This is a genomic window from Polaromonas sp. (assembly GCF_016185115.1).
Taxonomy (GTDB): Bacteria; Pseudomonadota; Gammaproteobacteria; order Burkholderiales; family Burkholderiaceae_C; genus Polaromonas.
On sequence record NZ_JACPOF010000021.1, the window covers coordinates 227,090 to 284,760 of the forward strand.

48 protein-coding genes (2 of these 48 running past the window's edge) are annotated in these 57,671 nt (G+C 60.8%); 20 read left to right on the top strand and 28 right to left on the bottom strand.

Going from position 1 to position 57,671, the window contains the following annotated elements; translation table 11 throughout:
- The 3 genes from HYX42_RS16475 to HYX42_RS16485 all read left to right on the top strand — a co-directional run.
- Positions 1-576: the final stretch of an AtzE family amidohydrolase gene (locus tag HYX42_RS16475; protein WP_293404986.1), read on the top strand. 822 nt of this gene lie to the left of the window's left edge; 576 of the gene's 1,398 nt are visible here — the last part of the coding sequence; its start codon lies off the left edge, out of view; it ends in the stop codon at positions 574-576.
- A gap of 119 nt (positions 577-695) precedes the next feature.
- Positions 696-1,070, top strand: a complete 375-nt coding sequence (hpxZ, locus tag HYX42_RS16480; RefSeq protein WP_293404988.1) for an oxalurate catabolism protein HpxZ — start codon at positions 696-698, stop codon at positions 1,068-1,070.
- Positions 1,071-1,100: 30 nt separating this feature from the next.
- Positions 1,101-1,859, top strand: coding sequence for a GntR family transcriptional regulator (locus tag HYX42_RS16485; protein ID WP_293404990.1), 759 nt, complete (start codon positions 1,101-1,103; stop codon positions 1,857-1,859).
- A gap of 214 nt (positions 1,860-2,073) precedes the next feature.
- On the opposite strand, the gene HYX42_RS16490 is transcribed toward HYX42_RS16485, so the two are convergent.
- Positions 2,074-2,952: an aldo/keto reductase family oxidoreductase gene (locus HYX42_RS16490; RefSeq protein ID WP_293404992.1), complete on the bottom strand. Its 879-nt coding sequence runs from the start codon at positions 2,950-2,952 to the stop codon at positions 2,074-2,076.
- Between the two features lie 130 nt (positions 2,953-3,082).
- Here HYX42_RS16490 and HYX42_RS16495 point away from each other — a divergent pair, with 130 nt between their 5' ends.
- On the top strand, positions 3,083-3,997 hold the full coding sequence (locus HYX42_RS16495) for a LysR family transcriptional regulator (RefSeq protein ID WP_293404994.1): 915 nt from the start codon (positions 3,083-3,085) through the stop codon (positions 3,995-3,997).
- Positions 3,998-4,007: 10 nt separating this feature from the next.
- On the opposite strand, the gene HYX42_RS16500 is transcribed toward HYX42_RS16495, so the two are convergent.
- The 6 genes from HYX42_RS16500 to HYX42_RS16525 form a co-directional block, all read right to left on the bottom strand.
- A complete protein-coding gene (locus HYX42_RS16500) occupies positions 4,008-4,964 on the bottom strand; it encodes a hypothetical protein (protein WP_293404996.1) in 957 nt (318 codons plus the stop codon).
- Between the two features lie 177 nt (positions 4,965-5,141).
- Complete coding sequence (locus HYX42_RS16505) at positions 5,142-5,900, bottom strand: hypothetical protein (protein ID WP_293404998.1); 759 nt, start codon at positions 5,898-5,900, stop codon at positions 5,142-5,144.
- Positions 5,897-7,243, bottom strand: coding sequence for a TAXI family TRAP transporter solute-binding subunit (locus HYX42_RS16510; protein WP_293405001.1), 1,347 nt, complete (start codon positions 7,241-7,243; stop codon positions 5,897-5,899). The genes HYX42_RS16505 and HYX42_RS16510 overlap by 4 nt, the downstream gene beginning before the upstream one ends.
- 10 nt (positions 7,244-7,253) lie before the next feature.
- Entirely contained in the window at positions 7,254-8,087 is an 834-nt protein-coding gene (locus HYX42_RS16515) for a substrate-binding domain-containing protein (RefSeq protein ID WP_293405003.1), read from the bottom strand.
- A complete protein-coding gene (locus tag HYX42_RS16520) occupies positions 8,084-8,992 on the bottom strand; it encodes a substrate-binding domain-containing protein (RefSeq protein ID WP_293405005.1) in 909 nt (302 codons plus the stop codon). The genes HYX42_RS16515 and HYX42_RS16520 overlap by 4 nt, the downstream gene beginning before the upstream one ends.
- Before the next feature lie 148 nt (positions 8,993-9,140).
- A complete protein-coding gene (locus tag HYX42_RS16525) occupies positions 9,141-10,016 on the bottom strand; it encodes an exodeoxyribonuclease III (protein ID WP_293405007.1) in 876 nt (291 codons plus the stop codon).
- A gap of 11 nt (positions 10,017-10,027) precedes the next feature.
- Here HYX42_RS16525 and pyrE point away from each other — a divergent pair, with 11 nt between their 5' ends.
- Positions 10,028-10,774, top strand: coding sequence for an orotate phosphoribosyltransferase (gene pyrE / locus HYX42_RS16530; protein WP_293405009.1), 747 nt, complete (start codon positions 10,028-10,030; stop codon positions 10,772-10,774).
- A 32-nt stretch (positions 10,775-10,806) separates the two neighbouring features.
- The gene (locus HYX42_RS16535) at positions 10,807-11,445 is read left to right on the top strand and encodes a DUF4124 domain-containing protein (protein WP_293405010.1); all 639 of its coding nucleotides are present in this window, start codon (positions 10,807-10,809) and stop codon (positions 11,443-11,445) included.
- A 69-nt stretch (positions 11,446-11,514) separates the two neighbouring features.
- Here the strand turns inward: HYX42_RS16535 and HYX42_RS16540 are convergent, their stop codons facing one another.
- Complete coding sequence (locus HYX42_RS16540; protein ID WP_293405012.1) at positions 11,515-12,498, bottom strand: tripartite tricarboxylate transporter substrate binding protein; 984 nt, start codon at positions 12,496-12,498, stop codon at positions 11,515-11,517.
- Positions 12,499-12,681: 183 nt separating this feature from the next.
- Between HYX42_RS16540 and HYX42_RS16545 the strand changes: the two genes are divergently transcribed.
- A complete protein-coding gene (locus HYX42_RS16545) occupies positions 12,682-13,587 on the top strand; it encodes a LysR substrate-binding domain-containing protein (RefSeq protein ID WP_293405013.1) in 906 nt (301 codons plus the stop codon).
- Between the two features lie 9 nt (positions 13,588-13,596).
- Here the strand turns inward: HYX42_RS16545 and HYX42_RS16550 are convergent, their stop codons facing one another.
- The 4 genes from HYX42_RS16550 to gatC form a co-directional block, all read right to left on the bottom strand.
- Complete coding sequence (locus HYX42_RS16550) at positions 13,597-14,412, bottom strand: TauD/TfdA family dioxygenase (protein ID WP_293405015.1); 816 nt, start codon at positions 14,410-14,412, stop codon at positions 13,597-13,599.
- Between the two features lie 201 nt (positions 14,413-14,613).
- Complete coding sequence (gatB, locus tag HYX42_RS16555) at positions 14,614-16,074, bottom strand: Asp-tRNA(Asn)/Glu-tRNA(Gln) amidotransferase subunit GatB (protein WP_293405446.1); 1,461 nt, start codon at positions 16,072-16,074, stop codon at positions 14,614-14,616.
- Between the two features lie 49 nt (positions 16,075-16,123).
- Positions 16,124-17,608: an Asp-tRNA(Asn)/Glu-tRNA(Gln) amidotransferase subunit GatA gene (gatA, locus tag HYX42_RS16560; RefSeq protein WP_293405017.1), complete on the bottom strand. Its 1,485-nt coding sequence runs from the start codon at positions 17,606-17,608 to the stop codon at positions 16,124-16,126.
- The gene (gatC, locus tag HYX42_RS16565) at positions 17,605-17,904 is read right to left on the bottom strand and encodes an Asp-tRNA(Asn)/Glu-tRNA(Gln) amidotransferase subunit GatC (RefSeq protein WP_293405019.1); all 300 of its coding nucleotides are present in this window, start codon (positions 17,902-17,904) and stop codon (positions 17,605-17,607) included. Before gatC ends, gatA begins: the two co-directional genes overlap by 4 nt.
- Positions 17,905-18,160: 256 nt before the next feature.
- Between gatC and HYX42_RS16570 the strand changes: the two genes are divergently transcribed.
- The 4 genes from HYX42_RS16570 to mrdA all read left to right on the top strand — a co-directional run bounded on the left by HYX42_RS16570 (position 18,161) and on the right by mrdA (position 22,926).
- A complete protein-coding gene (locus HYX42_RS16570) occupies positions 18,161-19,204 on the top strand; it encodes a rod shape-determining protein (RefSeq protein ID WP_293405021.1) in 1,044 nt (347 codons plus the stop codon).
- 34 nt (positions 19,205-19,238) lie between these two features.
- A complete protein-coding gene (gene mreC / locus HYX42_RS16575) occupies positions 19,239-20,162 on the top strand; it encodes a rod shape-determining protein MreC (protein WP_293405024.1) in 924 nt (307 codons plus the stop codon).
- Between the two features lie 19 nt (positions 20,163-20,181).
- Positions 20,182-20,700, top strand: a complete 519-nt coding sequence (gene mreD, locus HYX42_RS16580) for a rod shape-determining protein MreD (protein ID WP_293405026.1) — start codon at positions 20,182-20,184, stop codon at positions 20,698-20,700.
- Positions 20,701-20,832: 132 nt separating this feature from the next.
- Positions 20,833-22,926, top strand: coding sequence for a penicillin-binding protein 2 (gene mrdA / locus HYX42_RS16585; RefSeq protein WP_293405028.1), 2,094 nt, complete (start codon positions 20,833-20,835; stop codon positions 22,924-22,926).
- Here the strand turns inward: mrdA and HYX42_RS16590 are convergent.
- From HYX42_RS16590 to HYX42_RS16610, 5 genes are all read right to left on the bottom strand, one after another.
- Positions 22,923-23,711: an ABC transporter ATP-binding protein gene (locus tag HYX42_RS16590; protein WP_293405030.1), complete on the bottom strand. Its 789-nt coding sequence runs from the start codon at positions 23,709-23,711 to the stop codon at positions 22,923-22,925. The genes mrdA and HYX42_RS16590 overlap by 4 nt on opposite strands.
- The gene (locus tag HYX42_RS16595; protein ID WP_293405032.1) at positions 23,708-25,342 is read right to left on the bottom strand and encodes an iron ABC transporter permease; all 1,635 of its coding nucleotides are present in this window, start codon (positions 25,340-25,342) and stop codon (positions 23,708-23,710) included. Before HYX42_RS16595 ends, HYX42_RS16590 begins: the two co-directional genes overlap by 4 nt.
- Before the next feature lie 61 nt (positions 25,343-25,403).
- A complete protein-coding gene (locus HYX42_RS16600; RefSeq protein WP_293405033.1) occupies positions 25,404-26,453 on the bottom strand; it encodes a Fe(3+) ABC transporter substrate-binding protein in 1,050 nt (349 codons plus the stop codon).
- 135 nt (positions 26,454-26,588) lie between these two features.
- The gene (locus HYX42_RS16605; protein WP_293405035.1) at positions 26,589-27,353 is read right to left on the bottom strand and encodes a TSUP family transporter; all 765 of its coding nucleotides are present in this window, start codon (positions 27,351-27,353) and stop codon (positions 26,589-26,591) included.
- A 474-nt stretch (positions 27,354-27,827) separates the two neighbouring features.
- Positions 27,828-28,205 carry a hypothetical protein gene (locus tag HYX42_RS16610; RefSeq protein WP_293405465.1) on the bottom strand — a complete coding sequence of 126 codons (378 nt, stop codon included), beginning with the start codon at positions 28,203-28,205 and terminating at the stop codon, positions 27,828-27,830.
- Here HYX42_RS16610 and HYX42_RS16615 point away from each other — a divergent pair.
- The 9 genes from HYX42_RS16615 (at position 28,150) to HYX42_RS16655 (ending at position 37,808) form a co-directional block, all read left to right on the top strand.
- On the top strand, positions 28,150-29,391 hold the full coding sequence (locus HYX42_RS16615; protein ID WP_293405448.1) for an ammonium transporter: 1,242 nt from the start codon (positions 28,150-28,152) through the stop codon (positions 29,389-29,391). The genes HYX42_RS16610 and HYX42_RS16615 overlap by 56 nt on opposite strands.
- A gap of 49 nt (positions 29,392-29,440) precedes the next feature.
- Positions 29,441-29,899, top strand: coding sequence for a hypothetical protein (locus HYX42_RS16620; protein ID WP_293405468.1), 459 nt, complete (start codon positions 29,441-29,443; stop codon positions 29,897-29,899).
- Positions 29,900-30,082: 183 nt separating this feature from the next.
- Entirely contained in the window at positions 30,083-30,856 is a 774-nt protein-coding gene (locus tag HYX42_RS16625) for a crotonase/enoyl-CoA hydratase family protein (RefSeq protein WP_293405036.1), read from the top strand.
- Between the two features lie 16 nt (positions 30,857-30,872).
- Positions 30,873-32,792, top strand: coding sequence for a feruloyl-CoA synthase (locus HYX42_RS16630; protein WP_293405450.1), 1,920 nt, complete (start codon positions 30,873-30,875; stop codon positions 32,790-32,792).
- A gap of 25 nt (positions 32,793-32,817) precedes the next feature.
- Entirely contained in the window at positions 32,818-34,071 is a 1,254-nt protein-coding gene (locus HYX42_RS16635) for a thiolase family protein (protein WP_293405037.1), read from the top strand.
- Positions 34,072-34,089: 18 nt separating this feature from the next.
- A complete protein-coding gene (locus HYX42_RS16640) occupies positions 34,090-34,509 on the top strand; it encodes a thioesterase family protein (protein WP_293405038.1) in 420 nt (139 codons plus the stop codon).
- A 55-nt stretch (positions 34,510-34,564) separates the two neighbouring features.
- A complete protein-coding gene (locus tag HYX42_RS16645; RefSeq protein WP_293405040.1) occupies positions 34,565-35,569 on the top strand; it encodes a tripartite tricarboxylate transporter substrate-binding protein in 1,005 nt (334 codons plus the stop codon).
- A 22-nt stretch (positions 35,570-35,591) separates the two neighbouring features.
- Positions 35,592-37,337, top strand: coding sequence for an acyl-CoA dehydrogenase family protein (locus HYX42_RS16650; RefSeq protein ID WP_293405042.1), 1,746 nt, complete (start codon positions 35,592-35,594; stop codon positions 37,335-37,337).
- Between the two features lie 21 nt (positions 37,338-37,358).
- The gene (locus tag HYX42_RS16655; protein WP_293405044.1) at positions 37,359-37,808 is read left to right on the top strand and encodes a MarR family transcriptional regulator; all 450 of its coding nucleotides are present in this window, start codon (positions 37,359-37,361) and stop codon (positions 37,806-37,808) included.
- Positions 37,809-38,077: 269 nt separating this feature from the next.
- Here HYX42_RS16655 and HYX42_RS16660 read toward each other — a convergent pair whose 3' ends face one another.
- The 11 genes from HYX42_RS16660 to HYX42_RS16710 form a co-directional block, all read right to left on the bottom strand.
- Positions 38,078-38,875 (bottom strand): SDR family oxidoreductase, encoded by a 798-nt coding sequence (locus HYX42_RS16660; RefSeq protein ID WP_293405046.1) that lies wholly within the window; start codon positions 38,873-38,875, stop codon positions 38,078-38,080.
- 20 nt (positions 38,876-38,895) lie between these two features.
- Complete coding sequence (locus HYX42_RS16665; RefSeq protein WP_293405048.1) at positions 38,896-40,035, bottom strand: hypothetical protein; 1,140 nt, start codon at positions 40,033-40,035, stop codon at positions 38,896-38,898.
- Positions 40,036-40,430: 395 nt separating this feature from the next.
- The gene (locus tag HYX42_RS16670; protein ID WP_293405049.1) at positions 40,431-40,838 is read right to left on the bottom strand and encodes a type II toxin-antitoxin system VapC family toxin; all 408 of its coding nucleotides are present in this window, start codon (positions 40,836-40,838) and stop codon (positions 40,431-40,433) included.
- Positions 40,838-41,104: a CopG family transcriptional regulator gene (locus HYX42_RS16675; RefSeq protein ID WP_293405051.1), complete on the bottom strand. Its 267-nt coding sequence runs from the start codon at positions 41,102-41,104 to the stop codon at positions 40,838-40,840. The genes HYX42_RS16670 and HYX42_RS16675 overlap by 1 nt, the downstream gene beginning before the upstream one ends.
- Positions 41,105-41,166: 62 nt before the next feature.
- Entirely contained in the window at positions 41,167-42,495 is a 1,329-nt protein-coding gene (locus HYX42_RS16680; protein ID WP_293405053.1) for an HlyD family type I secretion periplasmic adaptor subunit, read from the bottom strand.
- Between the two features lie 20 nt (positions 42,496-42,515).
- Entirely contained in the window at positions 42,516-43,748 is a 1,233-nt protein-coding gene (locus tag HYX42_RS16685) for an AMP-binding protein (RefSeq protein ID WP_293405055.1), read from the bottom strand.
- Positions 43,749-43,789: 41 nt separating this feature from the next.
- Entirely contained in the window at positions 43,790-44,590 is an 801-nt protein-coding gene (locus HYX42_RS16690) for a methyltransferase domain-containing protein (RefSeq protein ID WP_293405057.1), read from the bottom strand.
- Positions 44,587-54,675 (bottom strand): VCBS domain-containing protein, encoded by a 10,089-nt coding sequence (locus HYX42_RS16695; protein WP_293405059.1) that lies wholly within the window; start codon positions 54,673-54,675, stop codon positions 44,587-44,589. The genes HYX42_RS16690 and HYX42_RS16695 overlap by 4 nt, the downstream gene beginning before the upstream one ends.
- 876 nt (positions 54,676-55,551) lie before the next feature.
- A complete protein-coding gene (locus HYX42_RS16700) occupies positions 55,552-56,139 on the bottom strand; it encodes a hypothetical protein (protein ID WP_293405061.1) in 588 nt (195 codons plus the stop codon).
- On the bottom strand, positions 56,136-56,978 hold the full coding sequence (locus tag HYX42_RS16705) for a hypothetical protein (RefSeq protein ID WP_293405063.1): 843 nt from the start codon (positions 56,976-56,978) through the stop codon (positions 56,136-56,138). The genes HYX42_RS16700 and HYX42_RS16705 overlap by 4 nt, the downstream gene beginning before the upstream one ends.
- Before the next feature lie 67 nt (positions 56,979-57,045).
- Positions 57,046-57,671, bottom strand: partial view of a peptidase domain-containing ABC transporter gene (locus tag HYX42_RS16710; RefSeq protein WP_293405065.1) — the final stretch only. The gene runs 1,543 nt beyond the window's last position; only the last 626 of its 2,169 coding nucleotides appear in the window; its start codon lies beyond the right edge, outside the window; its stop codon occupies positions 57,046-57,048.

The window sequence follows — 57,671 nt, forward strand, 5'->3', positions numbered from 1 at the left end:
GCCCCGGCACAGCTCGTGGCACGGCAGGCGGCCAGTGCGCTGCGTGCGGGGGATGGCGTTGAGTGGCCAGACCCGGCGCTTGCACGGGCGGCGGCATTCATCACCAGCGCCAGCGAGGGCGGTGCGCTGCACCTGGCTGACCTGCGCACGCGTGCAGATGAGTTCGAGCCGCTGTCGGTGGATCGTTTCATATCAGGCGCGCTGCAGCCGGCAGCCTGGTATGTGCGCGCCCAGCGTTTCCGCCGCCATTACCGCGAGAAGGTCAACGCGCTGTTTCGCCACTGGGATGTGCTCATCGCCCCGGCCACACCGGTCAGCGCGCCTGTCATAGGCACCGAATGGCTGGACATCAACGGCATGAAGCTGCCCTGCCGGCCCAGCGTTGGCCTGCTGACGCAGCCCATCTCGTTTGCCGGTTGCCCGGTGGTCGCCGCGCCCATGTGGCCCGAAGGCAAAACCGGCATGCCGATCGGCGTGCAGCTGATTGCCGCCCCCTGGCGTGAAGACCTGGCGCTGCGTGCGGCCTGGGCCCTGCAACAGGCTGGTGTAGCCCACCTGAAAGTTTCAAAACTGTGAAATACAAGATGGCCAGTGGCCTGCAAGTGAGATGTCATTGCGGACTTGATCCGCAATCCATGTTTGATGGGTGTGCATTCGGGGTCATGGATCCCGGATCAAGTCCGGGATGACAAGCCATGGAAATTAACCTCCCCCAGGTGGTGGCCGAAGTCACGGCCGCTTTTGAGCGTTATGAAGCCGCGCTGGTGAGCAACGACGTGGCCGTGCTCGATGAACTCTTCTGGCAGAGCCCGCACACGCTGCGTTACGGCGCAACTGAAAACCTGTATGGCTACGACGCCATCCAGGCCTTCCGCGCGGGCCGGCCTTCTGCAGGACTTGAGCGCAGGCTTTTAAAAACCGTCATCACTACATACGGCCATGACTTTGCAACAGCCAATGTCGAGTTCCAGCGCACAGGCGGCGCCAAACCCGGCCGCCAGAGCCAGACCTGGATGCGCACGGCGGACGGCTGGCGGGTGGTTTCTGCACATGTCAGTCTGCTGGGCTGAACCCGTTGCCCGCACTATGATTGAAAGCTCATGAAGAGCGTTGCTTCCCCCGCCACCCCGGCTGCCAAGGCTGATTTCGTGCCTTACGGCTCGGGCAAACCGCAGCATTTCTCGCGCGCCGATGAGGTGTATGAGCAGCTCAAGCGCGATGTGTCCGACTTCAAGCTGCTGCCCGGCGACCGCTTCACCGAAACCGAAGTCAGCGCGCGTCTCGGCGTCTCGCGCACGCCGGTGCGGCAGGCGCTGTTCAGGTTGCAGCAGGAGGGTTTTGTCGAGGTGCTGTTTCGCAGCGGCTGGCGCGTGCTGCCCTTTGACTTCAACCAGTTTGAAGACCTCTACGACCTGCGCATGGTGCTGGAGACCACGGCCGTGCACCGCCTCTGCGAAGACGCCGTCAAGGTCAACCAGCACCTGCTCGACGAACTCGCCGCCATCTGGCTGGTCGCGCCCGGGGAGCGCAGCAGCGACATGGACCAGGTTGCGCGCTGGGACGAATCCTTTCACTGCTCCCTGGTCGCGGCCGCCGGCAATGCCGAAACCGCGCGCGTGCACGGCGACGTGACCGACCGCATACGCGTGATACGCCGGCTCGACTTCACCCAGCAGCCGCGCATAGACGCCACCTATGACGAGCACGCCAAGATCCTGAAAGCCATACAGCACAAGCGCGGCGACCAGGCCGCCATGCTGCTGCGCGCCCACATCGAGACCAGCCAGGCCGAAGTGCGCAAGATCACGCTGCACCAGGTGCACATGGCGCGGCAGCAGGGCAAGTCGTCGGGCCGCTGAGGCCTGCCAGCTGCCCGAAAAGGCAGTTTTTAACGTATACGTTAAAAAATCAGCAAAAGTCAAGTTCCATATTAACTTTTGCCTGTTTGGCGGCTGTTTTTGCGTCCGCAAGGCCAAAAAAGCCCTGAAAAAGGCCATTTTCAGGTGCCAAATCGGCCTCCAGGCCAATAAATACGTGCGTGAGCAGCTATGTTTTTAATAGCGGCTGACTGCTTTATTTTGCAATCGTGTCCAGCTGCGCCAGCGCTTCAGGCGTCAGTTTGAGCTGTCCGGCGGCCAGGTTCTCGCGCAGGTGGGTCACCGACGATGTTCCGGGTATCAAGAGGATGTTGGGCGAGCGCTGCAGCAGCCAGGCGAGCGCCACCTGCATGGGCGTGGCGCCCAGTTGCTGCGCGACATCCGACAGGGCGGAGGATTGCAGCGGCGTAAAACCACCCAGCGGGAAGAAGGGCACATAGGGAATGCCCAGGCCAGCCAGTTCGTCAATCAGCGCGTCGTCTTCGCGGTGGGCGAGGTTGTACTGGTTCTGCACGCAGACGATGTCGCAGATCGAGCGCCCCTGAGCGACCTGTTTCGAGGTCACGTTGCTCAGCCCGATGTGGCGTATCAGGCCTTTTTGCTGCAGGCCGGCCAGCACGGTCAGCGGCTCTTCCAGCGAGCCTTCGGCCGGGCCGTGCACGTCGAACATGCTGCGCAGGTTGACGGTGTCGAGCACGTCCAGGCCGAGGTTGCTGAGGTTGTCGTGCACCGCCTGGGTCAGCTCTTCAGGCGACATCGCCGGTATCCAGGATCCGTCTGCGCCGCGGCGTGCACTCACTTTGGTGACGATGGCCAGGTTGGCCGGGTAGGGGTGCAAGGCCTCGCGGATGATCTGGTTGGTGATGTGCGGGCCGTAGAAGTCGGAGGTGTCGATATGGTCGACGCCGCTGGCCACGGCCTCGCGCAGCACGGCCAGGGCGGCGGCCCTGTCTTTTGGCGGGCCGAACACGCCCGGCCCTGCAAGCTGCATGGCGCCGTAGCCCAGGCGTTTGACCTGGCGGTGGCCGAGTTTGTAGGTGGCGGTCTGGCTGGCGTTAACGGTGGTGATGGACATGGTCTTGGGTTCCTGCTGTGTGAATGTGAGCGAATGGTAGGGACGTGCAGGCCGTTCGACAATCCATCACAATCGGCACGGGTCGTGCGAAATTTCGAACAATGCGCGGCCGAACAATACCCATCAAACCATGGACGCCAACCTCGCCGACCTGAATGCCTTTCTTGCCGTGGCACGTGCCAAAGGCTTTCGCGAGGGCGCGCGCGCCAGCGGCGGCAGTGCCTCCGGCCTCAGCGAAGCGGTGCGCCGGCTGGAGACACAGCTGGGCGTGCGCCTGCTGCATCGCACCACGCGCACCGTGTCACTGACCGAGGCCGGCCAGCGGCTGATAGAGCGGCTGGCGCCCGCACTGACCGAGGTGCAGGCCGCGCTGGATGTGGTCAACGGTTTCCGTGACCGGCCTGCCGGCACCCTGCGCCTGAATGTGGCGGTCAGCGCCGCGCGTTTGACGCTGCCGGCCATTGTTCCGGCCTTTCTTGCCGCCTACCCCGACATCCAGCTGGAGGTGTTTGCCGACGACACCTTTGTCGATGTGCTGGCCGCTGGCTGTGATGCCGGCATACGCTACGAAGAGCGGCTTGAAAAAGACATGATTGCCGTGCCCATAGGCCCGCGCGTACAGCGGTTTGCGCTGGCGGCATCAACAGCGTACCTGGACAAACACGGCCAGCCGCAGCACCCGGGCGAACTGGTCAACCACGCCTGCCTGCGCGGCCGGTTTGCCAGCGGCGCCATGCCGCCCTGGGAGTTTGAAAAGGGCGGCGAGGTGGTGCGCATCACGCCGAACGGCCCGCTCATCGTGCAGATAGGTTCTGCCGTTGACCTGGTGGTGGATTCGGCCGTGGCAGGCACGGGGCTGGTATACCTGTTTGAGGACTGGCTGCGCCCGCAACTTGTCAGCGGTATGCTGGAGCCGGTGCTCAAGGACTGGTGGCCGAGTTTCTCGGGGCCATTTTTGTACTACCCGGGCCACCGGCTGCCACCTGCACCGCTGCGCGCGTTTATCGATTTCATCAGGGCGCAGGCTGCGGCGACCGCGCCCTAGCGGCGACGCATCAGGCGGGAAGCTTCTGCATCGCCAACAGCAGCTCCATGTCCCGCAGCATCTGCGTTTCTGAAATGCCCACACGGTTGCCAAAGCTGACGTCCACAAGTCCACCTGCGCGAGGCGAGTGTTCCCCTTGCGCGCTGCGGACCTGAATCAGGCCAGCGGCCTCCAGCCGTTCCAGCGGCGCCTGCTGTGAGGTGTCCAGGCGAAGATCCACGCGAAAGCTCACCCGCATGGCGCAGCCCACGTTGCTGGGGCAACTGGTGAGATAACCGAGTTGCGGGTCTTCACAAAAATCGAGCTGCGCCGCCAGCAATGACATGACCTGGCGCATGAGCGCATGGCAGGCCGCAGCACTGGCTCCCGGAAGGACAAGGGCCACACGCAGGTGGTCTTCTTCATTGATCCAGATAGACAGCTGCCGGTTGTGTGTATTGAAGACGCTTCTGCCCGCCGGCCAGTCTGCGTGAATGCCTGCAGCTGCCATGTATTTGTCGTGCGGCCCGAAGGCAAGGCGCTCCGAGATCATGGCGTCAAGCTGGCTGGCGGGTATGTCCCCGAATTGCGCTGTGCTGCCATCAAAGTGGGGCGCCAGCGACCTGCATGCATGTGTGATTTTTTCTTCCACACGGATCCGCTCGGCCTTTGACATGCCGGCGGGGAAAACATGGCCTGCAAGATTGCGCGCCACCCTGATGCGGGTGGAGACAACAGCTGCCGGATTGATGCATGCCAGGTCAGTGCGGTGCGTCAGGGACGGTGCCTGAAAACTTTCAACAATGTGATCGAACAGTTCGTGAAAGACGCCGTAGCTCTGAAAGTCGGGCGCGTAGATGCCAATCAAGCTGTCGGGGTAGCGCCGGCCGGAGCGAATCACGTCCGCCAGGCGGAAGCCGTTTGGTGTCACCCGCTTTGACAACTCTGCGCTATAGGCGTTGGTAAGGTAGCGGCTTAACAGGGACACCGAAATCGATTCGACTAGTACTGCGACCCGGAAGTAGCGAAACAAAATGAAAGCGATGGATTCGCGCCCAGGGCAAGACGCAAGCCGCAACGAAGGCTGGACGCCTTGGTAAGGCTGGCAACGCCGCCATGGGTGCGAAGACGCGCTTTCATGTTTCGATATTTTCGGGTTGCAGTGCTAGGGTGCTGTGCAGTAAGCGTCGGTATCCTGCTGCGTGATGACTGCTGCCGGCGTGCTGGCCTGCACCAGGAACTCTGACGCGCCGTAGTGGTTGGGCCGGGCGTTGACCTGGTTCCAGTCGTAGGTGTAACCCAGGCGTGTGAAGGGGTAGCCGGGGCCGCCAGCGCCGTCGACCACGAAGGAGTCTGCCATCTGCCTCAAGACGTAGTCACGCACATCCGGCGCGCGGCTGGCCTGTATGCCAACGGTGCAGACGGGGCTTTGCGGATTGGTTTCATCAACGCCAAGGCAGGGCCTGTCGAGGCGATCACGGGCGAGCTCCATGGTCACAAACTTCGCCTTGCGAAACTGCGGCGGCGGGTCCATGGGCAGGCCCAGCAGCTGTTCAATGCGCTGGCGCAATGCGTCGCCCTTCAAGCCCCAGGCGCGGCAACTCGCCTGCACCTCGCCGGCCAGCGTGACCCAGATGCGGTCTGGCGGCGTGGTGGTGGCGCAGCTGGTGTCCGGCGCCTTGCAGGGCGTGCGGCTTTCAGTCACCCATGACACCACGCGAACCTTGTCACCTTGCGGCAGCGGCATCAGGGGCGTGACCTTGCGTGGACTGGCTACCGCTGCGTCGGCAATCGCGGCTTCATAGACCGCCTTTGTCGAGTCGGCAGATGGCGCAACAGTAGCGCAACCAGCCAGTGCAATAGCTGCCGCCCAGATGAGGGCAGCGCCCACGCGGCGCATGTTGTGGGAAAGGTGTGTTGTCATGCTTTGTCCCTCATAAATTCAAGCCGGGCCCGCGAATCTGCGATGGCCGAAAAAAGCTGCGGCACCAGGTTGGCATTGGCCAGCGGTCCGTTGGCCGTCAGGCGGCGCATGGCGGTGGCCTTGATGTCCGTGAGTTCTTTTTGCCACGCTGCAAGCTGCGACGGGGGCGGCGGGTCGTCCGGCACGGCGTCGACAGCGGCATCGACGGCAAGCACACGTTCAATCAGGGCAACAAAAAATGCATCGTCGGTTTCGGCTTTGACAGGCTCGGGCGGGGCGCCCTTGAACCACTTGAACACCACAATCAATGTCGAGGCGACTGAAAGTACCAGGCCGAAAAGCGCTTCAACCTTCTTGAGCGTGGCCTGCGACAGGAAGGGGTTCTTGCGGTCCATGAACATCCGCGTGCCTGCGGACAGCGGGTAGCTCGAAGATTCGAGAATCTTGTCTTCATCAAACTTCATCTTCAGGTGCATCTGCAGATCCGGGCTGTACACGCCCTCAAGCACCTTGAACACGGCGCGCGGGTCGAGATTTGAATTGGCCACCAGCTGCAGGTTGACACCCACAGTCCTCACATCGCGCGGCGGCACCGGCGGCTGGACGCTGTACATATAGGCCATGACTTTGGTGTCGGCCACCCAGCCCTGGCGCAAGGCGAGTGCGCTGGGGAAAGGAATCTCCAGCAGGCTGTAGCCATACTGCTTGACGATGTAGTCCGCCACGTTGGAAGGCGCAAACGAGGTGATGACGATGACCTCAGGCACCCGGTCCTTGCGCAGGGCCAGCAGGTCTTCGGTGCTCAGGTTTGTTTCAACATAGTCCACGCCATCGCGCATGCCCGAAAACTCCAGCAGCTGTTTGCCGATCACCCGTGTGCCGCCTTTTTTGCTGCCCAGATTGATGCGCTTGCCGCGCATGCCGGCGATGTCCTTGATGTCGGGGCTGACCAGGAAGTGCAGCAGCTCGGGCGCGAGGTTGGCGACATGGCTCACGTTCGGAAAGGGCAGCTCCAGGCCGCCCTGTATCAGCGCGAAATCCAGCTTGCCCTGGGACACCAGCGACAGCGCCTCCTGCGAACCATCTGTCGGCAGCACGTCAAGACGCACGCCCAGCGGCAGGATGTCGTCGCGCAGGGTGCCGGCCAGGTAGTGCCGGTTGCCCAGGATGTCGCCGCCCGTGATCTTCAGCGAATAGGTTCTGGGCAGCACCTCGTAGACATAGTGGCCGGCGATGCCCAGCAGCACAATGACAAGCAGGCAGGCCAGCGTCTTTCGCACGCGTTCATGGCGCTGCATGCGATTGAGCCAGTCGTTGAGTATTCCGCGTGCTTCGTTGGCCATGTGCTGCCTGCTATCTGACCGGGATGAACCCGGCGCGGTCAATGATGGCCTGCCCTTCGGGCGATTCCGCCAGGGCGATGAAGTCAAGCGCCTGCTGACGTGCGCGGCCGAAAGTCATCAGGTACAGCGAGCGCTCGAACGGGTAACGGCCGCTGAGAATGGTCTCGCGCGTGATCGGAATGTTGTCTATCTCAAGGGCCGGAATGTCGGCCGGCAAGCCGCCATCGTCAGTCGCCACACAACCTATGGCGTTGGGGTGCTGGCGAATGAAGTCCAGCAGTTCGTCCCGCGTCTTCCTGAAGTTCGACTTCAGTGAGAGGTCTGCACCGGCAAGGACAACCTCGCTGACATAACGGCTGGTGGATGTATGGCGCGGGCGCATCACTACCTCTATGGGGCTGTCGGTGCCGCCCAGTACTTTCCAGTTGTTGATTTTGCCCGTCAGCACATCGCGCACCAATGACTGCCTGATTTGCCTGACCGGGTTTTTGGCATTCACCACCACTGCAATCGCATCCCTCGCAACCAGGTGGTTGTGTGCCTGCGGCTCCGCTTCCGCGCCTTCCAGGTCGCGCGCCATGGCTGCAATGTCGATGGCATGGCGCTTGACGGCGAGCAGGCCCTGCAATGAACCACCGCGCTCCACAATGACTTTCACGCCGTAGCGCTTTTCGAATTCCCTGCCCAGCGCGATGTTCATCTCATACATGGCCGACGCGCCGCCTATGAGCAGCGCATTCTTGCCTGCAGGCGTGCGGCGAAGCTGTACCCATTGCCACGCCGGGTAGGCGGTAGCCCCGGCAATGGCCGCGACAAATCCGCCGGCGAGGTAGCGTCTTTTCATCGTGTGGCCGATGCAGCGGTTTTGGCCGTTGGGGCCGGCAAGGCAAATACCGAATTGGAAATGGGCGCTGACAGGCCGGTCACAAACTGCAGGAACTTCTGCGCCTCTGCCGACGGTTTTTCACGTGTCACAAACATCAGCGGAGCCAGCAGTGTGTAGCGGCCGCTTTGCACGCTGTCTGCACCGGCAATGACCTTGTCCACCGACAGAATCTTGAGTGCCCGGTCCTTGACTGATTCGGTCGCCATGTAGGTGACGCCGAAGGGGTCGCTGCCCACGCCGGCTACACGCTGCTCCAGCTCGGCGTTGCGGGCTCTGGGTGTGAAGGTGTCCGTATCGCCGAGAACCTTGTCGTTCCAGGTGTTGGTAATGCCGTCGCCCGGCGGGCCGATGTAAACGTTGATGGGGGCGTCTTTTCCGCCCACGGCCTTCCAGTTGTTGATGCGCCCCGAGAAGATTTCCCGCAGTTGCACCATGCTGAGGTCGTTCACGGGGTTGCTGAAATGAACCGCAGGCGCCATCGCCACCTGCCGGAAGGGCACATTGACCAGTTTTACGCCGCTGCGGACGATCTCGTCCTCGGTGTCGTCAGAGGCCGAGCCACTGACGATGGCCATGTCGGCCGTGTTGTCCAGCAGCGTCAGGTAGCCGCGCGATGTGCCGCCACCACTGACCACCACCGACGACTTGGGGTTGCTTCGCATGTACTGTTCGGCCAGGGATTGCACGATGGAGCCGAATGCAATCGAGCCCCGGATGTGCACCGTGCGCGGGGCGGGGGTTTTATCAGCCGACAGGGCCGGGGAGGGCAGGACTGCCATCGTTGCTGCCATCACTGGCGCCAGCGCCGCAAGCATGAATGCACGCCTGGATGTCCCCGCCAGCCTGTAGTCGCAAGTTTTCATCGTTATGGTGCGATGCGCAGCCAGGAGATCATTTCCCTGTGCACACACTGTAACTCCCTGTTACAGACCGATGGTACGCGTTTGGCAGCGTAACCGGAAGGGGATTTGCGCGGCCTTCGCTGTTGCTACAACAGCGAAGTGCGCCAGTTCAGAGCTGGAAGTCGTAGTCGACGGTGATGGGCGCGTGGTCGGAAAAGCGCTGTTCGCGGAAGATGTGTTCGGTTTTGGCGAGCGCCGCCATCGCGGGCGTGGCCAGGTGGTAGTCCAGCCGCCATCCCACATTCTTGGCATAGGCCTGGCCGCGGTTGCTCCACCAGGTATAGGCTTCGTCGGTGGTTGTCGGCTGCAGCTTGCGGTAGACGTCGACCACGCCGCCGCCGGGGCTGGTCAGTTCGTCGGCTGCCTTGTTGGCCTCTTCTGCGTCTTCGGCAGCTTCTTTTGCCTCTTCAAGGCGCAGCAGTTCCGTCATCCAGGCGCGTTCTTCAGGCAGAAAGCCGCTGTTCTTCCTGTTGCCCTTGAAGTTCTTCAGGTCGATTTCCTGGTGTGCGATATTGATGTCGCCGCAGAGCACGAAGTCGCGGTCTTTTTTCAGGTTCAGCAGGTAGGGATAAAACTCGGCCAGGAAGCGGAACTTGGCGGCCTGCCGCTCCTCGCCGGATGAACCACTCGGAAAATAGGCGCTGATGATGGAGAGCTTGGGCAGGTTTTTGCGGCCCGGGCGGTCAAAACGCAGTTCGACATACCGGCCTTCGGCGTCGAATTCGCTCGAGCCGTAGCCGACGATGACGTCGCTGGGCTCGTGTTTTGTGTAGACGGCGACGCCGGAGTAGCCCTTCTTCTCGGCAAAGTGAAAATGCCCTTTCAGCCCCGCCATTTCCTCAAAACGCTCGCTGATGTCGGCGGCCTGGGCCTTGAGCTCCTGCACGCAAATACAATCCGGCATGGATTTCGCAAGCCATTCTTCGAGGCCCTTGCTGGTCGCGGAACGGATGCCGTTGAGGTTCAGGCTGGTCAATTTAAACAAGGACATCTCCAATGAGCACCCCAACGGCAGCGCCAGGGCAAAAAAACAACGATACAGTCCCGAAAGCTGACAGCCAGCTGGCACTTGAGTTTGTGCAGTTTGCGGTCGAGTCCGGGGTGCTGCGGTTTGGCGAGTTCAAGACCAAGGCGGGGCGCCTGAGCCCCTACTTTTTCAACGCGGGCCTGTTCGACGACGGCGCCAAGCTGGGCCGCCTGGCGCAATTTTATGCGCAGCAATTGCTGATCGAAGAGAAGACCACGGGCCTGCAGTTCGACATGATTTTCGGGCCGGCCTACAAGGGCATTCCCCTCGCGGCAGCAGTGGCGGTCGAAATGGCAAGGCTGGGCCGTAACATGCCATTCGCCTACAACCGCAAGGAGGCCAAGGACCACGGCGAAGGCGGTTCGCTGGTCGGCGCGCCGGTCAGGGGCCGGGTGCTGATCATTGATGATGTGATGTCAGCCGGCACAGCCGCCCGGGAGTCAATTGCCATCATCAAGGCGGCCGGCGCCACCCCCCATGCCGTGGCTATTGCGCTCGACCGGCAGGAAAAAGCGACCGAAAACGGTCTTGACGTGGATTACAGCGCTGTGCAATATGTCACAAATCAGTTGGGTCTGCATGTGTGCTCGATTGCCCGCCTGACCGACTTGCTTCAGTATCTGGCAGCGCAAGGTGGCAGCGACGTCGTCAACGCTTCGCTTGGCGGTCATTACAAGGCGGTTTTGGCATACAGGGAACGATACGGCGTGGAATGAGGCTTCCTTTGGTTTTTTCTGCAACCTTGTTTTTGACTTCCGGGTGCGCGCTGCTGATGCTGGCGTCTGGCGGAGCCCTGGCCCAGGGCGTATTCACCTGCGTGGACAGCAAGGGCCGCAAGATCACGTCTGACCGCCCGATAGCAGAGTGCATGGACCGCACCCAGCAGGAAATCTCCCCGACCTCCGGTGCTGTCAGGCGCGTGATTCAGCCCCAGTTGACGGCCGCCGAACGTACCGCCGCCGAGGAGAAGGAAAAAGCCGCTGCCGAGGCCCGGGCCCAGGCGGCGGAAGAGAAAAAACGGGAGCGGGCGTTGCTGCAACGTTATCCCAACAAGCCGGCGCACGACAGGGAGCGCGCCGTGGCGCTGGTACAGGTCGAGGAGGCGATGAAGACGGCAGCCAGGCGCGTCCAGGAACTCACCGAGCAACGCAAGGCCATCAACGCCGACATGGAGTTCTACAGCAAGGACCCGGGACGTGCACCACCTTCGCTGCGGCGCAGGGTGGACGAAAACGAGATGAGCATCGCCTCACAAAAGCGGGTCATCGCCGATCAGGAGAGCGAGAAAAAGCGCGTCAACGCGCGTTTTGACGAAGAGCTTGCCAGGCTCAGGCCGTTGTGGGCCGCATCGAGCGTGCCAGCGGCCGCTGCTGCTGCCAAATACTGACGGCTGACCCTGGAACGCTTGCGGCGGGCCGGTGCCGCCACCAAAAACCTTATCCTGCCGGCACCTGCGTCAGTCAACCTGGACTTTGGCTTTCTTCACCACCTCGGTCCATTTGGCAATGTCCTTGCGCGTGTAGGCGTCAAAGCCTTCCGGTGTAGAGCTGGTGGCGTCGGTGCCCAGTGTCTTGAGGATCTCCAGGTAGGCCGGGTCTTTGGCGATGCGCACGGTTTCAGCGTTCAGGATGGCGATGACGGCCCTGGGTGTTGCCAGCGGCGCTGACAGACCCGTCCACGAACTGGCGTCAAAACCGGGCAGACCCGATTCGGCAATGGTCGGAATATCGGGGGCGGCCGATGAGCGCTTGCCGGAGGTCACGGCCAGTGCCGTGAGCTTGCCGCCGCGAACCTGCGCCAGCGCATTCGGAATGGTCTCCAGCATCATCGACACCTGGCCGGAGATCAGGTCGGGTACGGCCGCGCTGCCGCCCTTGTAGGGCACATGAACCATGTCGATGCCGGCAGAAATCTGGAACAGTTCGCCAAACAGGTGTGAGGCCGAGCCGTTGCCTGCGGACGCAAAGTTGAGCTGGCGCGGGTGGGCTTTGGCGTAGGCGATGAGCTCGCCCACATTTTTGACCGGCACCTTGGGGTTGATCAGCAGGACGTTGGGCAGCGTGTGCAGCAGGCCGACAGGCGCGAGGTCTTTCACCGGGTCAATCTTGCGTGCCGGGTAAAGCGCCGGGCCTATGCTGTGCGTGCCGTTGGTGGCGAACAGCAGCGTGTAGCCGTCGGCGGGGGCCTGGGCCACGGCTTCCATGGCAATCACGCCGCCGGCGCCGGGCTTGTTCTCGACCACCACCGGGCCCTTGAGCCCTTCGGACATGCTGCGGGCGACGGCGCGCGCCAGCAGGTCGGATGAGCCGCCGGCCGCAAACGGCACGATGATGCGTATCGGCTTGGCCGGGAAGGCCTGTGCTGTGGCCAGCAGCGGTGCGGCCAGTGTGGTGGTCGCCACAGCGATGGCGGCAATGATTCGGGACAGTGGTTTCTTCATGAGGGGCTCCAGGGCGTTGCGATGCATTCAGCGATGCAAGTTTCGCTCCACGCCGCGCGTCTGCAAGCGGGTTTTCGCCCCTTGTGGCCGCATGGCTGGTCGTGTGCCTCACTAGCAGTTATGCCCTCAGTGCATACGACCCCGGAGGCGCCGTGTTAATGTCCGGCGGATCAGGACGCCAACGTGGAACTCAGCCAACTCAACTATTTTGTACAGGTCGCCGCGCACGGCAGCTTCTCGCGCGCAGCAGCCGTGCTGGAGGTGACCCAGCCCTTCCTGAGCCGGCAGATCCGCCGTCTGGAAGTCGAGCTGCACCGCCACCTTTTTTATCGCCATGGGCGCGGCATTTCACTGACCGACGACGGGCAGAATTTCTTGCTGATTGCCAAGAGCGTGCTGCACCAGCTGGAGCTGGCGACGCAGGTCAAGGCCGCCAGCGAAACCGAACTGACGGGCCGTTTTGTGCTGGGGCTGACGCCTTCGCTGGCGCGCATCCTGACGGTGCCGCTGGTGCGGGCCTTCACTGCGCGTTTTCCGATGGCGCAGCTGTCGATTGTGGAAGGTCTGTCGCGCAGCCTTCACGAGATGATTCTTGTCGAACGGGTTGACGCCGCGGTGCTGCACGACCAGGCGCCGTCCTCACTAATCAACATCGAGCCGGTGCTGATGGATGCGCTGTGCCTGATTGCGCCGCTTGGCCGGCCTGAAGACGCGCGCGCATCGATTCCGTTTGACGAACTGGCGAAGTTGCCGATGATCTTCCCGAGCGCGCCGCACCCGCTGCGCTCCATCGTGGAGGCCCAGGCCACCAAAAACGGCGTCAAGCTGAACGTGGCGCACGACATTGATGGCGTCGAGACCATCCTGGAACTGGTGCAGGAGGGCTTTGGCCACACGGTGGCATCGGCCATCGTGCTGAAGGCCGGGCGCTGGTCGCAGACGCTGTCAGCCGTGCCCGTCACCGAGCCGGCCATGACGACCACGCTCTCGCTGGCAACACCGCTGCGGCAGCGGCCTTCGGCGCTTCACCGCATCACGCTGGACATCATCCGCGAGTTGTTTGGCCGGCTGGTGCCGCACGGCCTGTAGCTGGCAAACCTAGCCGGCGATGGGTGCAGCCGTGCCCTCGATCTGCACACGAAAGCCGGAGCGCACGGCAGGCCAGTAATCCCAGATCGCCTTGTGGTGGGCGCAGCGGTTGTCCCAGAAGGCAATGGAATGCGCGCGCCAGCGGAAGCGGCAGGTCCATTCCATGCGGCCGCAGTGGTCGTAGAGAAACTGCAGGATGTGCCGGCTCTCCTCGCGCGACACCTCGTTGATGTGCGAGGTGAAGTCGGTGTTCACGTAGATCAGTTTTTTGCCGGTCTCGGGGTGCTGCGTGATCACCGGGTGCACCGAGATCGGCGTGCCCGGGCCGAAGACGCGCGTGCCGTCATGGGTAGCGGTCATGCCATCGAGGTACTGCTTCATCTTCGGCGACAGCGCGTCATAGGCCGAGTACATGCTGGCAAACATGGTGTCGCCGCCGCCATCCGGCGGGACGGTGTGGTTGTAGAGCATGCTGCCCAAAGGCGGAACGGCCGCACAGGACTGGTCGCTGTGCCAGTTCTCACCCGAGATGCGTTTGGAGGTTTCGTCGTAGTGAAAGCGGCGCACCAGCGGGTGGTCGGTCGGCTTGCTGATGGTGTTGACGCCGACGTGCTTGCCAAGGGGGCCGAAGTAACTGGCCACGCGGATCTGGTCTTCAAAGCTGATTTTCTGCTCGCGGAAAAAGATCACCTGGCGTTCGAGGAAGGCGCGCTTGAGTTCGGCCACTTCAGCGTCAGACAGGGGTTTGGTGAGGTCGATGTTGCCGATCTCTGCACCGATGTGCGGTGACGATGGCGTGACGGTGATGTGCTGGTAGGCGGTCATGAAAGCTCCTGGACTGGGGTGTTGCCAAATTCTAGGAGCGGGGTGACGGATGGCCTAGCCTCGCCCTGGACTACTAGGTATGCAGTGGGTGCATGGCTTGGCTGTCATTGCGGACTCGATCCGCAATCCATGACCCCGTGTCCTGATGCCACTGCAGCCGGGGATGGATCCCGGATCAAGTCCGGGATGACAAGGGAGTTCTCAGCCCAGCTTTTTCTTCAGCAGCTCGTTGACCTGCGCCGGGTTGGCCTTGCCCTTGGTGGCTTTCATAGCCTGGCCGACCAGTGCATTCATCGCCTTGGCATTGCCGGCCTTCACCTCTTCGACGTTCTTCGCGTTGGCGGCGAGAACATCATCGATGATTTTTTCGAGTTCGCCGCTGTCGTTCATCTGCTTGAGGCCTTTGGCTTCGATGACAGCGTCAACGTCCTGGCCTTCGCCTGTCCACAGCGCATCAAACACCTGTTTCGCGGCGTTGTTGGAGATGGTGCCATCGGCAATCCGCATGATGAGGCTGGCCAGCTGGGCGGCATCTACCGTGGAAGATTCGATGGACTTCTCTTCTGCATTCAGACGTTTTGACAACTCGCCCATGACCCAGTTGCTGGCCAGCTTGGGTTGCTTGCTGGCATCGGCAACGGCTTCAAAATAAGCTGCGGTGGCTTTGCCCTGCGTTAACTGGCCGGCATCGTATTCAGGCAAGCCATAGTCGGCCACAAAACGCGCCGCCATCACCCGCGGCAATTCACTCATTTCAGAGCGCGTCTTCTCAACCCAGTCACGGCCAATCACCAGTGGCGGCAAATCGGGGTCCGGGAAGTAGCGGTAATCGGCCGCGTCTTCCTTGGTGCGCATAGCACGCGTTTCGCCGGTATCGGGGTCGAACAGCACGGTCGCCTGCTCAATGGCCTTGCCGTCTTCAATCTGTTCGATCTGCCAGCGCACTTCAAAGTCAATCGCCTGCTGCATGAACCTGAAGCTGTTCAGGTTCTTGATCTCGCGGCGTGTGCCCAGGGGTGCGCCGGGCTTGCGCACGGAGACGTTGGCATCGCAGCGAAAGCTGCCTTCCTGCATGTTGCCGTCGCAGATGCCTATCCAGGTGACGATCTTGTGCAGCTCTTTGGCATAGGCCACGGCCTCTGCAGATGAACGCATGTCGGGCTCGGTCACGATCTCAAGTAACGGTGTACCTGCGCGGTTCAGGTCAATGCCGCTCATACCGACGAAGTCTTCGTGCAGCGATTTGCCGGCGTCTTCTTCAAGGTGCGCTCGTACCAGGCGCACTGCTTTCTTTTCACCGTCGAGGAAAAACTCCACGCTGCCGCCCTGCACAACGGGTATCTCGAACTGGCTGATCTGGTAGCCCTTGGGCAGGTCGGGGTAGAAATAATTCTTGCGTGCAAACACACTGCTCTCGGCAATGTGCGCACCGACGGCCAGGCCAAACTCGATGGCGCGTTGCACAGCGCCCTTGTTCATCACCGGCAGTGCGCCGGGCAGTGCAAAGTCAACCGCCGAAGCATTGGTGTTGGGCTCGGCGCCGAACGATGTTGATGCGCGGCTGAAGATTTTTGATTGCGTGGTCAGCTGGGTGTGGGTCTCGAAGCCGATGATGACTTCATAGCCCTGCACCAGCGGCCCGGTGGGCCGTCCGACCTGCATTTGGGCAAAGGGGTTCGCGATGGTTTGGGTCTGGCTCATGTCAAATCACTCAAATGCCCTGGGGCTTGCGCTGGTGCCAGTCGGTCGCCAGCTGGAACTGGTGGGCCGTGCCCAGCAGTTGCGCTTCCTTGAAGTAGTTGCCAATCAGCTGCAGGCCGACGGGCATGCCGTGTGCGCCCAAACCGGCAGGCACGCTCATGCCGGGCAGGCCCGCGAGGCTGGACGACAGCGTGTAGATGTCGGCCAGATAGTTGGCGACCGGGTCACTGGAATTTTCGCCAATCTTCCAGGCGACGGTAGGTGATACCGGGCCGGCAATGATGTCGCACTGCGTGAAGGCCTTCTGAAAATCCTCTGCAATCAGGCGGCGGATTTTTTGCGCCTTGAGGTAGTAGGCGTCGTAGTAGCCGTGTGACAGCACATAGGTGCCAATCATGATGCGGCGTGTGACCTCATCGCCAAAACCTTCGGAGCGCGACTTCTTGTACATGTCGGTCAGGCCGCTGTAGTTTGCAGCGCGGTGACCGTAACGTACGCCGTCAAAACGGCTCAGGTTGCTGCTGGCCTCGGCGGGTGCAATCACGTAGTACACGGGAATCGACAGTTCGGTCAGCGGCAAATCCACATCAACCAGCGTGGCGCCCAGCTTTTCAAATTCAGCCAGCGCGGCGCGCACGGCCTTGATGACGTCTTCTGCACAACCGGCTCCGAAAAACTGCTTTGGCAAGCCGATGCGCAGGCCCTTGAGCGGGATGGCGCTGCTGGCGTTGGTGGTCAAGCCGGCCGCGTAGTCGGTAACCGGAAGGTCCAGCGAGGTCGAGTCACGGTCCAGGTCGGGGCCGGCCATGGCGGAAAGCAGCAGGGCGCAATCCAGCGCGCTGCGTGCCATGGGGCCGGCCTGGTCCAGGCTGGAGGCATAAGCCACCATGCCGTAACGCGAACAACGACCGTAGGTGGGTTTGATACCAGTAATGCCTGTCAGTGATGCGGGCTGGCGAATCGAGCCACCGGTATCTGTGCCAGTGGCCGCAGGCGCCAGCCCGGCTGCGATGGCTGCTGCAGAGCCGCCCGATGAGCCGCCCGGAATGCGCGTGACATCCCAGGGGTTTTGCACCGGCTTGTACGCACTGTTTTCGTTGCCCGAGCCCATGGCGAATTCATCGCAGTTGAGTTTGCCCAGCGTGACCATGCCCGATGCTGCGAGCCTGCCGACGACGGTGGCGTCGAACGGGCTGCGGTAGTTCTCCAGCATTTTTGAGCCGGCGGTGGTCGGGAAGTCGCGGGTTACAAAAACGTCCTTGTGCGCCAGCGGCACGCCAAGCAAAGGAGTACGCTCGCCGGCAGCGATGCGCGCATCGGCGGCTTTGGCCTGAGCCAGTGATACATCGTTGTCTGTCGCGAGGAAGGCGCCCAGCGCGTCCTGTGCCTTGATGCGCGAGAGGAAGTGCTGCGTCACCTCGACGCTTGAGATCTCTTTGGCAGCCAGTTTTGCGGCGAGCTGCGCCACGCCCAGATCATGCAGGTTGGCGCTCATTCGATCACCCTGGGCACGAGAAACAGGCCACGTTCGACAGCCGGCGCACTGACCTGGCTGGCCTCGCGCTGGTTGGGCTCGCTGGCGATATCGTCGCGCAGGCGCAGGGCGACATCGCCCAGCACCGCCGCGGGATGTGCCAGCGGCTCGACGCCGTCGGTGTTGACGGCGTCCATCTGATCGACCAGCGTAAAAAAGCCGTTGAGCTGGGTCAGCACACGCTCGGTTTCGTCGGGGCGCAATTCAAGCCGGGCCAGATTGGCGACTCTTGCAATTTCCTGGGGTGTCAGTGCCATGAATAAATGAGCTGAAAAATCAAGCTGAAACGGGGTGTAAAGATGGGGCAATGCGCCTGATAATGGCCATTGGTGAAAAGGGGATGCGTTATTATCCCGCCTTTGGTGTGAAATCAGGGCGGGATGCACTCTTTAGGCGTTTTTTAAAGGCTTGAAACCTGTTTTCCAGTGTCCCCTTCCCTTACCAGTCATCGATCAATCATAAAAAGGCGATAGGGCAACGAAGTTTGCCCATGCCCCAACCGGACTTCTGAATATGTTTGAAGCATTCCGTCGGTATTTTTCAACCGACCTGGCTATTGACCTCGGCACTGCCAACACCCTGATTTATGTAAGAGACCGCGGCATCGTCCTTGACGAACCCTCAGTCGTCGCCATCCGCCACGAAGGAGGCCCGCAAGGCAAAAAAACCATACAGGCCGTGGGCCACGAAGCCAAGGCCATGCTGGGCAAGGTGCCCGGCAACATCGAGGCGATACGCCCGATGAAGGACGGCGTGATTGCCGACTTCACCGTCACCGAGCAGATGCTCAAGCAGTTCATCAAGATGGTTCACCCGCGCAGCTTCTTCAAGCCCAGCCCGCGCATCATCATTTGCGTGCCCTGCGGCTCCACCCAGGTCGAGCGCCGCGCGATTCGCGAGAGCGCGCTCGGCGCTGGCGCTTCCGACGTGTACCTGATCGAAGAGCCCATGGCGGCTGCCATTGGTGCCGGCCTGCCGGTGTCTGAAGCCAGCGGCTCCATGGTGGTGGATATCGGCGGTGGCACGACCGAAGTCGGCGTCATTTCCCTGGGTGGCATGGTCTACAAGGGCAGCGTCCGTGTGGGCGGCGACCGTTTCGACGAAGCCATCATCAACTACATACGCCGCAACTACGGCATGCTGATTGGCGAGCCCACTGCTGAAGCCATCAAGAAAAACATTGGTTCTGCCTTCCCTGGTTCTGAAGTCAAGGAAATGGAAGTCAAGGGCCGCAACCTTTCGGAAGGCGTGCCGCGGAGCTTCACGATTTCCAGCAATGAAATCCTCGAAGCCCTGACCGACCCGCTCAACAACATCGTCAGCGCCGTGAAGAACGCGCTTGAGCAGACGCCGCCTGAACTCGGCGCAGATATTGCCGACCGCGGCATGATGCTCACCGGCGGTGGCGCCCTGCTGCGCGACCTGGACCGCCTGCTCGCCGAGGAAACCGGCCTGCCGGTACTGGTGGCTGAAGAGCCGCTGACCTGTGTGGTGCGCGGTTGCGGCATGGCGCTGGAGCGTATGGACCGCCTTGGCTCCATCTTCACATCGGAATAATCCCGCCCCAGGTCTCCAACCGACCTGACGATTCATGCCTTTAGGAACCCTGGACAGATCGCCGCCATCCTTCTTCAAGCAGGGACCTTCGGCGCTGTCCAAGCTGATGTTCTTCAGCGCCCTGGCGCTGTTCCTGATGGTCGCCGACACACGTTTTCGCATCACGCAGCCGGTGCGTGCCGTGCTGGCTACGGCGCTTTACCCGGTGCAGTGGCTGGCCCTGCAACCCGTGCGTGCCGTGCGCGGTACCAGCGAATATTTCACCAGCCTGAGCCAGGCCAATTCGAGCAGCGAGGAAGCGCGCAAAAAACTCGCGCTGCAATCGCTGCGCGCCGGCCAGGTCGAACAGCTGCTGCAGGAAAACGACCGGCTGCGCAAACTGCTGGGGCTGCGCGAACAGCTGGCCACATCGGTGATGGCTGCCGAAGTTCTTTATGACGCTGCCGACCCATACACGCGCAAGGTCATCATCGGCAAGGGCATGCTGCAGGGCGTTGACCTCGGCTCGCCGGTGCTTGATGAAGCCGGTGTTCTGGGCCAGGTCACGCGCGTTCATCCCCTGGTCAGCGAGGTGACGCTGGTCAATGACCGCGACCTCGCCATTCCGGTGCTCAATGCACGTACAGGCGCACGAAGCGTTGCCTATGGGGATCCCTCTGCCGGCGGCAGCGGGCTTGAGCTTCGCTTCATGGGCAGCAATTCGGATGTGAAGGAAGGCGACCTGCTCACGACCAGCGGCGTCGACGGCGTTTACCCGCCCGGGCTGCCGGTGGCAAAAATCACCCGTATCGAGCGGCGTGCCGAATCTGCATTTGCAAAAATCTATTGCACCCCGCAGGCGCTTGTGACGGCAGCCCGCCATGTGATGGTGGTCAAGCCCGTGTCCGGCCAGATACCGCCAAGGCCGGAAGCCACGGCCGAGGCGCCGGTTGCCGGCAAAAAGGGTGCCGCCCGATGAGCATGAAAGGATTGACAACATGATCATGCGATCAGGCCAGCAACTGCTGTTGCCCGCCAACCCGGTGTTCATCTGGTGCAGCCTCATCGCGGCCCTGCTGCTTGACATGCTGCCGCTGGGGCGCACGCCCTGGATGCCGGACTTTCTGGCGCTGGTGCTGGTGTTCTGGAATGTGCACCAGCCGCTGCGCATAGGCATAGGCGTGGCCTTCATGTTCGGGCTGGGCATGGATGTGCACCAGTCCTCGCTGATGGGACAGCACGCGCTGTCGTACACGGCCCTGAGCTTTTTTGCGACCATGATCCACAGGCGCCTGCTGTGGTTTCCCGTCCCGTCACAGGCGCTGCAGGTGCTGCCGCTGTTTGCCATTGCACATGGCGTGGAAATCATCATCCGCATGGTGGGTGGCGGCATGTTTCCCGGCTGGCTGATCGTGCTGGCGCCGGTGCTTGAGGCCCTGCTCTGGCCGGTGGTGAGTGTGCTGCTGCTGGTGCCGCAGCGCCGCGCGCCCAATCCGGATGAGAATAGACCTTTATGAGCCCCCACGTTCGCTTACGGCATGTAGCTCTCTGCCCCTCGACGGGGTGGCCGAGCCTGCGGCCTGGCAGAGCCAGTTCCGCGGCCCCTGCTTGCATTGAAGGGAGTGCCGGCCGTGGAGGCACTTCGGATCATGACTGAGCTTCGCAATGTTGAAGCTGACCTGTCGCGCTTTCGTGCGCGTGTACTGGTGGCGAGCGTGGCTGTGCTGTTTGCGTTTTCGTTGCTGGGTGCGCGCCTGGTTTACCTGCAGGTCTATCGCCACGCCGACCTGAACGAGCAGGCCGAGAACAACCGGACGGCGGTGGTTCCCATCGTGCCGAATCGCGGGCTGATTCTTGACCGCAACGGCGTGGTGCTGGCCACCAACTACTCTGCCTATACGCTGGAAATCACGCCCTCCAGGGTCGATAACCTTGAGGAGACCATCGCTGCACTTGAGAAAGTCGTTGACATCCAGCTGCGCGACAAGCGCCGGTTCAAGCGCCTGCGCGAAGAATCCAAGAATTTCGAATCGCTGCCGATACGCACGCGCCTGACCGACGAAGAGGTCGCCCGGTTTGCTGCGCAGCGTTTCCGCTTTCCGGGGGTTGACATCAAGGCCCGGCTGTTTCGCAACTACCCCTATGGGGAGCTCGGCAGCCATGTGGTGGGTTATATCGGCCGCATCAACCAGACTGAAAAGGAAGCCATTGAAGAGGGCGACGACGAGGGCAATTACCGCGGCACCGACTACATAGGCAAGCTGGGTGTCGAGCAGAGTTTCGAGCAGCAATTGCATGGCACCACGGGCGTCGAGCAGGTTGAGACCTCGGCTGGCGGGCGTGCAGTGCGCAAGCTGGCCACCAACCCGGCGACCCCCGGTAACACCGTCATGCTGTCGCTGGACATCAAGCTGCAAAAGCTGGTGGAAGACATGTTCGGCGACAGGCGCGGCGCACTCGTGGCGCTGGACCCCAAGACCGGCGATGTCCTGGCCTTTGTCAGCAAGCCGACCTTTGACCCCAACCTGTTTGTGGATGGCATAGACACCGAGAGCTGGGAGTCGCTCAACGAGTCGATAGACAAGCCCTTGCTCAACCGTGCCTTGCGCGGCACTTACCCGCCGGGCTCCACCTACAAGCCCTTCATGGCCATGGCCGCCCTGCAGACCGGCGCCCGTTCACCGACCACGCTGATCAACGACCCGGGCTTCTACATGTTTGGCGGCCGGCGTTTTGGCAGCCCTGAAAACGAGAAGGGCGGCATCATGGACATGAACCGCGCCATCGTTGAGTCCAGCAACGTGTATTTCTATTCCCTGGCCAACGAGATGGGCGTGGACAGCATCCATGACTTCATGAAGCCGCTGGGTTTTGGCCAGACAACGGGCATAGACATCAACGGCGAAGTCCGCGGCATTTTGCCCAGCCAGGCCTGGAAGCGCGCCTACTTCAAAAAGCAGGAGCAGCAGAAGTGGTTTGCAGGCGAAACCATATCGCTGGGCATAGGCCAGGGCTACAACAGCTTCACCATGCTGCAGCTGGCACAGGCGACGGCCATCATTGCGAACAACGGCGTGAAGCACAAGCCTCGCCTGGTCATCGGCACGCAGGACCCGGTCACGCGTGTCATGCACCCGCTTCCGATGGCTCCTGCAGAAGATCTGGGTTACAAGCCTGAAAACGTGGCCATCATCCGCAAGGCGCTGCTCGGCGTGACCCAGGGCGGCACCTCGACGCGGGTCTTTGCCGGTGCGGGTTACCTCAGCGGCGGCAAGACCGGGACGGCACAGGCGGTGACCATGGCGGCCAAGGGCAAATACAACAGCGCCAAGATGGAAGAGCACCAGCGCGACCACGCTCTTTACATCGCCATGGCGCCTGCGGATGACCCGAAAATCGCGCTGGCCGTGATTGTGGAGAACGCGGGCTGGGGCGCGGGCGCTGCCGCACCCATTGCACGGCGCGTGTTTGACTACATGCTGATGGGCCTTTACCCCAGCGAGGAAGACATGGCTGCGGTGCAAAAGGGCATGGCCGCCGCACCCATTGGCAAGCCGCGTCGCGTTGCCGAGATGACGGCGCTTCTGCCAGCCGTCAATGGTGCGCCAGCGCCCGATGTGGTGAAGGCGGCAGCGCCGGCTGCCTCATCTGCCGCCGGGCAGCCCGCAACGGCTGTAGCGCGAGTTGCCGTGCCGGCGCCGCCCCAGGCCGTGGCCCGTCTCGCGTCGCCTGTACCGCGCTAGCAATTCGCTTGTGGACGCCGTTGATACGCGGCTTCACGCAGTGTTGTGAGGGTTTCGCGCCTTATGAAATCCCTTACAAAATCATCATGCGGGTGGTTGTGCAGGTTGTAGGGTGAATCCCATTGCCGTATTTTCCCCGCAGACATGATGCCTATTCTGTCGGCGATGGCAAAGGCTTCCGCCTGGTTGTGTGTGACCAGAATGGCCGTGTGCTGCGTCGCGCGCAGGATGTCCCGGACCTCGAAGGCCAGATGCTCACGCGTGTCAACGTCGAGGTTTGAAAACGGTTCATCCAGCAGCAGCAGTTCTGGCGCGGGGGCCAGTGCACGTGCCAGTGCGACGCGTTGCTGCTGCCCGCCAGAGAGTTCGTGCGGGTAGCTCCCGCCTGCCTCTGCAAGCGCCACCAGCTCAAGCATTTCGGCCACGCGCTTTTGTTGTGTGGCCCTGTCCTGGCGACGCAGGCCGAATGCCACGTTTTGCGCCACGGTCAGGTGGGGGAACAGCGCGTAGTCCTGGAACATCATGCCGACGCGGCGCAGCTCCGGTGCGACGACGCGGGAGGGTGAAGAAATCAGTACGCCGTCGAGTGAGATGCTGCCGCTGCGTACAGGTTCAAAGCCGGCGATGGCCCGCAGCACGGTGGATTTTCCGCAGCCCGATGCGCCCAGCAGGCAGCCGATGTCACCGCGCGCAAGGTCGAGTGAGAAATCCCTGACGACCTCGTGCAGGCCGTCCGGCATGTCGTAGGCAAGAAGCACTTTTTCAAGTGCAAGAAGAGTTGTCATCGGCCCATTTTCAGGTTGGTGCGTGCCAGCAGTATCACAGGAAGCAGCCCCGCAGCGACGATGGCGAGCGCGGCTACGGCGCCCTCTTCGTAACTGCCGCGCGCGGCATCTGCATAAAGCCAGGTGGCCAGCGTATCGAAATTCATGGGTCTGAGCAGCAGCGTTACTGGCAATTCTTTCATGGCATCGACAAACACCAGCAGCGCACTCGCTGCCAGCGCCGGACACAGCAGCGGCAGGTGTACGCGCCTCAATGTTCCAGCTGCGGTTTCACCGAGCAGCCTCGAGGCCTGCTCCAGCGATGGCGGGATGCGTGTCAGGCCGGCTTCAATGCCGCCCGATGAAATGGCCAGAAAACGTATCGCATAGGCAATCACCAGCGCGGTCATGGAACCCATGAGGAACAGGCCGCCGTGACCGGTAACAAACCCCCAGGCCCTGTCTATCATCAGCAAGGGCATAAGCAGGCCTATTGCCAGAACGGTGCCGGGCACTGCGTAGCCAAGGCCGGCAATGCGTGCGCAGGCGCGTGCGGGATCAAAGCCACTGCCCGAACGCAGCGTTCTTGCTGCCCATGCGACGGCCAGGCCGCACAGCAGGGTGAGTATGGTTGCAGCCGTCGCCAAGATCAGCGTATTGCGCAGCCCTGCAAGCAGTTGTGCGGACACACCGCCCGTCAGGTGCAGGCGCTTGAAGGTTTCTGAGACAAGGTAGGCGGCGGGCGCGCAAAAGCCAACGAAAACGGGCAGGGCGCCCAGTGTGAAAGCCAGGGCCGCCTGTGCGCCGTGCAGCCGCGTGGCCTGCATGGGCCGCATGCGCTGCGTGCCCGAGAAGCGCTGGCGCTTGCGGCCATGGCGCTCCAGCAGTATGAGGCCGACAACGATGATGAGCATGGCCAGCGCAATCTGCGCCGAACCACCGAGATCCGAGCGCGTGATCCAGGTGGTGTAGACCGCAACTGTCAGCGTCTGCACGCCCAGAAATTCGGAGGCGCCTATGTCGTTGAGTGTTTCCAGCAACGCCAGGCTCAGGCCCACGGCGATGGCCGGGCGCGCCATGGGCAGCACAACACGAAAGAAGGTTTCGCGGCGTGTGGCGCCCAGTGTGCGTGCGGCCTCCAGCAGGCTCGCCGCCTGACTCATGAACATGACACGGGTGCTCAGGTACACATAGGGGTAGAGCACAAAGCCGAGCACAAAGATCGCGCCCTGCAGCGAGCGCAAATCCGGCAGGCGAAACTGGCGCGGGTTGTCGTAACCCAGCAGTGCCCGCAGCGCTGTCTGGACCGGGCCTATCGGGTGCAGCAGGTCGAGGTAGGCATAAGCCACGATATAGGTGGGCACTGCCAGCGGCAGCAGCAATGCCCATGAGAGCATGCGGCGGCCCGGGAAGTCATAGGCCGTGACCAGCCAGGCGCTGCCCGTGCCCAGCAGCGCGGTCAGTGTGCCGACTCCGAGCAGCAGCAGCGCGGTGTTGGCGAGCGCCTGGGGCAATACATGGCTGGCCAGGTGCGCCCAGTGCGCTGTATCGGCCTGCAGGGCAAACCACACAAGCATGGCCAGCGGCGTCAGCACCATGAGGGCCAGCAAGGCAGCGGCCGGCAGCATGACGCTGCCGCCCCGCCATGACATCAGGAGGCGCAGAGGGCCCTCGTGCGGTCAGTGCGTCGGGCTTGCAGCGTGGGGAGCCGTCTCAATTGTCGAACCCGACCTTGTCCACCAGCTGGCTGGCCTGCTTGCGGTATCGGGCAATTTCTGCAACAGGCAGGGCATCCGTCTTCAGCGGGCCCAGGGCAGCCATGACAGGGTCGAGCGCCACGTTGGCGCGGATCGGGTACTCATAGTTGCCTTTGGCATACATGCTCTGGGCCGGCTCGGAGACCAGGAACTCGATCAGCTTGACGGCGTTGGCCCTGTTGGGCGCATTTTTGGCGACGGCTGCACCCGAGATATTGACGTGCGTGCCGCCGCCGCTTTTCACGGTGGCAAACGTCGGGCGTATCACCTTGATGGCGTCACCCCATTTGCGGCCGTCGCTGCCGGCAGCCGAGTTTTTCATCTGGCCCACATAGTAGGCATTGGCCACGCCGATATCGCAGATGCCGCCCAGGATGTCGCGCGCCACGTCACGGTCACCACCGCCAGCCTTGCGGCCCAGGTTGGCTTTCACGCCGCGCAGCCACTTTTCGGTTTCAGCTTCGCCATCATGCGCGATCTTGGCGGCGATCAGCGCCGTGTTGTAGGGGTGCTGGCCGGAGCGTATGCAGACCTTGCCCCTGTATTTCGGGTCGGCCAGGTCTTCGTAGGTGAGCTTGTCCAGTCTGGCGTCTTTCTGGACGTAGATCACGCGGTCGCGCTGCGACAGGGCAAACCACTGGCCGTTGGCGTCGCGCAGGTTGGCGGGCAGTGTCTTTTCAAGCACGGTGGACCGGACGGCTTGCGTCACGCCGCCGTCAACCAGATCGACAAGGTTGCCGATATCAACGGCCATGAGCACGTCTGCCGGAGAACGTGCGCCCTCTGCCCTGACACGCTCCAGCATGCCGTCCTTCAGGAAGACTGTATTGACCTTCACGCCGCTGTCCTTGCTGAACGCATCCAGCAGGGGCTGGATCAGGGCGGGTTCCCGCGTGGTGTAGAGGTTGACTTCTTCGGCGGCGAACGCCTGGCCGGCGAAAACCACGGCAGCTAACAGGGCGCAACTGCGCGAGAGGGCGGGTATGTAAATGGAAGCGGTGCGCATGAATCCTCTGAATGCTGGAGTAAAACCTGCCCACATTGTATTTTTGAATACGAATAGTTATCGTTTTGACCTGCAAAAGAATGGGATATTCGAAAGGGATATTCCTTTGCGAGGGGTTCACCCGCCCACATGCTTTCAGGCCTGGCGCAGGAAGGCGTCGAAGCCCGTTTTGAGGATCAGTGCGCTCACCACGAAGATGAACACCAGGCGCACAAAACCTGCGCCATGCTTGAGCGCCAGGCGCGTGCCCAGCAGGCTACCCACCACGTTGGCGACTGCCATGGTCAGCGCGAAGTGCCACCAGACATGGCCCTTGTACGCAAACAGGCCCAGCGCTGCAAGATTGGTCGCCGTGTTCAGGAGTTTGGCCGACGCCGACGCGTTCAGGAAGTCGTACCCCAGCCAGCGAACAAACAGGAAGACAAAAAAACTGCCTGTGCCCGGGCCGAAAAAGCCGTCATAAAAGCCCAGCACCAGCCCGATGCAACAGGCGGCCAGGGTTTCCGTCCGGCCGCTAAACCGCGGCGCGTGATGCCGCCCCATGTCTTTTTTCACCAGCGTGTACGCCAGCACGGCCACCAGCACAAAGGGCAGGGCCTTCCTCAAAAACCCGCCGGAAACCACCGTTACCAGCCACGCTCCGGCCAGTGAGCCGGCAAAACCGGCACCCGCCGCAGGCAGCAGGGCCGCCCAGCGCATATCGACACGGCGGGCAAATTGCGCGGTGGCGACGGCCGTGCCCCAAATAGAAGCGCCCTTGTTGACGCCAAAAAGGGTCGCGGGATGAGTGGTGGGAAATACCGCAAACAGGGCGGGCACCAGGATAAGACCACCACCGCCCACGATCGAGTCCACAAAACCGGCCATCAGCGAAGCGATGGAGACAATCAGCAATTCCATGGCCGGATTGTCTCACCCGCGTATCAGGCGCCAATCCAGGGTGCTGCGATATTGATAGCTGATTGCGCGTGTCGCATATGGTCTGCAAGGCTACAACCCGGGTCCCTGAACCCATCGGGAACAAAACAGACGGGCAAAAAAAAGCGCCGGGGTTTCCGGCGCTTTTTGACAGGATCTTTTGGAACCCCGCCTGTCTCGTTAATTCTGTTCTTGTCCAACTCAACTCTAAACTCTTGTGTCTCCTCGGCTCCTCGCTGAGAGCATTCCGACTCATCAGCAAGACACTGAATGTAGCTTGCGCACTGAGATAGTGCATTAGGATTTTCCCGCCCCCGGGAATCTACCAATCTCCGCCAAAGTGCGTTCCAGGCCTTGGCCTGACGGCTTCTCTCCTCTGCCAGACCATAGCGGGACAACGCACATACGGGAGCTCAGGCACCAGCTTTGAGCATCTGGCACGACTTATGCCTGTTGTTACCAATTGTTGGCTGATTTTCTGAAGAAAGGCGTGTGCTGTATGGCGATCAAACGGTCCATTGCAATGGGTATGTGTATCTGGATGGGGCTGGTCTTCCAGCAGGCTGGTGCCCAGACAGGCGTCAGTGTGGCTTCCACCCCGATGCCCGTTGCCAGCGCCGCAGCTTCGGCACCCGCGGCCCCGGCTGTCCCCGCAAGTGACGCCTCCGCGCCAGCTGCAGCTGCTGCCCCCGCCGCATCGGCTCCGGTTGCCGCCCCTGCGTCTGCGCCCGCTGTGGCGGCATCGGCCCCCGCACCTGCTCCCCTGACCCAGCCCGGAATGGTTGATGGTTCGACCATCAACGGCGCGGACACCGCCTGGATGATGACGTCCACGGCCCTGGTGCTGCTGATGACCTTGCCTGGCATTGCACTTTTCTACGGCGGCATGGTGCGCCGAAAAAGCGTGCTGAACGTCATGGCCTGCGTAGTTGTCATTTGTGCCATGGTCAGCATCCTGTGGTTCGCCATCGGCTATTCGCTGGCATTCACGCCTGGCAGCGGTGCCATGGGGCACTTCATTGGCGGCTTTGAGCGTGCGGGTTTTGCCGGCCTCGATTACGTCAAGGAAACCGGCAAGGTGGCCGTCAGTCATATCGCGCCCAATATTCCAGAGTCCGTCTATTCGATGTTCCAGCTGACGTTTGCCATCATCACGGCAGCGCTGGTGGTGGGCTCGTTTGTCGAGCGGATGCGGTTTTCTGCCGTCGTGATCTTCATGTCGCTGTGGACCGTCATCGTCTACGCACCGATTGCCCACTGGGTCTGGGAGCCCAACGGCTGGCTGGCGCGCCTGGGTGTGCTTGACTTCGCCGGCGGCTCCGTGGTCCACGTCAACGCTGGTATTGCCGGTCTGGTCTGTGCCTATGTGCTTGGCCCACGTCGCGGCTACGGCAGCGAACCTTTCACCCCCGTCAATCTGGGCCTCACCATGGCCGGCGCCGGCATGCTCTGGGTGGGCTGGTTCGGTTTCAACGCTGGCTCTGCCGTGGCATCCGATGGCCGTGCAGGCCTGGCCATGGCTGTCACGCACATCGCTGCAGCAGCAGGTGCGCTGTCCTGGATGGCCGCCGAGTGGATTGTCCGCCGCCGCCCTTCACTGCTGGGCCTGTGCTCGGGCCTTGTCGCCGGTCTTGTCGCCATCACGCCTGCCTCTGGTTTTGTGTCGCCTCGTGCGGCGCTCGTGATCGGGCTGGTGGCTGGTGCGGCCTGTTACTGGGGTGCCACCGGGCTCAAACGCCTGCTCAATGCCGATGATTCGCTCGATGTTTTTGGCGTCCACGGCGTGGGCGGCATTGTGGGATCGCTGCTCACCGGCGTGTTCGCCAGCAAGACCATCTCGGGTGCGGAGAGCAGCCTGCTGAATCAGTTCATCGGCACCGGTTCGGTGGCCCTGTACAGCCTTCTCATGACCGGCGTAGCACTCTGGATCACCTCGCTGATCGTCAGCCTGAGGGTGGGTGAAACCTCCGAGACGGACGGCCTTGATATTTCCCAGCATGCAGAGCGTCTGGGCGGCTAGGGTCAATACGCCCCAACGGGCCCCTATATGACGACGGAGGATCCACACCATGCCTTCCAGTGAAAAAATTGCGATTGCCGCTCACCTGCATGTACTGCTTCGCCGCAAGACGGGGCGGGTAACCGACACCGAGTGGATGGCCAGCAACGCCGAATACGCCGCCGAGATCACGCGTTTTGCGCGCGAGAAGGCCGTCGAAGATGGCCACGCCGACCTCGCCGCCTGGGCCGACAAGCTCGAAGAAATCATGGGTACGCCCGACCCCCGGCAGCGTGTGCCCCTGGTCAAAATGGTGACGGATGCGGTCAAGCATGCTGCGCCCGCAGTGCATGCCGCACCGGTGCCCGACAGGCAGAGCTCGCAGTCTGTCAATACCGAGGAAGAGGTCTATCCCGAATCGGGCTTTATCGAATCCACATTCGGTGTCATTTTTGGTGAGCACGATCCGAACAAGCCCAGGAAACCGGTCGATCCCAACGCTCCGCGTTACGTCAAGGGCCTGCGCTAGAGCCATGCATCCTCACCCCTGAAAACGGGGTTTGCCGAACAGCCTCCCGTCCCCGACGGCGAGGCTTTTTCTTTTGCTGCGAGGCCTGGAGCGTCCTAGGGTATATCCCTAAAAGAAGACATCTCTGAAGCGTTGTAATAGTTATTAAACATAACCATAATCGCCTCACCAATTCTTCCTGCCATGACCAAAAAAGACCTCCAGCTTGAGATGCACGGCGTCGTCGCCGTCATCCGCCTTTGCCGCCCCGCCAAACGCAATGCGCTCGGCGATGCCCTGATTCTTGCCCTGCGCGACCAGCTTGAAAACCTGCCCGCAGAGACCCGCGCAGCGGTGCTCTGCGGCGAGGGAGAGCACTTTTGCGCCGGGCTTGATTTGAGTGAACTTCAGGAGCGTGATGCCGGCCAGGGCCTGCACCATTCGCGCATGTGGCATGCCGCGCTTGAGCGTGTGCAGTACGGACCGGTGCCTGTGATTGCGGCGCTGCACGGCGCGGTTGTGGGCGGCGGGCTGGAACTGGCCAGCGCCTGCCATATACGTGTGGCCGATGCTTCCACCTTTTATGCGCTGCCCGAAGGTTCGCGCGGCATATTTGTTGGCGGCGGCGGCGCGGTGCGCATTCCGCGCCTGATAGGCGCAGCACGCATGACAGACATGATGCTGACCGGCCGTGTCTACAACGCCGAAGACGGTGAGCGCATAGGCCTGGCGCAATACCTGGTTCCCGCCGGCCAGGCTTTCGGCAAGGCCATGGAACTCGCAAAGCGCGTGGCTGACAACGCCCCGCTGACCAACTACGCGCTGATGCACGCCCTGCCGCGCATCGCAGAACAACCTGCAGACCAGGGCTTTTTCACCGAGGCGCTGATGGCCGCTGTCGCGCAAAGCGCGCCCGAAGCCAAGGAACGTGTGAAAGCCTTTCTTGACGGCAAGGCCGCCAAGGTCAAAAAAGACTGAAGCCATGCAAAGCCAGATGCAATCAGAGCAGGCGCAGCCCTTGAGCGCGGCTGCCTCACGTGTACCGGGATACCGCCCGCTGAAGTTTGGTGTGACCCGCGTGGTCATGACAAAGGGCGGTGACGGCAGCCACTTCCTCGAAGCAGACCAGCCCCTGCAAACCTACGCCACCCGCATGACAGACCGTTTTGTGCACTGGGCGCAGACCGACCCCGAGCGCGTGCTGATGGCCAGGCGTAAAAAAAATTCAGCAGCTGCAAATGGCAAGGGAAACATCGGTGGCGACTGGCAATACCTCAGCTACGGCAAGGCACTGCTTGACGCCCGTGCCATAGGCCAGGCGCTGCTGGATCGCGGCCTCAGCGCTGAACGCCCGGTGCTCATCCTCAGCGAGAACGGCCTTGAGCACGCACAGCTCGCGCTCGCCTGCATGCTGGTCGGCATTCCGTATTGCCCGGCCTCCCCGGCCTACAGCCTGGTCGCTTCGGATTACGGCAAGCTGCACCACATCTTCAAAACGCTCACGCCCGGCCTGGTGTTTGCGGCAGATGGCACCCGCTACGGCAAGGCATTGCAGGCGACGGCGGGCGAAGGCGTTGAGGTGGTGCTTGCCGAAGGCACATTGCCCGGCCGCGCCACCACGGCCTACGCAGATCTGCTAAAGACAAAAGCGACACCCCAGGTCGATGCCGCGATGCAGGCGACCGGGCCGGACACGATTGTCAAATTCCTTTTCACCTCGGGTTCGACCAAACTGCCCAAGGCCGTCATCAACACGCACCGCATGTGGTGCGCCAACCAGCAGCAGATGCGCCAGTCCATGCCGGTGCTGGCCGAACACGCGCCTGTGCTGGTCGACTGGCTGCCGTGGAACCACACCTTCGGCGGCAACCACAACGTCGGCATGGTGCTCTACAACGGCGGCACGCTCTACATCGATGACGGCAAACCCACGCCGGCGCTGATGGCCGAGACGCTGTACAACCTGCGCGAGATCGCACCCACGCTGTACTTCAATGTACCCACCGGCTTTGAAGCCATTGCCAGTGCGATGAAGACCGATGGGCAACTGCGCAAAAACCTGCTCTCTAAAGTACGCATGTTTTTTTATGCCGGTGCAAGCCTGGCGCAGCCGGTGTGGGACAGCCTGCACGAAACCCAGGAGCGCGAGATAGGCGAGCGCATTGTCATGGGTACAGGCCTGGGCATGACGGAGTCGTCACCGTTCGCAATTTTTATCACAAGCCCCAACGTCAGGGCCGGCGATATCGGTGTGCCCGCGCCCGGCATTCGCCTCAAGCTGGTCCCCATGAACGGCAAGACCGAGATCCGCTACAGCGGCCCCAACATCACGCCCGGCTACTGGCGCTCGCCTGATGCAACTGCTTCTGCGTTTGATGATGAAGGTTTTTTCTGCACCGGCGATGCCGTGAAATGGATTGATGAAAACGACATTCACCAGGGCCTGAAGTTTGACGGCCGCATTGCCGAAGATTTCAAACTGGGCACCGGCACCTTTGTCAGTGTCGGGCCGCTGCGCGCCAAGATCATCGCCGCCTGTGCGCCCTATGTGCAGGACGTGGTGCTGACCGGCATCAACCTCAAGGAGGTCGGCGCGCTGGTGTTCCCCACCGCAGCCGTGCGCTCGCTGGCAGGCGTTGCGACTGATGCACCGCTGCGCCATGCACTTGACAGCGCGCCCGTGGCGGCGCACTTCCAGAAAGTGCTCGACGAACTTTCCGCCGCCTCTACCGGCAGCGCCAACCGCATTGCGCGCATGCATCTGATGCACGAGCCGCCTTCGCTGGACAAGGGCGAGGTGACCGACAAGGGATCCATCAATCAGGGTGCGGTGCTCACACATCGCGCGCCGCTGGTGAGCGGCCTGCATGAGGATGCCATCTCTCCCATCTTCAAGCCCGCACAAGATAAATAAAGAACACAAGGCACACAAGACAAGCATGAAAGCCAAAGGATTTTTCTCTTCATTCAATGACGTCTGGATGCTGGACGGCATGCGCACGCCCATGGTCGATTACTGCGGCGCGCTGGGCCATATCTCGCCTACCGACCTCGGCATCAAGGCCGCACGCGCGGCCTTGCAAAAATCCGGCGTTGCCGGTACTGACATCGACTCCGTGCTGGCCGGCAACATGGCCCCCGGTGACTTCGGGCAGTTCATGCTGCCGCGCCATATCGGTCTTTATGCCGGTGTGCCGGTCGAGGTGCCCGCCATCATGGTGCAGCGCATTTGCGGCACGGGGTTTGAGTTGTTCCGCCAGGCCGGCGAGCAGATACAAAGCGGCGCGGCCGACGTGGCGTTGGTCGTCGGTACCGAGAGCATGACGCGCAACCCTATTGCTTCGTTTGAGCACCGCACCGGCTTCAAGTTGGGCGCGCCTGTCGGCTTCAAGGATTTCATGTGGGAGGCGCTGAAAGATTCAGCCGCCGGCATAGACATGATCCAGACCGCCGAGAACCTTGCCAGAAAATACGGCATCACACGCGGGCAGGTTGACGAATTTGCGTCGTCGTCGTTTGCCAAAGCCGTGGCTGCGCAGCAGTCCGGGTTTCACGCAGGTGAGATTGCAGCGGTGGGCAGCGAAAAGTTCGAGCTTGAAGGTTATGCGACGCGCGGTATTCGCCTTCAGGGCAAAACGGCAGAGCTGACACAAGACACACATGCGCGCCTGTCGCCCGTCGAAGTGCTGGCCAAACTGCACGCGGTGCACCCCGGCGGTGTGCAGACCGGTGGCAACAGCGCCGCGCTTGTGGATGCTGCCGCTGCCGCCGTAGTGGCCTCAGGCGCCTACGCCAGGGCGAACGGCAAGAAGCCGCTGGCGCGTGTGGTTGCAGCCGCAGCCGTCGGTGTGCCGCCCGAGATCATGGGCATAGGCCCTGCGCCTGCCATCCGCCTTTTGCTTGATCGCTGCGGTTTGGCACTGGACCAGATCGGCCGTTTTGAAATCAATGAAGCCCAGGGCGCACAGACGCTCGCGGTGGCCAAAGAGCTTGGCCTTGACATCAGCAAACTCAACGTCAATGGCGGCGCCATCGCCCTGGGTCACCCACTGGCTGCAACGGGTGTGCGGCTCACGCTGACCGTCGCACGCGAGATGCAGCGCGCCGGCGTGCGTTACGGCATTGCGTCGGCCTGTGTTGGCGGCGGGCAGGGCATTGCGCTTTTGCTTGAGAATCCTGAAGTCAACAACTGATCAAAGCGAAGCTGCGCCATGAGCAAAACCGTTATTTATGAATTCCCCGTCACCTTCGGCGATTGCGACCCGGCAGGCATCGTGTTCTACCCCAACTTCTCGCGCTGGATGGATGCCTCATCGCTCAACTTTTTCGTCAAATGCGGCGTGCCGACCTGGAAAGAGCTGGTCAAGACCACCGGCATCATCGGCACCCCGCTGCTTGAGATCAATACAAAATTCAGCAAGCCCGCCAGCTATGGCGATGTGCTGCAGATTCACACCAGCGTTGAAGAATGGCGCGGCAAGGCCTTCATGCAGCGCCATGTCGTGCGGCGGGGCGACGAGTTGATCTGTGAAGGCACGGAGATGCGCGCCTTCTGCATCCGCCATCCGGACGACCCGTCTCGCATCAAGGCCATCCCGGTGCCGGATGACATACGCGCCAGGTGCAGCTGACACCATCGATTTTTACCGTGACCTTCTGACTTCAATCATTACAAGGAGACATCTCATGCCCATCGCCCACAACCGTCGTCACTTCATCCAGACCGGTGCGGCCCTCGCTGCCGCTACCGCTGCCTACTCGCCGGCCTTCGTGCTGGCGCAGACCGTAGAGCAGGTCAAGATTCTTTACGGCTTCCCGGCCGGTAGCGCTGGCGACATCTGCGCGCGCCGTGTCGGCGACAAGATGGGCGGCACCAGATACGCGAAGAACAACGGCATTGTGGAGACCAAGGCCGGCGCCGGCGGCCGCATCGCGCTTGAAGGCCTGAAGATTGCACCCGCCGATGGCTCGGTGCTGGCGATGACGCCGTTCTCATGCGTGTCTCTCTACCCGCACATCTACAGCAAGCTGGCCTACGACCCGGTGAAAGACATTGTGGCTGTCGGTACGGCCTCCATGATTCACCACGGTTTTGCCGTCGGCCCGCTGGTGCCGGCCAGCGTCAAAACCCTGAGGGACTTCCTGGTCTGGGCCAGGGCCAACCCCAAGGATGCCAGCTATGGTTCGCCCGCTGCGGGCTCAACACCACACTTCATCGCCGCACTGCTGGGCCTGAACAACGGGGTGGATCTCAAACACATCGCCTACCGCGGCTCTGTGCCTGGTGTGACCGATACGGTGGGCGGCCAGATCGCGTCCATGTGTTGCCCGCACGGAGACCTGATCGCCAACCACAAGGCCGGCAAGCTGCGCATACTGGCGACTTCCGGCAAACAGCGTTCTACCTTTGTGCCCGACGTGCCGACGTTTGCAGAGCAGGGCTTTGCCGACCTGACGGTCGAGGAATGGTTTGGTTTTTATGCCCCGGCCCGTACACCGGCGTCCGTGGTGGCCGCCGCAAACGCCGCCATCAATGCAGCCATCAAGGACAAGGGTTATCTTGACGCCATGAATGTGGTTGGCCTGATTCCCTACGGCGGCACGGCCAGGGACATGGCGCTCAGCCAGAAGGTCGAGTTTGACCGCTGGGGCCCGCTGATCAAGCGGATAGGTTTTACCGCTGAGTCCTGATCTGTGCTGTTGAAGTTCTGCCTTGAATTACCAGCCCGTTCTTGAGGACCAGCACTTCATCCTGATGGAGGTGCTGCGTGCACCGGAAGTGCTGGCCGCGCTGCCGCCTTTTGCTGATTGTGATGCGGCGCTGATGCAGCAGGTGCTTGAAGAGGCAGGCAAGTTTGTCGCCGCCGAGATCGCCCCGCTGCACCGGGTCGGTGATGAAGAGGGTTGTGTCTTCAATGCCGGTGAGGTTCGGACGCCGCCTGGCTTCAAAGCCGCTTACCAGGCCTTCTGGCAGGCGGGATGGGCCAGCCTGTCGAGCGCGCCCGAAGACGGCGGCCAGGGCCTGCCCGAAGTGCTCAACCAGGTGCTGTATGAAATGCTCAGCGCCGCCAACCATGGCTGGACCATGGCGCCCGGACTGCTGCACGGTGCCTATGAATGCCTGAAGCACCACGGCAGCGCTCAGCTGACGGCTGCGTACCTGCCGAAAATTGCAACTGGCGAATGGCTGGCCACCATGTGCCTGACAGAGCCCCACGCAGGCAGTGACCTGGGCCTGGCGCGCACCAAAGGCACGCCGCGGCCCGATGGCAGCTACCGCGTCAGCGGCACCAAGATTTTCATCTCCGGCGGCGAGCACGACCTGAGCACCAACATCATCCACCTGGTGCTGGCGCGCCTGCCCGATGCGCCGCCCGGCCCCAAAGGCCTGTCGCTGTTCCTGGTGCCCAGGGTGTTGCCCGATAACGCGCGCAACGCGGTGCACTGCGAACGTATTGAAGAAAAAATGGGCCTGCACGGCAGCCCCACCTGCGTGATGCGTTTTGACGATGCCACCGGCTGGCTGGTGGGCGAGGCCAACCGCGGCCTCGCCGCCATGTTTGTGATGATGAACGCCGCACGCCTGCACGTCGGCCTGCAGGGTGTGGGCCTGCTTGATGCCGCGTGGCAAAAGGCCCATGCCTATTCAAACGAGCGTCGCCAGATGCGTGCGCCCGGGCCCAGAACATCTTCCGAGCCCTCAGACCTGATTGCCCGCCACCCGGCCATGCGGCGCATTCTTGATACCCAGCGCGCCTGGATAGACGGCGGCCGCGTGCTGGGCTGGCGCACTGCGCTTGAGCTTGACATCGCCCGCCATCACCCGGATGCCGCGCGCCGCGCCCAGGCCGAGCGCTGGTGCAGCCTGGTCACGCCCGTGCTCAAGGCCGCGCTCTCGCAGCAGGCCTTTCACGGCGGCAGCGAATGCCTGCAGGTGTTTGGCGGCCACGGTTATGTGCGCGAATGGGGCGTAGAGCAGATCGTGCGCGATGCGCGCGTCGCCATGATTTACGAAGGCACCAACGAAATCCAGGCCATAGACCTGCTGGTGCGCAAGGTGCTGGTCGACGGCGGCAAGGCCATGGGCCTGCTGTTGTCAGAGCTTGCCAGCACGCTGGATGCACAACACGAGGCCGATGCCACGGCCCTGCAGCTGATGGGTGAGATCAATGAGGTCACCGCCGCATTGGCAGCCGCTGCCCCCCACAACGCCGAACTGGCTTACTGGGTGGCTGACGACTACCTGCGCCTGGTGGCCCTCGCGCTGCAGGCCTGGGCCTGGTCGCAGATAGGCAGCACGCTGCGCAGCGCTTCTGCAATCGCCAGCACAGAACGCTGGTCCGCGCCATCGCAGGCCCTGCAGCTCTGGGTGCTGCCGGAGTTTGATATGCGCCTGGCCATCATCCGGGCGCGGCTGGCGGCATCTGCAGCAACCGCATCGCCCGCCTACTGCGCGTGAAGTGATGTGAAAATCCGTCCCATGCCCGAAAAAGCCCCCGCCACCGACAAGATCGACAGCTCCTACCTTGAGACGCTGATGGGCTACAACGCCACACGCGCGTCCATCAAGGTCATCGAGCTGTTCACCAAACGCATGGCGGTGTATGACCTGCGGCATGTGGACTTTTCCATCCTCTCCATCATCATGCACAACCCCGGCATCACCTCGCGCCAGCTCTGCGGTGTGCTCAGCATCCTGCCGCCCAACCTGGTCGGCAAGATCAGCCTGATGGAAAAACGCGAACTCGTCAGCCGCCGCCCCCATCCGCAAGACGGCCGCGCCGTGGGTCTCTATCTGACCGAAACCGGCGCCAAGCTGATGGCCGATGCCGAACGCACCGCCACTGCGCTTGAAGACGACGTGACGCAGAAGCTCAGCGCGGCAGAAAAAAAGACGCTGATGCGTCTTTTGCAGAAGATCTATCTTTAGGCTGGCTTTCCAGCAACTAAGGGAGGCATTGAATTTGCTATTAATTCAGTAGCTGCTCACGTGCGTATTTATTGGTCTGCAGCCTGATTTGGCACCTAAAAACAACCCTTTTTGGCCTTTTTTACGTCCGCTCCAGGCCTAAAACAGGCCAAATCCCTTAAAAGTTAATATAGAAGTTAACTTTTTGAATATTTTTAACGTACACGTCAAATTTTTAATGTTTACGATAAACCCCGGCACTGAACGCTCACAGAACCCGACAGTCGGCTTCAAACCGGCCTGGCCAGAAATTTCCGCATGCCAGCCAGCCAGCGGTCTACATTGGCGACCTTGCGCTCGGCAAAGCCCTGCACTTCGGGGTGCGGCAGGATCAGGAAGATTTCGTCTTCAATGCCCTTCATGGCGCAGGCGGCTACGTCGTCGGGCTCCAGCAGTTTGCCGACTTTGGCAAACGCGTCTGAGGCGGCATTGCCCGAGCTGATCGAGTCTTCCAGCAGTCTGGTGCGCACCGCCTGCGGGCAGATGACGCTGACCTTGATGCCTGCATCGCCGTGCGTGATGGACAGCCACTCGGCCAGCGCAATAGCGGCGTGTTTGGTCACTGCGTAGGGCGCTGCGCCCGGGCTGGTCAGCAGGCCGGCGGCCGAACAGGTGCTGAGCAGGTAGCCACTGCCACGGGCCAGCATGCCGGGCAGCACGGCGCGTGCTGCATACACATGGGCCATGACGTTGATGCCCCATGAGCGCTCCCATTTGCTGTCGGGCGCATCGGCCCCGCCTTCATCGACGATGCCGGCGTTGGGGCAGAACAAATCGACCGGCCCAAAGCGCGATTCTGCTTCTTCAACCAGCCGCTTGATGGCCGCCTCGCTGGACACATCAGCCGCCATACCAAAGGCACGGCCACCGCTTGCGACAATCTCGCCTGCCACGCGCTGTGCATCTGCCTCGTTCAGGTCGCTGACCAGCACGCCGCGTGCGCCGGCGGCGGCCATGCGTTTTGCCAGCGCCTCGCCAATGCCATTGCCTGCGCCGGTCAGCACGGCTACCTTGTTGTCCATCTTCATGGTGTTGATCCTGCGCTGTGTCAGTGTGGGGTCGCCTGCACCGGCTTTGCGAGCGGTGCCTGCGTCGGGTGGTCATAGGGGTGCGAACGCACCAGTGGTTTGCCGCAATCTGGTGCCCGTGCGCAGGCCGTGTCCCACCAGGCGAGCAGGCGGTCTTCGGCCGCGTAGTCAAAATCGTCAGGGCCGAGCCGGCCTGACAGCCCGTCAACCAGCGGCGGCGACTGCAGCCAGTACGCCACGGTTTTGCGAATCCAGTCGGCGGGCGTCACCGCATCTTCGTAGCCCAGCTGCAGCCGGGCTTTTTCATTGCTGACCAGCGAATGCCGCAGGCGCCCCGCATCGACATCGCTTGCACGCACCCAGTTGTATTCACCGGCCATGGGCACGGCAGAACGGCCCAGGGCGCAGATGGCGGCGGGAATGTCGACAGCCTCGAACTGGTGGTTCATGGCGCTGGCAACCAGCTCTACCCATTCGCGTTGTGTGTACTGGCGCGTATCTGCGGCGTGGTAAATCTCGCCGCCTGCACGCTGCGGCTGGTCAAGCACCAGGCCCACCAGCCGGGCTGCGTTGGGCGATGCGCAGCGGCCCTGCAGGGCAAGGCCCGCACCCTGATAAATCCATCGGCTGCGGCTATCCAGCACGCGCCTGATCACGTGCCACTCCAGTGGAACAACGGCATGCGGGCCATAGACATAGGGGTAGCGAACCACGGTGGAGACAAAATCCCCGCGTGCATGGGCGGCCAGCACCGCCTCTTCGGTTTGCGCAATTTTCGCCAGCAAACCGCGCAGGCCCGCGGGCGCGTGCTGCGCCGTCTCGCAGGGGAAATCCTCGCACATGGGCACGCCCGGCTGCATGCCGACCACTGGCGTGCCGCTGATGGACACAAAGTGCCCGGTACGGCCGCGCAGCGCGGCCGCCAGGTGGCGTATGCGGCCATAGGTGGCGACGGTGACATCCCAGCTGCGGCCGGCAAGGTCGTGGTCTATCGTGCTTTCGTGGTGCGGATCGCCATGGATGTGTTCCATGTCATCCAGCTCGGGGACTTCATGCAACCCCCGGTGGTAAATCGTGACCTCATAGCCGCGGGCGCGCAGCTCTGCCGAAATGGCAATGCCCGTGGCCGCCGTGCCGCCCACCAGAAGTGCGGTTTTCATGCTGCCTGCTGGCCTGTTTTGCGCTGAACTGTCATGTGTCCTGTCTCCACTGGATGGCCTGCCTTCCTGCGGGAGCATGGGCCGTGTCAGGCATGCGCATCAGGCCCAATGAGACAGGGATACGAAAGCGTGACTTCTGGTGCTATCAATTCAGTAGCTTTTCACGTACGTATCTATTAGCCTACAGCCTGATTTGATGCCTGAAAATGACTTCTTTTGACATCCATTGGCGACCTGAAAAGACAAAAAACCTGAAAAGTTAATATGGAAGTTAACTTTACGGAGCTTTTAACATGCACGTTAAATGTTCAATGCCTGCAAAAATTTCTAACCGCGAGGGACATTCAGCACCCGACGTGAATTTAATCTCTGCCTTTGCTGCCTCAGGCAGAAAGTCATGGTCTGAACGCTTTGACTTTGAGAGACGTAATCGCCGAAAAATGTTTGGTGTTGGCCGTCAGTAGGGGCAGGTCGTGTTGTAGCGCGGTGGCTGCGATCAGCGCATCCGCCAGGTAGACGCTGTGTGAAAGACTGTATTTCTCAACCAGCGTGCACGCAAGGCTGCTAATGTCTTGCGTCAGCGGCAAGATGTCTTCTTCACCCGACTTGAAGGCTTTTTGTATGGCTTTGAGTTCGGTCTTGTTGCGACAACCCTGAACAAGCTCCATGTAAGACACCGCAGAGATATACCAGTCACCAGCACCTTCCAGCGCAGCGACGGCCTTCGGGTTGCCGCGCATAAACCAGATCAGCACATCGGAGTCAACAATCAGGCTCCTGCCCGAAACCAGTGCGGCTGCCATTAGAAGCGGGGCTTGCGCAGCATACTGACGTAATTCGATGGGTCGGCCATGTTTGTGCGATCAGACCAGAGGCCTTTGATGTTCTGCAGTCGTTGTACCTTTGCGCCTGTGGTATTTGCAGGCTGACTGTCAAGAAACTGATCGACGGCACGGCGAATCAATTCACTCTTGGAGCCGCCCGTCCGTCGACTAGCGTTTTCAAGCCGCTTCTGCTGAACATGGGTCAGGTAGATCTGTGTTCTTGCGAGGGTTTGATCAGTTTTCATGATGTATAAATTGTACATTACCAATCAACTTCTACGCTTGCGCTGCGTATTTCAGTGGTGCACTACCGCTCCCGCGCAGCTTCTTGCGCCACCTTTTGAACCGGTGACAGCAGGTACTCCAGCACCGTGCGCTGCCCCTGATGGATTTCCGCCTGCACCACCATGCCTGGCGCCAGCTTCATCAACTCACCATTCGAGGATCGCAGTTCCTGGCTTACCAGCTTGACCAGCGCTTTGTAGCTTTGCGGGCTCTGGCCCATCGCCGTGGCTTTCTGGGGGTCGTTGGCCGAAGAGTCAGCACTTACAACTTGTACCGAGCCCTCAAGCATGCCGTACTTCTGGAAGGGGTAGGCCTGCAGCTTGACCTTCACACGTTGACCTTGCGCGACAAACCCGACGTCTTCATTGCGAATCGCCACTTCGGCCAAGAGTGGTTCGTCTTTGGGGATCAGGCTGAGCAGCGCCGCACCTGGCTGAACCACCGCACCCGGGCTGTAGGTGGCCATGTCCTTGACCGTGCCGTTTTCTGTGGCCTTCAGCTCCAGCAGGCCCGACTTGTACACCTGTTTTTGCAACTCACCCTCGGTGCGTTGCTGCTGGCTTTGCAGATCCATGCGCTCGTTGTGCAACTGGCTTTCATAGCCCGACCTGATCTGCGCCAACTTCTTGCGCGACTGCTCTACGGCAGCGGTCAACGCGCCCATGTTGGACTCCTGGCTTTTGAGTTCCTGCTCTTTTTCAATCTTCTCGCGTATCTTGTCGTTGGCCCCAAGCGCCGACACGAAGCCTTCCTTGACCAGTTTTTCGTAGGAGTTGGCAGACTGCTGGTACAGCGGCACTGTCACCTGCAGTTTGGTCAGCTGCTGGCGCGCGCTGGCCAGGTCGTGTTGTGATCGCTCCAGCGTGGCCTGCTCCTGGGCCAGTGCATCAAGGTAGCTTTGCCGTCGTGCGCGGTATTGCGCCAGCACATGGTTTGCCACCTCGGGCGGGTCACGGCTGTCAACCAGCAAAGGCTGGCCACGCAGTTCGGCGTCAATGCGGCGCAGACTTAATGCCTTCAGTGCCGCATCTGCCTTCAGCGTGCCCATGTCGGCGCTGGCTGTAGTGGCATCCATGCGCATCAAAACCTGGCCCGCCTTGACTTCTTCACCGTCGCGCACAAGAACCTCACGCACAATGCCGGCCTCGGCGGGTTGCAGTACCCTGCTGTAGTTACGCGGCACCAGCCGGCCTTCGGCGCCGGCAATGATGTCCAGCTTGCCAAAGGCGGCCCAGGCAAGCAGAGCGCCAAACAGGCCCATGGTGACGTAACCCACAGTGCGAGGCAGCCGCGCTGGTGGACGCTCCTGAATTGCGAGCAGGTCGGGTTGAAAGTCGTTGGCAAGGCTCACAAATATTCTTTCGTGGGAGATCAAATTTCACATACAAACTCTTCAAACTTGCCAGAGGCGGGTTTGGGTATATGCGTTGGGTAATACGCAAACTGGTAGTCAAAACGATGCATCATCGACTTTTGTACCAACTGGTATTGGGTGATGTTGGCCACGCTTGAAAAGTCACGAAAACCTGTCAAAGGCCAGTGGCTGCGACCGTCCGGCAGCTTGACCATGCCACGCTGGCGACCCAGCACACGCTTCAGTGTGGGTAGGCCCCGGCCACACCCGCACACCGGCCCAGGCTCGGCATAGTCGCCAATGTCATAGCGCACCAGAGGGCTGGCAAAGTTGAGTAAATCGGTGACCACCACGCGCCCGACTTCACCGGCTTTGCAGGGCTGGCCGTCCGGCCTCAGCACTTCCACGATCAAGCCTTCGGCCATGGTGTGATACAGGCCACTGTGGGGGCATTCAATCGCAATGACGCCCACCTCCTCGGAACTGTAGGTATCGGCAATAGTGATGCCCAATTTGTCGCGGGTCTGGCTGCGCAAGGCATCACTCAGCGTTTCACCGATGGTCCGAACCTGAACCAGACCTGGTAGATCCGGTTTGCCTTGCAATTGGTATAGGACGGCGTGCCATACACCCGGATAGATCAACAGATACTGCGGCTGCTTGAGCCGCAGCCACGCCACAAGGGCCGATGTGTCGGTGGTCACGGGCACGCCGTAGAAGGGGCCTGACTCAAACAGGTCGCCAACAGGCGAACCCCAGGCTGGCAGGTCAAAGGCTTCTGGCAGGTTCGCGCGCACTATCGCCAGCCGGCCTTTGGAGTCGCGGCCATGCCACAGATGTTCACGCAGGGTGGTGGCCAGCCAGAATAGCTGGTTGACGGCCGTGCGGTAAACCATCACCGGCTCGCCTGTGGAGCCCGATGTCTTTTTAGGCGCTGTGGGCTTGTGCGCCGGGGGCACCACCCGGCTGTGAAAGTTGGTGCCCGCCCGTTGTACATCCGCACGCGTCGTGACCGGAAATTGCCTGAACGCCTCCAGCGACTGGCAAAGTTGCCCGACCGTGCAGCGGTGCAGGCCGGCGCGTTGCTGCAACCATGGCGACTGTCGTTCAAAATGCCTGAGAAAAATGGCGAGCTGCGACAGTTGCCCGGCTTGAAGGGCCGCAACATCCAGCCATTGCGAACGCTCCAGCCAGTGCACCAGCGCCACCAATTGTGCGTTGTCGGCCTTCACGATGGGTGGCCATTGCACGCCCGCAATGGCGCTTTGGATACCTCCTAAATCAGGTGCCATCACGCATGAAACCCGTCCAGAATCACCACCGGGCAGCGCTCTGCCAGTTCGTAGTCACCGGTGCAGTAATGCACACGCGCGGCGAACTGCCCAAAGAGCGCATCCACTACGGCGCGTGGCGGAAAGCTCAGGCTGACGCCGGAGCCATGGTACACATCGATGGTGTCATACACCTCAGCGGGCCAGTTCGTCATGCGCAAAAGCTCTGCGCGGTCAGAAAACCGACGGTTAAACAACGCCAGCGCATCGGCCACCCGCACGTTGTAGCTGTTTGCAGTGCTCGACAGCGACATCATCAAACGCCACTTCAAGACATGAAAACTTCCAACCCGGCCGCTCTGGACAGCTGCCACGATGTCGTCAACGGACTCACGCTTGTCAGGCGCCACAAACAGACGCAACACACATCTGCCACCCGGCTGGAGTACGCGGCGCAGCTCCCGCAGCAAACGCGGGTAAGCCTGTGCATGGCGCATCACGCTCAAGGCCCCGTCGCCTACAACCTGCGCCATAGAACCCGTTGCCAGCGGCAGGGCCAGCCAGTCGGCCTGCAGCGCCGCCCACCGCTCCCGGTTGGGCGTATGGGCATTGATCATGGCCCGGTTGTGGTCCACGGCCACACCACGCAAATCCAGCGCCGCAATTTGCTGCGTCACCCCGAGCAACAGCGTGCGGGCCTTCGCGTCCAGCGCTTGCGCATAAATTTGCAGGTCGCTGGCGTGCGGTGTCAAAGGCGAGGCCACCTTGCTCCAGTGCCCGGCGTAGCGGTGCCAATGGTTAGGGTCGAGTGTGGCACTCAAACCAGCCGCACCGCGCCCTGCTCAAGCTGGGTACGGCTCTGCAGGTTTTGCCAGTCGGTACCCGCCGCCAGGCTGGCCTGTGCAACACCCAGCCCGATGCCCGCCAGACTGCCAGCGGTGCCGTACTGAAAGGCCAGGTCGCCACCCAGCGCCTGGGTGTTGCTGCCCTGCAGGTGTGCGTCAAGCATGCTGTTCATCATGGCCCAGCCGTTGGCATTGGCTGAATTGGCTGCACGCGCCGCATCAAACTTCTGCACAAGTTTGGTGAAATCAAAAACCTCTACCTGCTTGTTGCGCGTTTGGTCTGACGAGTTGGCATCGTAGTCACCGCCGGCAGTCATCACCTGCAGTTCTGCAACTGTCCGGTTGCTGGCGCTTGAGTACCAGTTCTTCAGCGTCATCTTGTCGCTGACCGAGTTCACCGTGCCCATGTCCAGTATCAGGTCGTTGCCCGATTTTTTGAACTTCAGGCTGGCGTATTTGATGCCCATCCCCAGGCTCAACGTGTCGTTGACTGCGCTTTCGGCACCCAGGTAAATGGTGTCTGCACCATCGCCACGGTTGAATGCAATCAGGTCTGCGCCCTTGCCGGTGGTGATGGTGTCGTTCTGCTTGCCGCCAAAAAAGAAGCTGGCGGCATCGCCATCGGTCATGGTGTCCTGGCCCGCGCCGCCATCCAGCAGGTTGGGACCCGCCATGTCGGTGATGGTGTCATTGCCATCCTGGCCCTGGTTGATGTCATTGCCAAGTCCTTTGCGGCCGTCAATAAAATCGTCACCGGTACCGGCCTGCAGCAAGTCGTTGCCCGCGCCACCATCAAGGGTGTCACAGTCCTCGTTGCCCTGAAGCACATCGTTGCCTGCACCAGACCAGAGGGTGTCATTGCCTGCACCCCCCGTCAGCGTGACATCGCCATAGGCATAACGAATGCTCGTCAGATTGATCACATCGTCACCCCAACCACCGCTGATGATTTCGACGTTTTTGACTCTAGCCCCCGCGCCTGTGCCCGTACTGCCATCGTCCAGCAAGATGGCGTCGTCACCATTCGAGCCCAGCAACGTGTCAACACCCGCGCCGCCTTCAAATACATCCAGGCTGCGCGCATAACCGTCAATGTCGACTTGTGCATTGCTGCCCACCACACCGGGACTGCCCACGTTGGTAGAGGTGACTGGGGCATAGCAGTTGTTGCCACCCCATTGGTCATCCGCACCAAAGACTAGGGTGTCGTTGCCCGCACCGCCGTCCAGCACATCGGAGCCCGTGCCGCCATCCAGCCTGTCATTACCGCCGTTGCCGTAGAGCTTGTCATTACCGCTCTTGCCGTTGATGACATCGTCGCAGGCGGTGCCGTTGAGCACGTCGTTGTAGCAGTCGCGGCCGTTGATGACAGTGCCGTTGCTGGTGCTGCAATCGTCTGCAACAGTCAAGGCAAAGTCGTCGCTGGCATTTGCGCCTTGCCTGTCAGTGGCGATCACGCGCAGGGTGTAGGTACCACCCGCAGCCGAGTCAGGTGTTCCGCTGAAGGTGCGTGTGGTGGCGTTAAAGCTCAGCCAGCCCGGCAGGGCCTGCGCGTTGCCGTTGGCATCTACCAGGCGTGCGCTGTAGGTGAGTACATCGCCCTGGTCAATGTCCTTGAAGGCCGTTGCCGCCACCACAAAGTTAAACGCCTGCCCTTCCCGGCCGCTCTGGTCTGCAAGCGGCGTGACCACAATCGGCGCATCGTTCGCCCCCGTCACCGTCACGCTCAACTGGCTTGTGGCACTGAGCGGGTTGCCTGCATTGTCCTTTGCCGTATAGCTGAACTGGTCAAGCGCGGTTTGCCCCTGAGCAAGGGACTGCACGGCTGAGGCAGCGTTGTTGAGCGTATAGGTGTAGCTGCCATTGGCCGTTAATGCCAGGCTGCCATAAGTACCTTGCAAGGTACCGGGCGCAGCCACCGTCAGGGTGTCGCCCACATCAATATCGATGTCGTTGGCGAGCACATTGCCTGTCGTCACCAGCACGCCGTCTTCACCAACCGCAGCCACATCGGCCACCACCTTGGGGCCATCGTTGCTGCCCGTCACCGTCACCAGCAGATTGCCGGCCGATGTGGCCAGTCCATCGCTGGCGCTGTAGGCAAAGCTGTCGGTCACCTGCTGGCCACTGCGCAAACCCTGCACCGCAGTGCTGGTGTTGTTCAGGGTATAGCTGTAACTGCCGTTGGAGGCCAACACCAGGCTGCCGTAGGTGCCCTGCAGCGTAGCGGGCGCAGCCACCGTCAAGGTGTCGCCCACATCGATATCGCTGTCATTGGCCAGCACATTACCGCTGGCAATCAGTACGCCGTCTTCACCCACATTGGTCATATCAACTGCGGCTATGGGCCCGTCGTTGCTACCGGTGATCGTGATGCTCAGCGTGCTGCCTGCAGTCAATGGGCTGCCTGCGTTGTCCTGCACGGTGTAGCTGAACTGCTCATTCAGCGTCTGGCCCACAGCCAGCGCCTGCACCTGTGCAAGCGCGTTGTTGAGCTGGTAGGTATAGCCGCCATCGCTGCCCATCACCAGGCTGCCATACACCCCGGCGTATGTGCCCGGGTTTGACACGGCAAGCACCTGCCCGGCATCCGGGTCACTGTCGTTGGCCAGCACATTGCCCGTGGCTTGCACGGCCAGGTCTTCCGTGACTTGCGCCACATCAGCAACAGCCACCGGCGCGTGGTTGATCAGCGACTCATCCAGCACCACTGAAGGCGCATCGCAAAACGCAATCGAGCTGATCCGCTCCGGTGAATGGGCCCAGCCTTGCAGGGTAATCTGGTCTGTGGTTTTGATGCCGTCCTGATAGAGCTCAATCACCAGGTCATTGCCCAGGCTCACAAAGCGCAGGTCGGACAGGCTGATGCCGTCACCAAAGTGCAGTTCACCCATGCCCTCGGTGTCCACAACCACATCCTGGCCGTCACCACGCCCAAACGCATAGATGTCTGCACCCGCACCGCCCCGCAAGAGGTCATTGCCGCGCCAGCCAGCCAGCGTGTCGCTGCCGTCGCCGCCGTCAATCACGTTGTCCAGGGCGTTGCCAATCAGTATGTTGTCCAGCGCGTTGCCGCTGCCGGCAAGCGCACTGCCTTCAAGCACCAGGTTTTCAAACCCGTTGCCCAGCGTGTAGCCGTTCAGGCTGGTGTGCACCGTGTCTATGCCCTCATCGGCCAGTTCCACAACCACGTCACCTGCATCGTCCACGTAGTAGGTGTCGTCACCCAGGCCACCCGTCATCACGTCGGCGCCTGCGCCACCGTCCAGCGCGTTGCGGCCCGTATTGCCGTTAAGTACCTGGCTGCCGTCACCCGTGCGTGCGTCAATGTCTGCCACCGGGCCGCCATCCAGCAGGTTGACGGTTTCTATTTCCTGACCGCTCAGGTCAATGCTGGCGCTACTATAGACAGTGTCATTGCCCTGGCCTGCAAGCTCGACCACTCGATCGGCTACCCAGTTGTTGACAGGGGCAACGTCCATGCCGAAGCGGGTGTCACTGTCACACAGGTCAAGGGCTACATCCCGGCCCTGCGGGTTGGCAGTTGCAACACCGTCAACCACGTAGGTGTCATCGCCTGTTCCGCCTGTCAGCGTGTCTATGCCTGCGCCGCCGTCGAGGTAGTCGTTGTTGGACGCAGCAAAAGTGCCAAGGTCCATCACCACTTCGCCCTGGAAGCCATCCACCACCACATTGAAGGCCTGGTCGTCACCGCCATACAGGGTGTCGGCACCGTCGCCACCGAGCAGCGTGTCATCGCCTCCGCCACCGTCAAGCGCATCATCACCGGCGCCGCCGTCCAGGGTGTCCATGCCTCGGTGCGAGAGTGTTTCAAATATCCAATCTGTTTCGCCCGGCAGTGTTTCACGCGGCCAGTACACTGTTCTGTACTCGTCCACCACCTCGCTTTCGGCCACATCAACCGGCACCGGGAAGGTCGCCGTGACCGCTATATATGCCGATACATCAACACCATCTGTGTTTGCACGCACACCGTATTGGCTTGAGAGGTCTTCCCATGTCACATCCCGCGTGGGGTTCCAATAGGCCAGCTCATAGTCCTGAAAGGCACCGCCGCCTTCCCAGGTCACGCTGCCGTCTGGCTGAATGTACAAAGCCTCTGACGGTTGCGGTTCACCTTCATGCCAGTCCGGTATGTACAAAGGTATGGCTATTGCGGGCTCGCCAGGCGTAGCCGACAGTTGCCATGCAGGGTAGGCGTAATAGCCAGCGTCGAGCGACGCGATGTCCTGGCTCAAACCAAAGGTGGCGATCAATGAGTCCAGCGTGCGCTGTGCAGCGACACCGTTCTGCATCAGCCTTCGCACCCCCTGCACTGAATAGTCCGCAAGGTCGGGGTCAAGCAGAGCGGAGCGATTGTCGCCACCGTACAAAACGTCATCGCCATCGCCACCCAGCAAGGTGTCGTCGCCCGAGCCGCCGTCTATCTGGTCGTCGCCCGCGCCGCCATCAATGTAGTCATTGTTGCCGGCCAGCTGGACGCTTCCTTCTGCCCCACCGTAACCGGAATTGAAGCTGCGCAGTGAAATCGCGCTGTTCGCCCTCAACAGCAGCGGCCCGCCACCTTCACCACCAACGTGCAGGGCATCCGCACCGCCAAACAAGATATCGTTACCGTCGCCACCGTAGATAGCGTCGTTGCCAGCCGCACCATCAATATTGTCATTGCCTCCGTAGCCGCTCAGGGTATTGCGGGCATCGTTGCCCAGTATGGTGTTGTCAAGAGCATTGCCATCGGCATCGAATTGCCCCCACGACACATAGTCGTAGTCGTCCTGGTAGTCGCCGTAAATCACCAGGTCTTCCACGTTGTCGCTCAGCGCGGTATAGGTGGCGTAGCTGTACACCGTGTCGGTGCCGCCGTCAGCGTCTTCAAAGATCTGGTCATAGGCTGAATCAATGCGGTAAACGTCGTTACCCATGCCGCCCACCAGCAGGTCTGTCTCGCCTGTCCACCACTGGTCAAACCCGTTGCCTGCCGCCTCCAGCAAGTCGTTGCCGGCATCACCGTACAAGGTATCGTTGCCGTACAGCCCATAGAGCGTGTCGTCGCCACCCATGCCGTACAGCGTGTCGTTGCTGTAGTCACCCGTCAACACATTGCCCAGCTCGTTGCCGATACCGGTTAGCGATGTGTAGTCACCAATGCTGTCGTCCCACGTAGCCACTATGGTGAGGTTTTCGACGTTGGCGCTCAATGTGTGGTCGGCGTGTGCCAGAACCAGGTCTATGCCTTCACCGGTGTTTTCAAACACCACGTCGCCCACGTTGTCGACGATGTAGGTATCGTTGCCCGTGCCGCCTGCCATCAGGTCTGAGCCTGCGTTGCCGTCGAGCAGGTCAACGCCAGCCCCACCATACAGCTGGTTGTCCAGGCTGTTGCCGGTGATGGTGTTGTCCAGCGCGTTGCCTGTGCCAAACAGGGCAGCGCTTCCTTCTGCCAGCGTCAGGTTTTCTACGTTGTCGGTCAGGGCGTAGTCAACGCTGCTGCTGATCACCTGGTCTGCATTGCCTGCATTGGGGCCTGCGTTTTCGATGACCAGATCATCAGTGCTATCGACAACATAGGTGTCATTGCCATCCCCGCCGGTCAGGGTATCTACACCCGCACCACCGTCAAGGCGGTTATCGTATTCGTTGCCAGTCAGCGCATTGCCCAGCTCGTTGCCCGTGCCGTCGATGTATCCGCCATCTGATTCGAGTATCAGGTTTTCAACGTTGCTGGTCAGCGTGTAGCTTGCAGTAGTGCGCACGGTGTCCATGCCTTGACCAGCGTTTTCAATGACAACATCTCCAGTTCCGTCCATCAAAAAGACATCATTGCCCGCCCCGCCATAAAGCGTGTCAGTGCCCAAGCCGCCGAACAGCACATTGGCACCGTCATTGCCCGTGATGGTGTTGTCAGAATCATTGCCGCTGCCATTGACATCGGCACTGCCGGTCAGCACCAGGTCTTCAATGCCGACGCCAATCGTGTGGTCTGCGTTGGCGTATACCGTGTCATGCCCATCGCCGTTCATTTCACTGGTTTCGTCGTGGGCATCATCCACAACATAGGTGTCGTCACCCTCACCACCATCCATGTAGTCGGCACCCGTACCGCCGTCCAGCACATCGTTGCCGGCATTGCCCGTCAACGTGTCCTGGCCCGCGCCACCCAGCAGCAGGTTGTCAAACTCGTTGCCCCGCAGCTTGTTGTCGGCGTCATTGCCCGTCGCGATGATGGCGCTTGCCGCACCATTGGCCAGTTGCAAAATCTCAACGTTCTCGGCCAACTGGTAGTTGATGCTGGCAATCACCGTGTCGTCCTGCGCGCCATTGGCGGTGACTGGTTGCGTCTCAATGACCGCATCGTCAGCGTTGTCTACATAGTAAGTGTCGCTACCCGCGCCACCGGCCATCACGTCAGCACTCGCGCCGCCGTCAAGCACATCTGCGCCCGCACCAGTCACCAGCGTATCGTTGCCCTGGTCGCCATACACAGCGCTGCCGCCGTCACCGGTATAAATGGCATCATCGCCATCATCACCGTGAACTGTGTTGTGACCTGCGCCCAGGGTAACGCTGTCATCACCGGCACCACCGCTCACGATGTTGTTGCCATCGCCTGCAATCACGCTGTCATCGCCATCACCGGCGTTGACGGTGTTGTTGCCCTCTGCTGCGTCTATCTGGTCCTCGCTTTGCAAGGCGTCAATGAGATCGTTGTAGGCCGTGCCTATGATCACATCGTCCTGCGGCGTGCCTGTAAATTCAATCCCGCGCGCCAGCAGTTGCTGGGCGCTGAGCAAAATGGGGCTGCCGTTGGCCCCAATAAACTGAAACTCTTCAATTGGGCAAACAGAATTCGGGTCATTCATATCAAATTCATCAATGTGAATCTGCTGGCCAGTGGCCTTATTCTCAAGCAACAGACTGCCACGGTGCAGCACCGTGTCGCTCAAGTTCCAGTCCGTGATCAGTCGGTCAATGCCGCCATCCGAATCAATGATGTGCTTGGTACCCGTTGAGCCCAGAACAGCATAGCGGTCATTGCCCGCACCACCATTCAGAAAATCGTTGCCACTGCCGCTGTCGAGGTAATCATTGCCATCACCCCCTGTGAGGGCGTCGTTGCCGGCATCGCCATATATCCGGTCATCGCCAGCCCCACCATCAATCGTATCGTCACCAGCATCGCCGCTTAACTGGTCGCGCCCGGCACCGGCCATCAGCGTGTCGTTGCCATCACCGCCAAATAGCAGGTTATTGCCCTCCCCGGCATCAATCGTGTCGTCGCCAGCTTCTCCACTTAACTGATCGTTTCCGGCACCGGCCACCAGCGTGTCGCTGCCATCACCGCCAAATAGCAGGTTATTGCCCTCCCCAGCGTCAATCGTGTCGTCGCCAGCTTCCCCACTTAACTGATCATCTCCGGCACCGGCGACCAGGCTGTCATTGCCATCACCGCCAAACAGTTTGTTGTCCCCCTCGGTGTCGGTCAGCGTGTCGTCACCTTCACCACCATCAAGCTCGTCGTTGCCTGCGCCGCCAGCCAGGCTGTCACTGCCCTCGCCGCCAGCCAGGTAGTCAGCACCCTCGCCGCCCAGTAACGTATCGTCACCGCCCTGGCCAAAAAGCCTGTCATCACCGGCCTCGCCATTGAGGTAATCCGCACCCTGGTATTCGGTCGCTACATCATTGGCGTCGCCCTGTAACTCGTCATTTCCGGCACCGCCATACAGCGTATCGCCACCGCCACCGCCAATCAACAGGTCGTTTCCATCTTCCCCGTCTAGGTAGTCGTTGCCATGAAACTGGCCATCCAGGTTGGCGGCGTTTGTGTCACCCAGCAACTGGTCATTGCCTTTGCCGCCAAACAGGGTGTCGTCCTTGCCGCCGCCGATCAGCACGTCGTCGCCGTCTTCCCCGTCGAGGTAGTCAAAGCCGTTGTCTTCGCCCTTCAGCGCATGGTTGTCTTCATCACCGGCCAGCACATCGTTGCCTGTGCCGCCATAAAGGGTGTCGTCCTTGCCGCCACCAATCAGCACGTCGTCGCCGTCCTCCCCGTCCATGTAGTCATTGCCCCAAAGCGCCGTGGTGTCTGCACCGTCGGCCACGTTGTTGGCACTGGTGTCGCCCCACATGTTGTCCTTGCCGGCACCACCGTAAAGCGTGTCGTCCTTGCCGCCCCCTTCAAGGTAGTCGTCACCGCCTTCGCCGTCGAGGTAGTCGTTGCCGTGATACTGAAGATCTACGTAATACTCGCCGTCGGTCTTGCCGCCGCTGTCGCCCCATATCTGGTCATCACCATCGCCACCAAACAGTTCGTCGCTGCCGCCGCCGCCGTTGATGTTGTCTTTGCCATCGCCGCCATCCACAAAATCTGCGCCGTGGCTGGCTGCACCCACGGTGTTGAGGTAACCCGTTTTAACAATACCGTCTGCGCTGATCACGTCGTCGCCATCACCGCCTTCGATGATGTCGTCACCGGCCAGACCATCCAACTGGTCATCCCCATCACCGCCTTGTATGCGGTCATTGCCCCAGCTTGCAATCACCGCGTCGTTGCCTGCCCCGGCATCAATGGTGTCGCCCTCGGTGGCGTCCGAGGGTGTGCCGCCAATGCCCGCCCACACAGTCACTTTGGAGCCAGCCTCGCCATCCAGGTATACGCCCCATGTGGCGCTCGACACCTTGACCTCCTGGCCGGCAGGCGGGCTCCAGCTGTCTGTGGGTCGAACCCGCTGGGGCACCTGCAGCTCTGCGCTGCTGCTGATGTAGTCATTGCCTGCGCCGCCCTTGATGCTGTCGGTGCCTGCGCCGCCCGCAATCATGTCGTCACCATCGCCACCATCGATCTGGTCGTTGCCGGCGCCGCCAGCAAGGGCATCATTGCCGCCTTTGCCGTCTATCCTGTCGTTGCCGCTGCTGCCGTAGATGACATCGGCAAAGTTGTCTTCCTGTATGCCGCCGTTCAAGGTGCCGTCATTGGCCCAACTGGTGGCGCTCCATTTGTAGGTACCAAAGCGGGGGTTGTCCGGGGCAATGTTGGGGTCTATCTCTGTGCCTATGAGTTTGGCTCTCTGGTCGCCCGTATAGGTTTGACCGATCTCGCCAGTGTCTTTGAGGTTGAGCGTGAAGGTGTTGGAGTCCACCGCAACGCCATCGTGGGTGTAGGTGGCGACCAGTTCCAGGGTCTGGTCGCTGTCGATGGCGCTGTCGCTGATGATGGAGAAGCCGCGCTCGGTTTGGCCCTGGTCGAGTTCAATAACAACTGGCGAGGACAAATCAAGTGTTTCAGCGCCAGTACAAACTTTGGCACAGGAAGCGTCACCACTTTTGACGGTCAGGGTGAGTGTGTCGTTCGGGCCTGATGCGATATTGCCGAACCACTTTAGGGCAATGCCTGCAAGTTCGTTGACGTTTTTATTCAGGCCCGCAATGGTGGGATTGGGGACGTTGAAGGGGGTGGTTTGGTTTGCGCTGACTATTGCACCTTTGGCATCACGTTTGAGGGTGATGCCGAGGTAGCCGCTATCGGTCTTGGCTTTGTCGAGATCAAAGTCTTTGATAACAATCTTGCCGCTTCCCAGAGTTCCATCCTTGATGGTCAGCTCAACTTTGCTGGCCTTGCCATCGTCCCTAAAGTTGTAGCTGATGCCTGCCGCATCTTTCCAGGTGGCGATGCCGTCTTTGAGTTCGTACTTGCTGGGGTCGCTGGTACCTTTGAGTTGGTTGCCTGCAAGACGTATCTCGCCTTCGCCGTCGCTGTCTTCTATGGTGTCTGTGCCTTCGCCTGCCTTGAAGACGTAGGTGTCTTTTCCTGCGCCGCCCTTAAGGGTGTCGTTGTCGGCCCCGCCGATTAGAAAATCGGCTCCGTCACCACCGTCGAGGATGTCGTCACCTGCGTTTCCGATTAGCACATCTTTACCATTGCGCCCGTTCAACTGATATTCGCCGCTAGCGTCTTTGTTTGTCTTGTCGTCGCCCATCAACACATCGTCATATGACGTACCCATGGAACTGAGGTTGTAGGTGGTTTGAACGTCAGCGATCACAATTTCGTCGGCTGGTTTTACAACAACTCGACGGAAGTCATTGACGGCAGACGTTCGAGCGTCAGTACTCAGTATCTGATTTTCATTCGTTACGTAGGCATATGTATAGGCTTTGATAAGTTCTCGAGCGGCATCGAGTGACAACGTGCCTACGCCACCAGCTTCTCGCACTACATTTGTGAAGCGTCGCATGCCATCCCACGGCGTGCTCTTGTTATAAGGAGTTCGCAAATAAACTTGCAAGGCATCGCCAATGCCGAAATCGATATGCGTCGCATACGCAGAAAATCCGTTTCCACCAGAAAAATAAGTCCGGAGTGTCGCCCTTGAATTGGTTGCGTATTGGTTGGTGAAATCGGCTACAAATAACTTGCCAATATCAGAACTTAGGAATGGGCTGTAGCGTGCATCTGCAGATGTCTGAAAACTGCGAATTCCGGGGAGAACCACGGTGTTGCAGTATGGGTCATAGCTATCCATTACGGCAGTTATGCCGTAAACAGAACCAATACAAGAATTTATAAGCAATTCGTCTTGACCCGACAGTCCCTGTCCACCTCGTTGTTGAACCGCAGAATAGAGTCTTGCAACCTCTGTATCTGCGGCTCGAGATGTGGCCGGGTTGCCATCGTCAACAATGTAGCCGCCTGAACTCGATGTTGCATTTTTTAAGATGTCACGAATCAACGATTTCGCTGTTGGCAGGCCCGCGATGTCATACTGAAAAACGCCAAAACTCCACCCGCTTGTTGAAGTGCCTGCCCAATGCAGAACATACGGACTTCTACCTGACAATTCGTTTTTTTCAATCATCCGCTCAAGGCGTTGCTTGAATTGAATTTCATCAGAGGTGCCGGTATAAGCCATGTTGATCTCCTATTGATTAAAAACTGAGTTGTCGATTTTTTGATTTCGCGTAGCACGCTTGAAACTGTGACTCAGTCCACCTAGCGCTCCGCAATAGGGACTACCCCAAACATAGTTGCCATCCAGTTTTTGTGTAAAGAGAATTTGATTTTTTGTCACATTTAGTTGAGGCGCTGGCTGCTTAAGACTTTCGAGGACTGCTTTTTCATCTTCACGTGGGATGATTTGAATACTTCGGCCGCACAACAAAGCGCTGTTATCTAAGCCGCACTGGTGACCGTTAACTTCTTTTGTAATAAGCCTGACTCTGAGTTGGTTATTACCAGTCAGAGTAATGGCGAGATAGTTGTACCCGGATGGTCTTTCCTCAGAAGGAAAGGCAGAGTGTGGCGGAAGATTAACGGAGTGCCGATACATACCCACGATGTCCTTGGCATGTACGCTTGAGTCCGCTTTTAGATATTTGGAGTTGCACTCAGTTTGGGCTGGCACTGGACTGGCAACGCTATTCGGTAACGAACTATCGCCGTGCACAAAAGAAGTCATGCAAATTGACGCGACAAAAAGGGGGACTCTGATCGTTACGAGGTGCTTCATACGCTTTTCCCTACCAGTTGAGATATGACCAAAGTTCTGTCCATGCGCTTCCCAAGTCCGGTATGTCCCGCAAGTCGCACAGAAGAACGGGTGGGAGCCTTTCTATGCCTGTCTTGGTAGTCAAACGCGCCGGTAGCGGCCTGTTTACGCACACAGCCAGTCACGAAATAAATAGCCCCCGCAGATGCAAGTGAATGCCCGGACTTCTTGTTCATGTGTCCTCCCTTATTTGAAACAATACACAGGCTAGCAAAATTCGTCTCGCTGCGCATCCTCCGTTTGGAGGACGGAGCCTCGCCGCCACCAATCAGCACGTCGTCGCCGTCCTCCCCGTCCATGTAGTCATTGCCCCAAAGGGCCGTGGTGTCTGCACCGTCGGCCACGTTGTCGGCACTGGTATCGCTGACGTAGTAAATCTTGTCGTGAGCCACGACTTCAACCAACTGGCCTTGCAGGTCGTAGCGGTTGATGGCTGCGCCGTGGTTGGTCTCGGTCTTGACGAGGTAGTCGCCGTTGAAGGTGTTGTCTATCTCGCCTGCGTCTTTGAGGTTTAGGGCCCAGCTGTTTGATTCGGCTGTCTGTGCGTTGTCAGGGTCTGTGCCTTCGTAGCTGGCGCTGATGGCGCCTGTCAGGTCATCGGTGATGTCACTGTCATTGCGCAATGAGAATTTGATTTCAGTCTGGCCTTCGGCCAGCGTCATGACGGCACCATCGGCATCGACCACCTCATCGCCCAAAATGGCTTTGAGATCATCTGAAAGATCACCATCCACTGACAGGGTGATGGTGTCGCCTGGCGAGATCACCGACATCGCGAGGGCAAGAAAGAGAGATTTCATACAGGACTTCAGTCGAGGTAGTGTGGATTTCAGACTCTAAAGCGGTCGCATGGCTGTTCCGCATCCGTCATGCCGTCGGCCTAGACTCACCACCCACTGTCGGCGGCACAGCATGCAACTGCCTCGCACCATCAGCGCTCAGGTGCACCACTTCATCTACCCGCAAGGCCTTGGGCAGTGCGTGGGTGATAAAGAGCATGGTGACCTTGCCCCGCAGGGCGTTGATGGTTTTAGCGAAGTGTTCTGATGTTTCGGCATCAAGGGCGCTGGTGGCTTCGTCGAAGATCAATACTCTGGGCCTCTTTAGCAGTGCCCTTGCAATGGCGAGACGCTGCTTTTGCCCGCCGCTCAGGCCGGCGCCGCGTTCACCAACTGGCGTCTGGTAGCCCTGTGGCAAGGCTTCCACCATGGTGTGAATCTCGGCCATCTTGCAGGCTTGTGTGACCTGCTCAAACGTGGCGTGTGGGTTGGCGAGCAGCAGGTTGTCGTAGATGGTGCCGCTAAAGAGTACGGTCTCTTGCGGCACCACGCCGAAGGTGGCGCGCAGCTCGTTGGCACCGAGGTGGCGTATGTCGATGCCGTCTACCTTGATCTGGCCGCTGCTGGGCCAGTAAAAGCCCTGCAGCAATTTGGCCAGCGTGCTTTTGCCCGAGCCGCTGGGACCCATGAGCGCAATGGTGCGGCCGGGTTCAA

Bases quoted from the DNA above. Each gene is read 5' to 3' on its own strand.
- hpxZ (WP_293404988.1), top strand. From the start codon at position 696: ATGGAAATTAACCTCCCCCAGGTGGTGGCCGAAGTCACGGCCGCTTTT.
- HYX42_RS16485 (WP_293404990.1), top strand. From the start codon at position 1,101: ATGAAGAGCGTTGCTTCCCCCGCCACCCCGGCTGCCAAGGCTGATTTC.
- HYX42_RS16490 (WP_293404992.1), bottom strand. From the start codon at position 2,952: ATGTCCATCACCACCGTTAACGCCAGCCAGACCGCCACCTACAAACTC.
- HYX42_RS16495 (WP_293404994.1), top strand. From the start codon at position 3,083: ATGGACGCCAACCTCGCCGACCTGAATGCCTTTCTTGCCGTGGCACGT.
- HYX42_RS16505 (WP_293404998.1), bottom strand. From the start codon at position 5,900: ATGACAACACACCTTTCCCACAACATGCGCCGCGTGGGCGCTGCCCTC.
- HYX42_RS16510 (WP_293405001.1), bottom strand. From the start codon at position 7,243: ATGGCCAACGAAGCACGCGGAATACTCAACGACTGGCTCAATCGCATG.
- HYX42_RS16515 (WP_293405003.1), bottom strand. From the start codon at position 8,087: ATGAAAAGACGCTACCTCGCCGGCGGATTTGTCGCGGCCATTGCCGGG.
- HYX42_RS16520 (WP_293405005.1), bottom strand. From the start codon at position 8,992: ATGAAAACTTGCGACTACAGGCTGGCGGGGACATCCAGGCGTGCATTC.
- pyrE (WP_293405009.1), top strand. From the start codon at position 10,028: ATGAGCACCCCAACGGCAGCGCCAGGGCAAAAAAACAACGATACAGTC.
- HYX42_RS16540 (WP_293405012.1), bottom strand. From the start codon at position 12,498: ATGAAGAAACCACTGTCCCGAATCATTGCCGCCATCGCTGTGGCGACC.
- HYX42_RS16550 (WP_293405015.1), bottom strand. From the start codon at position 14,412: ATGACCGCCTACCAGCACATCACCGTCACGCCATCGTCACCGCACATC.
- gatB (WP_293405446.1), bottom strand. From the start codon at position 16,074: ATGCAGGTCGGACGGCCCACCGGGCCGCTGGTGCAGGGCTATGAAGTC.
- gatA (WP_293405017.1), bottom strand. From the start codon at position 17,608: ATGAGCGCCAACCTGCATGATCTGGGCGTGGCGCAGCTCGCCGCAAAA.
- gatC (WP_293405019.1), bottom strand. From the start codon at position 17,904: ATGGCACTGACACCCCAGGAAATTGCAAGAGTCGCCAATCTGGCCCGG.
- HYX42_RS16570 (WP_293405021.1), top strand. From the start codon at position 18,161: ATGTTTGAAGCATTCCGTCGGTATTTTTCAACCGACCTGGCTATTGAC.
- mreC (WP_293405024.1), top strand. From the start codon at position 19,239: ATGCCTTTAGGAACCCTGGACAGATCGCCGCCATCCTTCTTCAAGCAG.
- mreD (WP_293405026.1), top strand. From the start codon at position 20,182: ATGATCATGCGATCAGGCCAGCAACTGCTGTTGCCCGCCAACCCGGTG.
- mrdA (WP_293405028.1), top strand. From the start codon at position 20,833: ATGACTGAGCTTCGCAATGTTGAAGCTGACCTGTCGCGCTTTCGTGCG.
- HYX42_RS16590 (WP_293405030.1), bottom strand. From the start codon at position 23,711: ATGACAACTCTTCTTGCACTTGAAAAAGTGCTTCTTGCCTACGACATG.
- HYX42_RS16595 (WP_293405032.1), bottom strand. From the start codon at position 25,342: ATGTCATGGCGGGGCGGCAGCGTCATGCTGCCGGCCGCTGCCTTGCTG.
- HYX42_RS16600 (WP_293405033.1), bottom strand. From the start codon at position 26,453: ATGCGCACCGCTTCCATTTACATACCCGCCCTCTCGCGCAGTTGCGCC.
- HYX42_RS16605 (WP_293405035.1), bottom strand. From the start codon at position 27,353: ATGGAATTGCTGATTGTCTCCATCGCTTCGCTGATGGCCGGTTTTGTG.
- HYX42_RS16615 (WP_293405448.1), top strand. From the start codon at position 28,150: ATGGTTGATGGTTCGACCATCAACGGCGCGGACACCGCCTGGATGATG.
- HYX42_RS16620 (WP_293405468.1), top strand. From the start codon at position 29,441: ATGCCTTCCAGTGAAAAAATTGCGATTGCCGCTCACCTGCATGTACTG.
- HYX42_RS16625 (WP_293405036.1), top strand. From the start codon at position 30,083: ATGACCAAAAAAGACCTCCAGCTTGAGATGCACGGCGTCGTCGCCGTC.
- HYX42_RS16630 (WP_293405450.1), top strand. From the start codon at position 30,873: ATGCAATCAGAGCAGGCGCAGCCCTTGAGCGCGGCTGCCTCACGTGTA.
- HYX42_RS16635 (WP_293405037.1), top strand. From the start codon at position 32,818: ATGAAAGCCAAAGGATTTTTCTCTTCATTCAATGACGTCTGGATGCTG.
- HYX42_RS16640 (WP_293405038.1), top strand. From the start codon at position 34,090: ATGAGCAAAACCGTTATTTATGAATTCCCCGTCACCTTCGGCGATTGC.
- HYX42_RS16645 (WP_293405040.1), top strand. From the start codon at position 34,565: ATGCCCATCGCCCACAACCGTCGTCACTTCATCCAGACCGGTGCGGCC.
- HYX42_RS16655 (WP_293405044.1), top strand. From the start codon at position 37,359: ATGCCCGAAAAAGCCCCCGCCACCGACAAGATCGACAGCTCCTACCTT.
- HYX42_RS16660 (WP_293405046.1), bottom strand. From the start codon at position 38,875: ATGAAGATGGACAACAAGGTAGCCGTGCTGACCGGCGCAGGCAATGGC.
- HYX42_RS16665 (WP_293405048.1), bottom strand. From the start codon at position 40,035: ATGAAAACCGCACTTCTGGTGGGCGGCACGGCGGCCACGGGCATTGCC.
- HYX42_RS16670 (WP_293405049.1), bottom strand. From the start codon at position 40,838: ATGGCAGCCGCACTGGTTTCGGGCAGGAGCCTGATTGTTGACTCCGAT.
- HYX42_RS16675 (WP_293405051.1), bottom strand. From the start codon at position 41,104: ATGAAAACTGATCAAACCCTCGCAAGAACACAGATCTACCTGACCCAT.
- HYX42_RS16700 (WP_293405061.1), bottom strand. From the start codon at position 56,139: ATGAAGCACCTCGTAACGATCAGAGTCCCCCTTTTTGTCGCGTCAATT.
- HYX42_RS16705 (WP_293405063.1), bottom strand. From the start codon at position 56,978: ATGAAATCTCTCTTTCTTGCCCTCGCGATGTCGGTGATCTCGCCAGGC.